55 protein-coding genes (2 of these 55 only partly in view) are annotated in these 56,737 nt (G+C 68.9%); 27 read left to right on the forward strand and 28 right to left on the reverse strand.

The genetic code is table 11. The features are described 5' to 3' along the window. A protein-coding gene (rsmA, locus tag ACFU5V_RS05675) for a 16S rRNA (adenine(1518)-N(6)/adenine(1519)-N(6))-dimethyltransferase RsmA (protein ID WP_378438355.1) crosses the window boundary here: on the forward strand, positions 1-807 show its 3' portion. The gene continues 84 nt to the left of window position 1, outside the view; the window shows 807 of its 891 coding nt (coding positions 85-891); its start codon lies off the left edge, out of view; its stop codon occupies positions 805-807. 248 nt (positions 808-1,055) lie between these two features. Next, complete coding sequence (locus tag ACFU5V_RS05680) at positions 1,056-1,259, forward strand: cold-shock protein (protein WP_005255446.1); 204 nt, start codon at positions 1,056-1,058, stop codon at positions 1,257-1,259. A gap of 99 nt (positions 1,260-1,358) precedes the next feature. On the opposite strand, the gene ACFU5V_RS05685 is transcribed toward ACFU5V_RS05680, so the two are convergent. Then, positions 1,359-1,793 carry a hypothetical protein gene (locus ACFU5V_RS05685; protein WP_378435367.1) on the reverse strand — a complete coding sequence of 145 codons (435 nt, stop codon included), beginning with the start codon at positions 1,791-1,793 and terminating at the stop codon, positions 1,359-1,361. Between the two features lie 107 nt (positions 1,794-1,900). Further along, the gene (locus tag ACFU5V_RS05690) at positions 1,901-2,869 is read right to left on the reverse strand and encodes a helix-turn-helix transcriptional regulator (protein ID WP_378435375.1); all 969 of its coding nucleotides are present in this window, start codon (positions 2,867-2,869) and stop codon (positions 1,901-1,903) included. A 227-nt stretch (positions 2,870-3,096) separates the two neighbouring features. On the opposite strand from ACFU5V_RS05690, the gene ACFU5V_RS05695 reads away from it, so the two are divergent. The 12 genes from ACFU5V_RS05695 to ACFU5V_RS05750 all read left to right on the forward strand — a co-directional run bounded on the left by ACFU5V_RS05695 (position 3,097) and on the right by ACFU5V_RS05750 (position 13,270). Continuing rightward, complete coding sequence (locus ACFU5V_RS05695) at positions 3,097-3,939, forward strand: YdcF family protein (RefSeq protein ID WP_378435373.1); 843 nt, start codon at positions 3,097-3,099, stop codon at positions 3,937-3,939. 194 nt (positions 3,940-4,133) lie between these two features. Then, complete coding sequence (locus ACFU5V_RS05700) at positions 4,134-4,436, forward strand: urease subunit gamma (protein WP_378435365.1); 303 nt, start codon at positions 4,134-4,136, stop codon at positions 4,434-4,436. Between the two features lie 8 nt (positions 4,437-4,444). Next, positions 4,445-4,759, forward strand: coding sequence for an urease subunit beta (locus ACFU5V_RS05705; protein ID WP_378435371.1), 315 nt, complete (start codon positions 4,445-4,447; stop codon positions 4,757-4,759). After that, a complete protein-coding gene (locus ACFU5V_RS05710; protein ID WP_378697484.1) occupies positions 4,756-6,477 on the forward strand; it encodes an urease subunit alpha in 1,722 nt (573 codons plus the stop codon). The genes ACFU5V_RS05705 and ACFU5V_RS05710 overlap by 4 nt, the downstream gene beginning before the upstream one ends. After that, on the forward strand, positions 6,477-7,109 hold the full coding sequence (locus ACFU5V_RS05715; RefSeq protein WP_378697486.1) for an urease accessory protein UreF: 633 nt from the start codon (positions 6,477-6,479) through the stop codon (positions 7,107-7,109). Before ACFU5V_RS05710 ends, ACFU5V_RS05715 begins: the two co-directional genes overlap by 1 nt. Before the next feature lie 31 nt (positions 7,110-7,140). Further along, positions 7,141-7,830 (forward strand): urease accessory protein UreG, encoded by a 690-nt coding sequence (gene ureG / locus ACFU5V_RS05720; protein ID WP_378697488.1) that lies wholly within the window; start codon positions 7,141-7,143, stop codon positions 7,828-7,830. Continuing rightward, entirely contained in the window at positions 7,830-8,483 is a 654-nt protein-coding gene (locus ACFU5V_RS05725; RefSeq protein WP_378697490.1) for an urease accessory protein UreD, read from the forward strand. Before ureG ends, ACFU5V_RS05725 begins: the two co-directional genes overlap by 1 nt. Before the next feature lie 73 nt (positions 8,484-8,556). Beyond that, positions 8,557-9,492 carry a 4-(cytidine 5'-diphospho)-2-C-methyl-D-erythritol kinase gene (locus ACFU5V_RS05730; protein WP_378697492.1) on the forward strand — a complete coding sequence of 312 codons (936 nt, stop codon included), beginning with the start codon at positions 8,557-8,559 and terminating at the stop codon, positions 9,490-9,492. Then, positions 9,492-11,276: an ABC-F family ATP-binding cassette domain-containing protein gene (locus ACFU5V_RS05735; RefSeq protein WP_378697494.1), complete on the forward strand. Its 1,785-nt coding sequence runs from the start codon at positions 9,492-9,494 to the stop codon at positions 11,274-11,276. Before ACFU5V_RS05730 ends, ACFU5V_RS05735 begins: the two co-directional genes overlap by 1 nt. Before the next feature lie 341 nt (positions 11,277-11,617). Then, on the forward strand, positions 11,618-12,094 hold the full coding sequence (locus tag ACFU5V_RS05740; RefSeq protein WP_015889488.1) for a nuclear transport factor 2 family protein: 477 nt from the start codon (positions 11,618-11,620) through the stop codon (positions 12,092-12,094). Between the two features lie 41 nt (positions 12,095-12,135). Beyond that, the gene (locus ACFU5V_RS05745; RefSeq protein WP_378435351.1) at positions 12,136-12,555 is read left to right on the forward strand and encodes a VOC family protein; all 420 of its coding nucleotides are present in this window, start codon (positions 12,136-12,138) and stop codon (positions 12,553-12,555) included. Between the two features lie 37 nt (positions 12,556-12,592). Further along, entirely contained in the window at positions 12,593-13,270 is a 678-nt protein-coding gene (locus ACFU5V_RS05750; protein WP_378697605.1) for a pyridoxal 5'-phosphate synthase, read from the forward strand. A 19-nt stretch (positions 13,271-13,289) separates the two neighbouring features. On the opposite strand, the gene ACFU5V_RS05755 is transcribed toward ACFU5V_RS05750, so the two are convergent. The 7 genes from ACFU5V_RS05755 to ACFU5V_RS05785 form a co-directional block, all read right to left on the reverse strand. Further along, positions 13,290-13,796, reverse strand: a complete 507-nt coding sequence (locus tag ACFU5V_RS05755; RefSeq protein ID WP_378697496.1) for a hypothetical protein — start codon at positions 13,794-13,796, stop codon at positions 13,290-13,292. A 155-nt stretch (positions 13,797-13,951) separates the two neighbouring features. Next, positions 13,952-14,749 carry an IclR family transcriptional regulator gene (locus tag ACFU5V_RS05760; RefSeq protein ID WP_378697498.1) on the reverse strand — a complete coding sequence of 266 codons (798 nt, stop codon included), beginning with the start codon at positions 14,747-14,749 and terminating at the stop codon, positions 13,952-13,954. Between the two features lie 72 nt (positions 14,750-14,821). Beyond that, positions 14,822-15,982, reverse strand: coding sequence for an enolase C-terminal domain-like protein (locus ACFU5V_RS05765; protein ID WP_378697500.1), 1,161 nt, complete (start codon positions 15,980-15,982; stop codon positions 14,822-14,824). Positions 15,983-16,009: 27 nt separating this feature from the next. Beyond that, on the reverse strand, positions 16,010-17,332 hold the full coding sequence (locus ACFU5V_RS05770; RefSeq protein WP_378697502.1) for an ABC transporter substrate-binding protein: 1,323 nt from the start codon (positions 17,330-17,332) through the stop codon (positions 16,010-16,012). 26 nt (positions 17,333-17,358) lie between these two features. Further along, positions 17,359-18,240 carry a carbohydrate ABC transporter permease gene (locus ACFU5V_RS05775; protein ID WP_378435341.1) on the reverse strand — a complete coding sequence of 294 codons (882 nt, stop codon included), beginning with the start codon at positions 18,238-18,240 and terminating at the stop codon, positions 17,359-17,361. 5 nt (positions 18,241-18,245) lie between these two features. Next, positions 18,246-19,205, reverse strand: coding sequence for a carbohydrate ABC transporter permease (locus tag ACFU5V_RS05780; protein WP_378435339.1), 960 nt, complete (start codon positions 19,203-19,205; stop codon positions 18,246-18,248). A 268-nt stretch (positions 19,206-19,473) separates the two neighbouring features. Continuing rightward, the gene (locus ACFU5V_RS05785) at positions 19,474-20,559 is read right to left on the reverse strand and encodes a hypothetical protein (protein ID WP_378697504.1); all 1,086 of its coding nucleotides are present in this window, start codon (positions 20,557-20,559) and stop codon (positions 19,474-19,476) included. A 57-nt stretch (positions 20,560-20,616) separates the two neighbouring features. On the opposite strand from ACFU5V_RS05785, the gene ACFU5V_RS05790 reads away from it, so the two are divergent. Then, positions 20,617-21,798, forward strand: a complete 1,182-nt coding sequence (locus tag ACFU5V_RS05790; protein WP_378697506.1) for a hypothetical protein — start codon at positions 20,617-20,619, stop codon at positions 21,796-21,798. A 40-nt stretch (positions 21,799-21,838) separates the two neighbouring features. Here the strand turns inward: ACFU5V_RS05790 and ACFU5V_RS05795 are convergent, their stop codons facing one another. Beyond that, a complete protein-coding gene (locus ACFU5V_RS05795; RefSeq protein ID WP_378697508.1) occupies positions 21,839-22,663 on the reverse strand; it encodes an NAD-dependent epimerase/dehydratase family protein in 825 nt (274 codons plus the stop codon). 184 nt (positions 22,664-22,847) lie between these two features. On the opposite strand from ACFU5V_RS05795, the gene ACFU5V_RS05800 reads away from it, so the two are divergent. Beyond that, entirely contained in the window at positions 22,848-23,927 is a 1,080-nt protein-coding gene (locus ACFU5V_RS05800; protein ID WP_378442233.1) for an ABC transporter ATP-binding protein, read from the forward strand. Positions 23,928-23,979: 52 nt separating this feature from the next. After that, positions 23,980-24,885, forward strand: coding sequence for a 5-dehydro-4-deoxyglucarate dehydratase (locus tag ACFU5V_RS05805; protein ID WP_378697511.1), 906 nt, complete (start codon positions 23,980-23,982; stop codon positions 24,883-24,885). A gap of 55 nt (positions 24,886-24,940) precedes the next feature. Here ACFU5V_RS05805 and ACFU5V_RS05810 read toward each other — a convergent pair whose 3' ends face one another. Next, the gene (locus ACFU5V_RS05810) at positions 24,941-26,674 is read right to left on the reverse strand and encodes a peptide chain release factor 3 (protein ID WP_378435058.1); all 1,734 of its coding nucleotides are present in this window, start codon (positions 26,672-26,674) and stop codon (positions 24,941-24,943) included. Positions 26,675-26,898: 224 nt separating this feature from the next. Here ACFU5V_RS05810 and ACFU5V_RS05815 point away from each other — a divergent pair, with 224 nt between their 5' ends. After that, on the forward strand, positions 26,899-28,530 hold the full coding sequence (locus ACFU5V_RS05815; protein ID WP_378697513.1) for a fatty acyl-AMP ligase: 1,632 nt from the start codon (positions 26,899-26,901) through the stop codon (positions 28,528-28,530). Between the two features lie 69 nt (positions 28,531-28,599). On the opposite strand, the gene pth is transcribed toward ACFU5V_RS05815, so the two are convergent. Together pth and ACFU5V_RS05825 are read right to left on the reverse strand one after the other, a co-directional pair. Continuing rightward, a complete protein-coding gene (gene pth / locus ACFU5V_RS05820; RefSeq protein WP_378435062.1) occupies positions 28,600-29,172 on the reverse strand; it encodes an aminoacyl-tRNA hydrolase in 573 nt (190 codons plus the stop codon). 108 nt (positions 29,173-29,280) lie between these two features. Next, positions 29,281-29,907, reverse strand: a complete 627-nt coding sequence (locus ACFU5V_RS05825; RefSeq protein WP_378435064.1) for a 50S ribosomal protein L25/general stress protein Ctc — start codon at positions 29,905-29,907, stop codon at positions 29,281-29,283. A 290-nt stretch (positions 29,908-30,197) separates the two neighbouring features. Between ACFU5V_RS05825 and ACFU5V_RS05830 the strand changes: the two genes are divergently transcribed. Beyond that, complete coding sequence (locus tag ACFU5V_RS05830) at positions 30,198-31,400, forward strand: GAF domain-containing protein (protein WP_378697515.1); 1,203 nt, start codon at positions 30,198-30,200, stop codon at positions 31,398-31,400. 6 nt (positions 31,401-31,406) lie between these two features. Here the strand turns inward: ACFU5V_RS05830 and ACFU5V_RS05835 are convergent, their stop codons facing one another. Next, positions 31,407-32,879, reverse strand: a complete 1,473-nt coding sequence (locus ACFU5V_RS05835) for an FAD-dependent oxidoreductase (RefSeq protein WP_378697517.1) — start codon at positions 32,877-32,879, stop codon at positions 31,407-31,409. 122 nt (positions 32,880-33,001) lie between these two features. Beyond that, positions 33,002-34,177: an aminotransferase class V-fold PLP-dependent enzyme gene (locus ACFU5V_RS05840; protein ID WP_378697518.1), complete on the reverse strand. Its 1,176-nt coding sequence runs from the start codon at positions 34,175-34,177 to the stop codon at positions 33,002-33,004. 145 nt (positions 34,178-34,322) lie between these two features. Between ACFU5V_RS05840 and egtA the strand changes: the two genes are divergently transcribed. The 5 genes from egtA (at position 34,323) to ACFU5V_RS05865 (ending at position 39,827) form a co-directional block, all read left to right on the forward strand. Then, positions 34,323-35,537 (forward strand): ergothioneine biosynthesis glutamate--cysteine ligase EgtA, encoded by a 1,215-nt coding sequence (gene egtA / locus ACFU5V_RS05845; RefSeq protein ID WP_378697520.1) that lies wholly within the window; start codon positions 34,323-34,325, stop codon positions 35,535-35,537. Further along, entirely contained in the window at positions 35,537-36,841 is a 1,305-nt protein-coding gene (gene egtB / locus ACFU5V_RS05850) for an ergothioneine biosynthesis protein EgtB (protein ID WP_378697522.1), read from the forward strand. Before egtA ends, egtB begins: the two co-directional genes overlap by 1 nt. 1 nt (position 36,842) lies before the next feature. Beyond that, entirely contained in the window at positions 36,843-37,589 is a 747-nt protein-coding gene (egtC, locus tag ACFU5V_RS05855; protein ID WP_378435077.1) for an ergothioneine biosynthesis protein EgtC, read from the forward strand. Next, the gene (gene egtD, locus ACFU5V_RS05860) at positions 37,586-38,560 is read left to right on the forward strand and encodes an L-histidine N(alpha)-methyltransferase (RefSeq protein ID WP_378435080.1); all 975 of its coding nucleotides are present in this window, start codon (positions 37,586-37,588) and stop codon (positions 38,558-38,560) included. Before egtC ends, egtD begins: the two co-directional genes overlap by 4 nt. 73 nt (positions 38,561-38,633) lie before the next feature. Beyond that, positions 38,634-39,827, forward strand: a complete 1,194-nt coding sequence (locus ACFU5V_RS05865) for a PQQ-dependent sugar dehydrogenase (protein WP_378697524.1) — start codon at positions 38,634-38,636, stop codon at positions 39,825-39,827. A 9-nt stretch (positions 39,828-39,836) separates the two neighbouring features. On the opposite strand, the gene ACFU5V_RS05870 is transcribed toward ACFU5V_RS05865, so the two are convergent. Together ACFU5V_RS05870 and ACFU5V_RS05875 are read right to left on the reverse strand one after the other, a co-directional pair. After that, on the reverse strand, positions 39,837-40,712 hold the full coding sequence (locus tag ACFU5V_RS05870) for a cyclase family protein (protein WP_378697526.1): 876 nt from the start codon (positions 40,710-40,712) through the stop codon (positions 39,837-39,839). 105 nt (positions 40,713-40,817) lie between these two features. Further along, on the reverse strand, positions 40,818-42,212 hold the full coding sequence (locus ACFU5V_RS05875; RefSeq protein WP_378697528.1) for a flavin monoamine oxidase family protein: 1,395 nt from the start codon (positions 42,210-42,212) through the stop codon (positions 40,818-40,820). A gap of 129 nt (positions 42,213-42,341) precedes the next feature. Between ACFU5V_RS05875 and ACFU5V_RS05880 the strand changes: the two genes are divergently transcribed. Continuing rightward, positions 42,342-42,503, forward strand: a complete 162-nt coding sequence (locus tag ACFU5V_RS05880) for a hypothetical protein (protein WP_378435088.1) — start codon at positions 42,342-42,344, stop codon at positions 42,501-42,503. Next, positions 42,503-43,981 (forward strand): cytosine permease, encoded by a 1,479-nt coding sequence (locus ACFU5V_RS05885; RefSeq protein ID WP_378697607.1) that lies wholly within the window; start codon positions 42,503-42,505, stop codon positions 43,979-43,981. The genes ACFU5V_RS05880 and ACFU5V_RS05885 overlap by 1 nt, the downstream gene beginning before the upstream one ends. A gap of 214 nt (positions 43,982-44,195) precedes the next feature. On the opposite strand, the gene ACFU5V_RS05890 is transcribed toward ACFU5V_RS05885, so the two are convergent. The 6 genes from ACFU5V_RS05890 to ACFU5V_RS05915 all read right to left on the reverse strand — a co-directional run bounded on the left by ACFU5V_RS05890 (position 44,196) and on the right by ACFU5V_RS05915 (position 51,505). Then, the gene (locus tag ACFU5V_RS05890) at positions 44,196-44,831 is read right to left on the reverse strand and encodes a TetR/AcrR family transcriptional regulator (RefSeq protein ID WP_378435090.1); all 636 of its coding nucleotides are present in this window, start codon (positions 44,829-44,831) and stop codon (positions 44,196-44,198) included. Positions 44,832-44,908: 77 nt separating this feature from the next. Further along, entirely contained in the window at positions 44,909-46,510 is a 1,602-nt protein-coding gene (locus ACFU5V_RS05895) for a thiamine pyrophosphate-binding protein (protein WP_378697530.1), read from the reverse strand. A 91-nt stretch (positions 46,511-46,601) separates the two neighbouring features. Continuing rightward, complete coding sequence (locus ACFU5V_RS05900) at positions 46,602-47,762, reverse strand: acyl-CoA dehydrogenase family protein (RefSeq protein ID WP_378697532.1); 1,161 nt, start codon at positions 47,760-47,762, stop codon at positions 46,602-46,604. Between the two features lie 79 nt (positions 47,763-47,841). Beyond that, entirely contained in the window at positions 47,842-49,275 is a 1,434-nt protein-coding gene (locus ACFU5V_RS05905; RefSeq protein ID WP_378697534.1) for an aldehyde dehydrogenase family protein, read from the reverse strand. After that, a complete protein-coding gene (locus ACFU5V_RS05910; RefSeq protein ID WP_378439717.1) occupies positions 49,272-49,406 on the reverse strand; it encodes a hypothetical protein in 135 nt (44 codons plus the stop codon). Before ACFU5V_RS05910 ends, ACFU5V_RS05905 begins: the two co-directional genes overlap by 4 nt. A gap of 35 nt (positions 49,407-49,441) precedes the next feature. After that, positions 49,442-51,505, reverse strand: a complete 2,064-nt coding sequence (locus ACFU5V_RS05915) for an acetate--CoA ligase family protein (protein WP_378697536.1) — start codon at positions 51,503-51,505, stop codon at positions 49,442-49,444. Positions 51,506-51,735: 230 nt separating this feature from the next. Here ACFU5V_RS05915 and ACFU5V_RS05920 point away from each other — a divergent pair, with 230 nt between their 5' ends. Then, entirely contained in the window at positions 51,736-53,223 is a 1,488-nt protein-coding gene (locus ACFU5V_RS05920; protein WP_378439713.1) for an APC family permease, read from the forward strand. A 74-nt stretch (positions 53,224-53,297) separates the two neighbouring features. On the opposite strand, the gene ACFU5V_RS05925 is transcribed toward ACFU5V_RS05920, so the two are convergent. The 5 genes from ACFU5V_RS05925 to ACFU5V_RS05945 all read right to left on the reverse strand — a co-directional run. Continuing rightward, positions 53,298-53,891, reverse strand: coding sequence for a TetR/AcrR family transcriptional regulator (locus tag ACFU5V_RS05925; RefSeq protein ID WP_378439711.1), 594 nt, complete (start codon positions 53,889-53,891; stop codon positions 53,298-53,300). After that, entirely contained in the window at positions 53,888-55,105 is a 1,218-nt protein-coding gene (locus tag ACFU5V_RS05930; RefSeq protein WP_378697538.1) for a cytochrome P450, read from the reverse strand. Before ACFU5V_RS05930 ends, ACFU5V_RS05925 begins: the two co-directional genes overlap by 4 nt. Positions 55,106-55,157: 52 nt before the next feature. After that, positions 55,158-55,544: a hypothetical protein gene (locus tag ACFU5V_RS05935; RefSeq protein WP_378439707.1), complete on the reverse strand. Its 387-nt coding sequence runs from the start codon at positions 55,542-55,544 to the stop codon at positions 55,158-55,160. A gap of 43 nt (positions 55,545-55,587) precedes the next feature. Next, positions 55,588-56,151 (reverse strand): hypothetical protein, encoded by a 564-nt coding sequence (locus ACFU5V_RS05940; RefSeq protein ID WP_378439705.1) that lies wholly within the window; start codon positions 56,149-56,151, stop codon positions 55,588-55,590. A gap of 264 nt (positions 56,152-56,415) precedes the next feature. Next, positions 56,416-56,737 carry the 3' portion of a DUF2461 domain-containing protein gene (locus ACFU5V_RS05945; RefSeq protein ID WP_378439703.1) on the reverse strand. It continues 314 nt past the right edge of the window, so only the last 322 of its 636 coding nucleotides appear in the window; the start codon falls outside the window, past its right edge — the gene reads right to left on this strand; its stop codon occupies positions 56,416-56,418.

Consider the following 56,737-nt stretch of genomic DNA (forward strand, 5'->3'; position numbering starts at 1 on the left):
TTCGGCGTGCGCCCCACCAAGCAGTTGGGGCAGAACTTCGTGCACGACGCCAACACGGTCCGGCGCATCGTCGCGACCGCCGGCGTGGGGCGTGACGACACCGTCCTCGAGGTCGGCCCCGGGCTCGGTTCGCTGACGTTGGCGCTGCTCGACGTCGTCGACAAGGTGATCGCCGTCGAGATCGACCCCAACCTCGCGGCGCGACTCCCGGTCACCGTCGCCGACCGCGCCCCCGAACTCGCGGACCGGCTGACCGTGGTCGGCGCGGATGCGATGCGGGTGAAGCCTTCCGAGATTCCCGGCGCACCCACCGCTCTCGTCGCGAACCTGCCCTACAACGTGGCGGTGCCCGTGCTGCTGCACCTGTTCTCCGAACTGCCCAGTCTGCGAACCGCTCTGGTGATGGTGCAGGCCGAGGTGGCGGACCGCCTGGCGGCGTCCCCGGGCAGCAAGATCTACGGCGTGCCCAGTGTGAAGGCCAATTTCTTCGGCGCCGTTCGCCGTGCCGGCGCGGTCGGGCGTGCGGTGTTCTGGCCCGTCCCGAAGGTCGAGTCGGGTCTCGTCCGCATCGACCGGTACGCCGAACCGCCGTGGCCCGTCGACGACGAGCACCGTCGCCGCGTGTTCGCGGTCATCGATGCGGCTTTCGCTCAGCGCCGCAAGACTTTACGGGCCGCACTCGGCGGATGGGCGGGTTCGCCCGTGGAGGCGGAGCGGCGTCTGCGTGAGGCCGGGATCGAACCGTCCACCCGCGGCGAGACCCTCGACGCCGCGGCCTTCGTGCGTCTTGCCGCCACCCACCCGTGAGTACTTGTTAACCGCGGGCGGTTAACAAGTACTCACGGGTGGGAACCGCACCCTGGGGGAGACAACCGACCGGATGTGTGGTTCACTATTGGAGGTCGTAAGTTTTGTGTTTGTGTTTCCCACGCTCGCAAATCGATGGTTGCGAGCGTTTGGACGTCCTCCACAGGAATTGTCGTAGACGGTCGTGTCAATGACCCTGGTAACCGAGCCGGTTGCCTGAAGAAGTTACTGTGTTAGAGGAGATTTACATGGCAGAGGGCATCGTGAAGTGGTTCAACTCCGAGAAGGGGTTCGGCTTCATCGCCCCCGAGGACGGCAGCGCTGACGTGTTCGTCCACTACTCGGAGATCCAGAGCGGCGGCTTCCGCACGCTCGAGGAGAATCAGCGTGTTTCGTTCGAGATCGGCCAGGGCAACAAGGGCCCGCAGGCCACCGGCGTCACCCTGATCTGAGAACGGCCATGACTTCCCGGTTCGCCGGGACATGACGTTCGAGCAAGGCCCCACTCGTCACGGAGTGGGGCCTTGTCTCGTCTTCACACGCTGTCGCTGCTAGGCCGATCTGAGGTGGGCGGCCTGGTACCCGAGATTCATGGCGCAGACCAGCCAGAGTTGCAGCGCCGAACTCTCCGACGGCCCGAACAGCCCGATCACCGCAGCGGCTCCGAGGGCGGCGGCGACGAAGAACGTGGCCGTTCCGAGTGCCCGCCGGGGCCTCGACGAGAAGACCACCGTTCCCGTCACGAAGAGCGCCCACAGTGTGGTGGCGACGATGGCGGCGGCGACGAACCAGGCCGCAGAATACCTGCCCGGCCACGTCCACGGCTGCGCTCCGTTGTCCAGTGTGCACACGAACGCCAACGAGAACGCCATGATCACCACGGTGGCGCCCCCGAGTGCCAGATGGCCCCCGACAAGCACCTTCCCGACTGTTCCCGCCCCCGCAGGCGCCCGCGCGCGCCCCTCCTCGACAATCGTGTGCTGCATCCCCGACTACCCCGACCTTTCGTTGTCGTCACCTGGTTGGACGCCGCGCAGGACCGTTCGGTTCCACGGGATTTTCGGTCCGCGGTGACGGCTGAACGGCGTCTCGGTCAGGCGTTACCGTAGCGGTCGGCGAAGAGGCGGTGACGCTCACCCACCCGTCGGCACTCTTCGCGCAGCTCAGGGGGGTCGAGGACGGTGAAGTCGACGCCGAATGCGCTGAGCCAGTTGGCTATCGACGGCACGGAGTCGCCGCCGAGCGCGACCGCGCATTGTCCGTCGGGCATTTCTTCGAGAGTTCCCCAGTCTTCGTGCACGAGGGCTGCCATCTCGTCGATCGACGCGTGCAGCAGCACTCGTGCGCGGATCCGGGTGACGGCCCGGTTGATTCCGCGTGCCACGAACTCGGCGGCGCCGCCGGGCGGCAGTTCGCGGGGCGTGAACCGTGGTCCCGTCGGGATCTTGGGTGTCAGGCGGTCCACCCGGAACGACCGCCAGTCGGCGCGGGCGAGGTCCCAGGCGACGAGGTACCAGCGCAGTCCGGACCGCACGAGCCGGTACGGCTCCACTTCGCGGCGGCTCTCGGTGCCGTCGTGGGTGCGGTAGTCGAAGCGGAGTCGTTCGTGGTTGTGGCACACCGACGCGACGGCCGACAGGACCTGCGCGTCGACGGCGCTCTTCGCGGGCTCGCGGTGGACGACGTCGACCTGCAGCGCCTCGAGGCGGTGCCGCAGGCGGGACGGCATCACCTGCCGGAGTTTGGTGAGTGCTCGCATCGACGCCTCGCCGATGCCGACCACGGAGCCGGTGGCGCCGGATTGGAGGCCGAGCGCGACGGCCAGTACCTCCTCGTCGTCGAGCAGCAGGGGCGGCATTTCCGCGCCGGCGCCGAGTTGGTACCCGCCGCCGACCCCGACCGTCGCGTCGACCGGGTAGCCGAGGTCGCGGAGTTTCTCCACGTCTCGCCGGACGGTGCGCGGAGTGATGCCGAGCCGGTCGGCGAGTTCTGCCCCGGACCAGTCCTTTCGGGTCTGGAGCAGGGAGAGCAGCCGGAGGAGTCGTGCCGAGGTTTCCCGCATGCACCTCAGGATGCCATCGATAGAGGACATCTTCTGTCCTCTATCGGCGGGAGATAACGGTAAGTAACGATTTTCCCACCAGCCCCACGAGTGTCACTACACTGGCGCCGACGCTCCACGGACCATCGCATCAGTACTTCGTGAAAATCCGACGGAAAGGTCTCAGCGTGACGCACTTCCGTGCTCGACCCATCACTTCGGCGGTCAAGGCGCTGCTCGCCGCAGTCATGACCACCGCCTTCTGCCTGGCACTGGCGGTCTCGACCACCGCCACGGCGTCCGCCTCGGCGGCCGACCTCTTCAACAGCGCACAGGGCAGATTCGCCGCGGGGGACACCCGCGGTGCCCTCGCGGACATCGGCGGCGCCGTCGCCGGAGAGCCCGGCGACACGAACGCGCTGGCGTTGCAGGCCATCTACGCCGACGCCGCGGGCGATCTGATCACCCGTGAGGCCGCGCTCGCCCGGCTGGGCGCGGCGGACGGCGGTATGCGCGCAGGCGTCGACGGGATGCTGAACGCGATCAGGATCGCGTCGTTCACGCCACCCAATCCGCTACCGGCCATCCAGGGGCCGTCCACCGCGATCATCGTCCTCGGGTTCGGTCTGCTCCCCGACGGCACGATGCGGCCGGAATTGGTCAACCGCCTGCAGGCCGCGATGGTCCAGTCGTGGGTCTCGCCGATGTCGCCGATCATCGTCACCGGCGGCAACCCGCAGAACGGCGTCACGGAGGCGGCCGCGATGCAGGGATGGTTGCAGGCGCACGGTGTGCCTGCGCAGCGCATCCACCCCGAGCATCGTGCCGGATCGACGGTGGGCAACGCCCTCAACTCGGTTCCGCTCGCCCGTTCACTCGGCGCGGGCGGCGCGATCCTCGTGACGTCGGCCAACCACATCCGCAGGGCAACGGTCGATTTCAACGTCGCCGGACTGCCGGTGGTCGGGGCGATGAGCGCGATCACCAGCGCCGGTCAGCTGATCGCCGAGTTCATGCCGCTGACGAAGGACCAGCAACTCGGCATGTACCGCGACGCGATCAGGGTCTTCGGCATCCCCGCCAGCTATTGACGTGACGACGCGTCGGCGTCGGGCGGCGGGGGGAACGGTCATGGGGAGACGTTAGGGCGGCGCTGTGACGGGTTCGTGTCACGCGTGTTTCCGGGGTGAGAACGGCGGGGTGAGGACGGCGGCCGCTGCGGGCGTGGGCGGTGGCGGGGTGTAGTTCGTGGCAGTATTGCGACGCACCGACCGCAGGAGGACACATGCGCTTGTCGCCCCACGAGCAGGAGCGTCTGCTCCTGAGCTACGCCGCGGAACTCGCGCGCAGGCGCCGGCAACGCGGACTCGTGCTGAACCACCCGGAGGCCGTGGCTCTCATCACGGATCACATCCTCGAGGGGGCCCGCGACGGCCGGTCGGTGGCGGAATTGATGGGCTCCGGCCGGGAGGTGCTCACCCGCGCCGACGTGATGGAGGGTGTCCCGGAGATGCTGCACGACGTGCAGGTGGAGGCCACGTTCCCGGACGGCACGAAACTCGTCACCGTCCACGATCCGATCGTGTAGGGGTGACCGTGATTCCAGGTGAAGTCTTCTGCGCCGAGGGTGTGATCGAGCTCAACGAGGGTTCTCCCCGCACGGAACTCGAGGTGGTCAACACCGGTGACCGGCCGGTGCAGGTCGGGAGCCACGTCCATTTTCCGCAGGCCAACCGTGCCCTGCAGTTCGACCGTTCCGCCGCCCACGGCCTGCGGCTGGACATTCCGGCGGGCACCGCGGTGCGTTTCGAACCTGGTATCGCGCAGACGGTTTCACTCGTGCCGCTGCGCGGAACCCGGGAAGTGCACGGGTTGAGCCTCACTCCTCCCGGAAGGCTGGACGCGTCGTGACCGATCTCAGCCGCGCACGGTACGCCGAGTTGTTCGGTCCCACGACCGGCGACCGCATCCGGCTCGCCGACACCGACCTTCTGATCGAGATCACCGAGGACCGCAGTGGCGGACCGGGACTGGCCGGCGACGAAGCGGTGTTCGGTGGCGGAAAAGTGTTGCGCGAGTCCATGGGCCAGGGCCGCGCCACCCGCGCCGAGGGCGCGCCCGACACGGTGATCACCGGCGTGGTGGTCGTCGACCACTGGGGGATCATCAAGGCGGACGTCGGTATTCGGGGCGGGCGCATCGTGGCGCTCGGCAAGGCGGGCAACCCCGACACGATGTCGGGGGTGCATCCCGATCTGGTGGTGGGTCCGTCGACCGAGATCATCGCCGGGAACGGCAAGATCCTCACCGCAGGCGGTATCGACTGCCACGTGCACTTCATCTGCCCGCAGATCATGGACGAGGCGCTGGGCGGCGGCATCACGACGATGATCGGCGGCGGTACCGGCCCCGCCGAGGGCAGCAAGGCCACCACCGTCACCCCCGGTTCGTGGCACACCGCCCGGATGCTCGAGGCGCTCGACGGCTGGCCGATGAACATCGCCCTGCTCGGCAAGGGCAACACGGTCAACTCCGAGTCGATGTGGGAGCAGTTGCGCGGCGGGGTCTCCGGGTTCAAGCTGCACGAGGACTGGGGTTCGACACCGGCGGCCATCGACGCGTGCCTCACCGTGGCAGACGCCGCGGGGGTGCAGGTGGCGCTCCACTCGGACACGTTGAACGAGGCCGGTTTCGTCGAGGACACGATCGCGGCGATCGCCGGACGTGCGATCCACGCCTATCACACGGAGGGCGCGGGCGGCGGCCACGCACCGGACATCATCACGGTGGCCGCGCACCCGAACGTGCTGCCGAGTTCGACCAATCCGACTCGGCCGCACACGGTGAACACCCTCGACGAGCATCTCGACATGCTCATGGTGTGCCACCATCTGAGCCCGACGATCCCGGAGGATCTGGCGTTCGCGGAGAGCCGGATCCGGCCGTCCACGATCGCCGCGGAGGATCTGCTGCACGACCTCGGCGCCATCTCCATGATCGGCAGTGACTCGCAGGCCATGGGACGGATCGGCGAGGTGGTGCTGCGCACCTGGCAGACGGCGCACGTGATGAAACGCCGGCGGGGTTTCCTGCCCGGCGACGCAGGCGCCGACAACCAGCGCGTCCAGCGCTACGTGGCGAAATACACGATCTGCCCGGCCGTCGCGCACGGACTCGAGGCCGAGATCGGGTCGGTCGAGGTCGGCAAACTCGCCGACCTGGTGCTGTGGGATCCGGCGTTCTTCGGTGTGCGGCCGCACGCGGTGATCAAGGGCGGCATGATCGCGTGGGCCGCGATGGGCGATGCCAACGCGTCCATACCGACTCCGCAACCGGTGCTGCCGCGTCCGATGTTCGGGGCGGCCCCCAAAGCCGCGGCCGCCACGTCCGTGCACTTCGTCGCGCCGCACGCCCTCGAGGACGGACTGGCCGATCGGCTGGACCTCGACCGGCGACTGGTGCCGGTCGCGAACGTGCGGTCGCGGGGCAAGGCCGACATGCCGCGCAACGACGCGCAGCCGCGGATCGAGGTGGACCCCGACACGTTCACGGTCCGCATCGACGGCGAGGTGTGGGAAGAGCAGCCGGCGGCGGAACTGCCGATGGCCCAGCGATACTTCCTGTTCTGATGCGCCTCGCTCACCTGATGTCCCTCGCCGATTCGCGGCTGCCCACGGGCGGTCACGTGCATTCGGGCGGCATCGAGGAGGCCGTCGCCGGCGGTGTGGTCCGCGACGTCGCCACGACGGAAGCGTTCCTGCGGCGACGGATCCGGACCGCCGGGCTCGTCGGGGGATCGGTCACCGCGGCGGTGTGCGCGGGCGGGCTCACCGCCGAACGCGCCGACGCCGAGATGGACGCGCGCACCCCGTCCCCGGCGGCGCGTTCGTCCTCGCGGGCGCAGGGGCGAGGCCTGCTGCGGCTGGCTCGCACCACGTGGCCCGGAAACGACTGGTCGCCACTCGGACCGCGCCCGCACCTGCCGGTGGTGTCGGGGGTGGTCGGAGCCGTCACCGGGATCGCACCGCGGGAGGCGGCGCTGGTCTTCGTGTACACCACCATGACCGGGTCCGCGATCGCCGCGCAGCGTCTGCTCGCGCTCGATCCCGCGCAGGTCGCCGCGTGCACGTTCGCGCTGGCCGACCTGTGCGACGACGTCGCCGACCAATGCGTGACCGGACTGTCGAGCGTGTCCGACCCGTTCCTGGACGTCGTCGCCGAGCGGCACGTTCTGCGGGACCGCCCCCTGTTCGTGTCGTGACACCGCTGTACCCAGTAAGGAGAAATCAACCATGCCACCACATTTCATCGACGGTGAACCGCACGACCACCACCACGACCGTCCCCGGCGGGTCCGGGTGGCGGGGGAACCGGTCCGCATCGGGATCGGCGGCCCGGTCGGGTCGGGCAAGACCGCGCTCGTCGCCGCGCTCTGCAGGCAACTGCGCGAGGAGTTGTCGCTGGCCGTGCTGACCAACGACATCTACACCACCGAGGACGCGGACTTCCTGCGCCGCAATGCCGTGCTGCCGGACGAACGCATCGCCGCCGTGCAGACCGGTGGCTGCCCCCACACGGCGATCCGCGACGACATCACCGCCAACCTCGACGCCATCGACGACCTGATCGCGGCCAACCCGCCGCTCGATCTGATCCTGGTGGAGTCGGGCGGCGACAATCTCACCGCGACGTTCTCCTCGGGCCTGATCGACGTGCAGATCTTCGTCGTCGACGTCGCCGGCGGTGACAAGGTGCCCCGCAAGGGCGGTCCCGGTGTGACGTTCTCCGATCTGCTCGTGATCAACAAGACCGACCTCGCCCCGATGGTCGGAGCCGACCTCGGGGTGATGCGCCGCGACGCCGAGCGGGTGCGCGAGGGCAGGCCCACCGCGCTGATCTCGCTGACGGAGGACCCGTCGTCCGGACCGGCACTCGCGTGGGTGCGGGAACAGGTGCGCACGCTCACTGCCGTGCACCCGTAGTGCGCACCGAACTGACGATCCTCGCGTCCCCCGATCGCAGTCCGCGGATCTCCGCGGCCGGGGGACTGGCGGCCCGGATCACCGGCCGCGACACGGTCCACGTGATCGGCACCGCCGCGACCCCGCTCGGCGGCGACCACTGGAACATCGCCGTCCGGGTGCTGCCGGGTGCCCGGCTGACGCTGCGCAGCGTCGCGGCGTCCCTGGCGCTGCCCGGCCGCGGTCGGGTGCTGTCCACCGCGCAGTGGTCGGTGGAGGTCGGGGACGACGCCGTGCTCGACTGCGCACTGGAACCCACGGTGATCGCGGGCGGCGCGGAGCATCGCGTCGAGACGACGGTGACCCTCGCCGAGTCGGCAACGGTGCTGCTGCGTGAACGGGTGCAGATCGGGCGGGCGGGGGAGAGGGCGGGACGCTGGGTCGGCGTCACCAACGCCGATCTCGGCGACCTGCCGCTGCTCCGGCACCAACTGGAACTCGGCGTCGGCACCGTCTCGCACGACGTGCTGGACGGTCCGGCGGCCGTCACCAGCGAACTGCGGTACCCGGACGACCGGCCCGCCGAAGTGACGGGTGACATCCGGTCGGCGCGGACGCGTCTGCCGCTGGCCCGCGGCGGCAGCCTCACCACCCGGCTCGGCCCGCACCTGTGACGCAGGTGAGCGGCAAAGTGCGTGATGGTGCGCATTTCCGCACCCGTACCGGGAGCGCCTAAGCTCTACCCTTGTGCTTTCCGTCGTTCCTCGCCCCGTCGTCGTCCGGGCCCCGTCCAAGGTCAATCTGCATCTGGCCGTCGGGGACCTGCGCGACGACGGCTATCACGAGCTGAAGACGGTGTTCCAGGCTCTCTCGCTCGGCGACACGGTGTCCGTGGTCCCGGCGGAGACGCTGTCGGTGACGGTCCGCGGTGAGGACGCCCGCGTCGTGCCCACCGACAGCGGCAACCTCGTGTGGCAGGCCGCCGAGATGCTCGCCGCCGAGTCGGGGCGGCGTCCGGACGTCGAGATCGCCATCGACAAGGGCATCCCGGTGGCGGGCGGGATGGCCGGCGGCAGCGCCGACGCCGCGGCGACGCTGGTCGGTCTGAACGCGCTGTGGCAGCTCGACCTGTCGCGGGAGGAACTCGACGGGTTCGCCGCGAAACTCGGCAGCGACGTGCCGTTCTCCCTTCACGGCGGCACGGCGGTCGGGACGGGACGCGGCGAGCGGCTGCTGCCGGTGCTCTCCCGCAGCACGTTCCACTGGGTGCTCGCGCTCGCGAAGGGCGGCTTGAGCACCCCGACCGTGTTCCGGGAACTGGACCGGCTGCGTGCCGACGGGAATCCGCCGCGACTCGGCGGACCCGAAGACCTGATGCACGCTCTCACGACGGGTGACGCGGCGACGCTGGCGCCGTTGCTGGGCAACGACCTGCAGGCTGCCGCGCTGTCGCTGAATCCGGGACTGCGGCGGACGCTGCGTGCCGGGGTCGCCGCGGGCGCCCTGGCCGGCATCGTCTCCGGGTCCGGCCCGACCTGTGCCTTTCTATGTGCTGACGCGGATGCCGCGGTCCGGGTCAGCGCAGAACTCGCAGGTGCGGGGGTGTGTCGCACGGTGCGAGTCGCCAGCGGACCCGTACCGGGCGCCCGAATAATCAACGACGCGGCGGAGGGATCGCACTGATGGCGAATCTGATCAATCTCGAGCAGGTATCGAAGTCCTTCGGCATCAAGCCGCTGCTCGATTCGGTATCCCTCGGAGTGCAGGAAGGCGAGCGCATCGGCGTCGTCGGCCTCAACGGCGGTGGCAAGACCACCATGCTCGAGGTGCTCGCCGGTGTGGAGTCGCCCGATTCGGGGCGTGTCAGCCGGGTCGGCAGCCTGCGCATGGCGGTCGTGACCCAGCGCGGCGTCCTGCCGCCCGGCTCGAGCGTCGGCGACGTGGTGCTCGGACCTCTCGGGGTTGCCGACCACGAGTGGGCGGGCGACGCCCGCATCCGGTCGATCCTGGCCGGCATCGGCATCGACAACCTCGGTCTCGAGGTGTCGGTCGACGGACTGTCGGGTGGCGAGCGGCGACGCGTCGCGCTGGCGGCCGCGCTCGTCCAGGACCTCGATCTGCTGGTGCTCGACGAGCCGACCAACCACCTCGACGTCGAGGGTGTGCAGTGGCTGGCGGAACATCTCGTCGGCCGTCGCAGTGCGCTGGTGGTCGTGACCCACGACCGGTGGTTCCTCGACACGGTGGCCAACCGCACGTGGGAAGTGGTGGGCGGCAGGGTCGAAAGCTACGAGGGCGGCTACAACGACTGGATCTTCGCCCGGGCGGAGCGCTCCCGGCAGGCCGACGCGTCCGAGGAACGCCGCCGCAACCTCGCCCGCAAGGAACTGGCCTGGCTGCGGCGCGGCGCGCCCGCCCGCACGTCCAAGCCCAAGTACCGGATCGAGGCCGCCGAGGCGTTGATCGCGGATGTCCCGCCGCCCCGCGACAACGTGGCGCTGGCGTCGTTCGCGCAGCGCAGGCTCGGCAGGGTCGTGATCGAACTCGAGGACGCGCGCCTGGAGACGCCGGACGGCCGGGTACTCGTCGACGACCTCACGTGGCGGTTGGCTCCGGGTGAGCGTGTCGGCCTGGTCGGCGTCAACGGCTCCGGCAAGACGACGCTCCTGCGCACGCTCGCCGGGGAGATCGCGCCTGCGTCGGGCAAACGCATCCAGGGGCAGACGGTGCACATCGGCTGGCTCCGTCAGGAACTCGACGACCTGCCGACGAACATGCGGGTGCTCGAGGCCGTCAAGGACGTCGCCGAGCGGATCACGTTGGGCGACAAGGAGGTGTCGGCCGGGCAGCTCGCCGAACGGCTGGGTTTCACCCCCGCCCGGCAACGGACACCGGTCGGTGACCTGTCCGGTGGCGAGCGTCGCCGGCTGCAGTTGACGCGGGTGCTGATGTCGGAGCCCAATGTCCTGCTGCTCGACGAGCCGACGAACGACCTCGACATCGACACCCTGCAGCAACTCGAGGACATCCTCGACGGCTGGGCGGGCACGATGGTCGTCATCAGTCACGACCGGTACCTGATCGAACGCATCTGCGACTCCACCTGGGCGTTGTTCGGCGACGGCAAGCTGACCAACCTGCCCGGCGGAATCGAGGACTACCTGCGCCGGCGGGCGAAGATGGTCGACACGGGCGCACCGTCGGTGGCGTCGACGGCGACCGGTGCGTCCGCGCCGAAGCAGGTGCGGGACGGGGCGGCCGAGCGCGCCGCGCGCAAGGAACTGTCGCGTCTCGAGCGCGCCGTCGCGAAGTTGGACGACCGGGAACGGACGCTGCACGAGAAGCTGGCGGAGGCCGCCACCGATCCGGACAGGCTGCAGAAGCTCGACGCCGAGCTCAAGCAGGTCGTCGCGGAGAAGGAAGCCACCGAGGAACAGTGGATGGAGTTGGCCGCCGAGCTGGACTAGCTCCGTCGGAGCCGCAGCGGCAGCACACGCTGCCGGCGGCTCGTCCCCTGCGCGCTGCGCCAGCACTCGTCTGTGAAATTACTGTGCGGCAAAGGGATTCGAGAATCGCGGCTCGGCTTGCACCCGCAGGGGCGCGCCTGCCAGGTGAGGCTTGCCTAAGGTAGTGTGGGGTGTGTGCTGAAGCGCAGGCCATGCAGTCATTTCGTAACCTTTTCGTGTCCCGGATCACGGCCTGAATATGCATGATCCGGGCAAAACGGGGGAATCCAACGCGAACCTGCAGATTCTCGGACTAATCTGCAGTCCAGGGTTTGCATGTCGCTGCACAGGAGGCGGGGGTCATGGATCTCGAAGCGATCAAACAGATCGAGCAGCTCAAGCACCGTTACTCACGTGCACTCGACACGAAGTCGTGGGTGGAGTTCGCCGACACGATGGTCCCGGACGTCACCGCGACGTACAGCGAATACCTCACGTTCGACTCCCGTGACTCGTTCGTGTCCTTCCTCGAGAACACCCTCGGGACCCACGTCATCACCGAGCACCAGTGCGGCCAACCCGAAATCACCGTCACCGGTGACACCGCCGTCGGCGTGTGGTTTCTCGCGGACACCACGCTGATTCCCGAGGACGGCATGCTGCTGCGCGGGTCCGCCTATTACCACGATCGTTACCTTCGGTGCGCCGACGGCAACTGGCGGATCACGCACACCGGGTACGAACGCACGTGGGAATCGGTTGCGGCGCTGTCCGATTTCCCGAGTTTCCGGCTCACGTCCAACAAGTGGGCGATGTTGCAACCTCCGGCGTCCGCCTGAGGGGGCACACTGGGACGCGGGTGCATCACGGACACTGGGAGGTGACGACGTTGCCGGAAGTCCCCGTTCCCGGCGCGCTGCCGTACCTGACGGTGCGGCACGGAGTCGAGGCGATCGAGTGGTATTCCAAGGTGTTCGGCGCCCGCGTCGTGGGTGAGCCGATCGTCATGGACGACGGCCGGGTCGGTCATGCGGAACTGCGGTTGCCGACCGGCATGATCTATCTCGCCGAGGAATTCCCCGAGATGGGTCTGACCGCGCCGGAATCCGGTTCGACGTCCGTGAGCCTGATGTTGTCCGTCGACGACCCCGACGCCGTCCTGGTGGGTGCCCGCGACGCCGGCGGCACCGTGGAACGCTGGATCTCGGAGGGGCACGGACACCGCAACGCCACCCTCATCGATCCGTTCGGTCATCGCTGGATGCTGGTGGGGCCCGCCGATCCGGCCGTGTCCGACTGAACGATCCGGGCGCGGCTAGTGTCGGGACATGCCGACAATGCCGACTGCACCCGACCGCTCGTCGTTTCCGGACACCCGCGCATGGATCCGCGCGCTGCCCGCACTCGGCGGCGCAACGCCTGCGCCCGTCGACACGCTGCCGGATTCACCGACGGCGCTGTTCCTCGACTGGATCGCGCAGGCCGCGGAAGCCGGTGTTCCGGAACCGCACGCCGCTGCGCTGTCCACGGTCGACGCCGACGGCAATCCGGACGCGCGTTTCCTGCTCCTCAAGGACGTCACGGAGCAGGGCTTCTGGTTCTCGGGTGACACACGCTCCCCGAAGGGACGCGACCTTGCTGCGAATCCCGCTGCGGCACTGTCATTCTACTGGCGCGAGCAGGGCAGGCAGGTGCGGGTGCGCGGCACCGTGATCGAGGGAGAGCCGGCACTGTCGGCACGCGACTTCCGCGAACGGTCGGTCACCGCCCGCGCCGTGGCGGCCGCCAGCAGGCAGAGCGAGGTGCTCGACGATCCCGCCGAATACGAACGCGCGGTCGCGTCGGCGGTGGCCCGCATCGAGGCCGACCCCGACTTCGTGTCGGAGACCTGGCGGGCATGGTGCATCGTCCCGGACAGTGTCGAGTTCTGGCAGGCGGACGCCGGACGCAGGCACGTGCGCCGGCTCTACCGCCGCGAACCGGATCGGTGGATCCGTGAGGTGCTGTGGCCGTGACCGGGCCCGGCGGCAGGAGTCAGCGCGCAGTCGAGGGCGAGCGCAGGTCGACGACGATCGACTGGCCGTTCAGCTTCGCGTGGATCTCGGGGCGTTCGAACCCGGCTGCGACGAGGTACTCGCCGAGCAGCGCCAGCAGTTCGTCGGCGTCCACGGTCGGGTCGGCGGAGTGGCTGCTCGCCGACGCGAGGTGATCCTCGAGCAGCTCGGTGTGTGCAAGACGGCCCGCGACTCGCACGGCTGCCACTCCCATCGCGTTGCGTCGCATGACGGTGCGTCCACGAGATTCGGGCGGCGCCGTCGTGTCGGGGGCCGCGGCCGGCTCCTCGGTGCTGTGCGAACCCGAGCTGCGCGTCGGCAGCGGGAAGGTGAACGTCTCGGCGGAGCTGGTGGCGGACTTGCCGTTGCCGTTGCTGCTGCCGGTCAGTCCGCCCGTGCCGGGTTCGGCGAACGGGGACCCCGTCGCCGGGCTCATGCTCGCGGACCCGTTGCCGCCCGATCCGTTCGTGGAAATGCCGTTCTCCATCGTTTCGCTTCCTGCTCGTGGCCAAACGGGTACCGCGCAAAGCCCGTCAGTGTGCTCGATTCGATCTGAAAGCTACCAGCAGCGTCCGGCGGGCCGCACACCTCGAGGGCTCACGACGCGGCCCTGCCGCCACCCGGACTCTCGGTACCGCTCTGTCAGCGGACCCCCTCTGCCCGCAACTCCCGGGCCCATGCGGACGCGTGCCGCGTCAGCACACCGGCGATCCGCTCCAGCTCACCCGGGTACGACGCGACCTCGGCGGGCATGGACACGCTGAGGGCGTCGGTGGCGGGAATCCGGTAGGGCACCACGGTGGCGATGCACACCACGCCAACCGTGCCCTGTTCCCGTTCGAGGGCCCACCCCCGGTTGCGGACCTCGCCGAGTTCGGTGACGAGGTCGTCGAGGTCGACGATGGTGTTGTCGGTGTACCGCTCGAGTTTCGCGGGAAGCAACTCCCGTACCTCACCGGTGGTGAGTTCGGCGAGAAGGGCCTGCCCGAGCGCGGTGACGTGGCACGGCAGTTTGCGGCCGACGCGATGCATCCGCCGAACCTCGACCTTCGACCCGCGGCTGGCGAGGTAGATGACGCTTTCCTCGTCGCGCCGCGCGAAGTGGACGGTGTGGCTGACTTCCGACCGGAGTGCCTCGAGCACCGCCGCCGCCCTCGAGACGACCGAATCCTTGTCGAGATACGACGTGCCGGTGAGCAGCGCGTGGGTGCCGATGCCGTAGCGGGAACCCGATTCGTCCGCCTCGATCCACCGCAGATCCTTGAGCGTGCGCAGGAGGGCGTGCAGACTCGACCGCGGATATTTGCACGCTTCCTGCAGCTCGCCGAGGCTCATGCGGGTCGGCGACGCGGCGAGCGTCTCGAGGATGTGGATGGTGCGCTCGGCGGATTTGACCGGTTGGGATTCCGGGGCCGCCCCACGCGTGTCTTCTGTCACCATGAAGACACTATCTCTCATTCTGAACGCGATATCACCTACTGACCCGTGCCCGGTGCCGGCGAGGGGTCGCACTCAGTACTCCGCGACGAGGTTGGCCGCGATGTATTCGAGATCGATGTCCTCGCCGAGACCCGGCCGCTGTGGCATCGCCACCATGCCGTGCTCGTCGACGGGGTCGACGATCGACTTCAGGTGCGGCGGCACCCAGTCGTAGTCGACGTGCGGGTGCAGGAGACCGCGCTCGTACCACTGGACGTTGTTGGCGGCGCCGACGAGTGCGAGATTGGGGGCGCCGTTGCCGTGGACCTCGCAGTCGAGGCCGAAGCCCTCGGCCATGTGCATCGTCTTCAGGGCCGGGGTGATGCCGCCGCCGTTCATGGCGCCGACGCGCAGGATGTCGCACGCGTCGTTCGCGATCCAGTCGGCACGGGACCGGTGCCTGCCCGGCGTCGTCTCGGGTCCGATCACCGGGGTGTCGATCTGGTCGGCGAGCCACTTGTACGAGCGCAGCGAGAACTCGTCCATCGGCTCCTCGAACCACTCGAACTTCAGCCGGTCCAGTTCGCGCCCGAGTCTCAGGGCGTCGGTGCGTGAGTACCAGTGGTACCCGTCGAGCATCAGCGAGAAGTCCTCGCCGACGGCGTCGCGGACCGCGGCGCACGCGTCGATGTCCCGGCTCAGGCTGGGGGCGCCCGGCAGCGGCGGCATCCAGGTGTGCAGTTTGATGCCCTGGTAGCCACGCCTTTTCAGGTCGACGGCGAAGTTCGCGTAGTCCTCCGGGGTGGCGAGGCCGCCGTCGATGTCGTCACCGCACATGGTGCTGGCATACGCCTTGACCTCTGCGCGCGCGCCGCCGAGCAGTTTCCACACGGGTGTGTCGAACTTGTTGCCTGCGAGATCCCACAGCGCCTGATCCAGGTAGCTGCAGGTGTGTTCGGGAAGCTCGACCGCCCGCGTGCGCTGCCGGATCGCCCACTTCTTGTCCGCGGCCTCCCGCGCCAGCGGGTCGGAGCCGATGAGGACGGGCCGGAAATGCTGCTCCACCTGGTCCTGCCGCAGGTAGTTCGGCTTGCCCAGGACGTACCCGCTGACGTCGTCGGAGTCGGTGATCCGCAGCAGCGCCCCGGTCGTCGGCACGGACGGGCCGGGATGGCGATGACCGTACGAGTCGACCGAGGTGCGTGCCTCCGTCTTGAAAACCTGCACGGCGACTTCTGTGATCACGCTGGACATGATGATTCGCTTTCTCTTCGAAAAGTCTTATTTGCCCTGGCGGGCGACGTACTTGGCCATGGAGCGGTCGAGTTTCTCGGCGAAGTCGTCGGCGAAGTCCTGCGCGCTGAGCTGCCCGATGAGCACCTTCTGCCACTGGCCGAGCATCTGCACCTGAACGATCTTGCCGAAGTCCGGCAGGTAGTCCGGCGGCGTCACCAGCACGGTTTTCGGGTCGTCGAGTGCCGCGAGCGCGGCCTGCACGGACGGCATGCTCGCGAATTCCGGCGCGGAGCGGGCGGCCTTGTTGACCGGGATCTGCCCGACTCTCTCGTTCCAGTACGCCTGCGATTCCTGGGACGTCATGAACTCGAGGAACTTCCACGCCGCGGCCTGGTGCTTGCTGCTCTTGAACACCGTATACGACGGGAACGGGTCGGTCATGACGGTGCGCTTTCCGTCCTCGTTACGCGGCAGGGCCACGGCGCCGGCCTTGTCGCCGAGCGCCTTCTCGTGGTTGCTCAGCGAGCCGAGGTTGTGCTGCATCATCGCCACGGATCCGCCGCCGAAGCTCGCGACCATCTGCGGGAAGCCGTTGTTGACGTCTGCGGTCGGGGTGGCGACATCGTAGAGCGCGGCGAAGCGTTCGATGGCGTCGACCATCTCGGGACGGTTCAGCGTCGACGTGCCATCCTCGAAGAAGCTCTCGATCCCGGTGCTGGCGAACATGTACTGCAGCAGCGGGTAGATGGATCCGGCGCCGCCGCGAATGGTGAATCCGTAACGGCCGTCGTCCTTGTCGGTCAGATCCTTCGCGGCGTCGAAGAACTCGTCGTAGGTGTCCGGCGGTTCGATCCCGGCCTCGGCGAACCAGTCGGCGCGATACCAGAGGGTGGCGTTGTTGCTGGTGTACGGGAGACCGAACAGATGCTCGCCACCACCGGATTCGCGTGCCGACTCGAGAATTCCGGCGTCGTACTCGTCGCGCTGGGGTGACGCCGCCATGAAGTCGTCGAGGGAGATGACCGCGTCCTGGGCGACGAGCGGGGCGAGGTAGGCGGTGGAGACGATTCCGAGATCCGGTGCCGAGCCGCCGGCGAGCGCGGTCTGGTACTTCTGCTGGGCGCTGTCCGACGGAAGGCCCACGTATTGGATGTCGATGCCGGGATTCGCGGCCTCGAACCGGCGGATCAGCTCCTCGTACAGCGGAGTGCGGTCCGGTCCGGCGTTGTTGTCCCAGAACGTGAGCTGGGCGTTGTTCGGATCGCCGAGGGCGCCGTCGGGCAGCGAGGTCTCGGAACTGCAGGAGGCGAGCACGAGCGTGGCCGCCGCCCCGACCAGGGTGGAGCGCAGGAGCGTTCGCCGGTTCATGTGGATCCTCTTTTCGAAAGTCATGATCAGCCCTTGACGGCGCCGGCGCTCAGGCCCTGGACGAGGTACTTCTGGATGACGGCGAAGACGGCGACCACCGGCACCGCGGCGATGAGACCGCCCGCTGCGAGAACTCCGAAGTCGACGTTGTAGGAGCCGATGGTGTAGCTGAGGCCGACCGGCAGCGTGAACTTCTCCTGGCTGCTGATGAACATCAGGCCGAACAGGAAGTTGTTCCAGCTGCCGATGAACGCGAACGATCCGACGGCGATCAGGCCGGGCCGCAGCAGCGGCAGCATGATGATGCGGAATGCGCGCAGGCGCGAGCAGCCGTCGACCATCGCGGCTTCCTCGAGTTCGACCGGGATCTGCGCGATGAAACCTGCCATGAGCATGGCGGCCAGCGGAAGCTGGAACACGGTGTCGGCGACGATGAGTCCCGTCAGGTTGTTGACGAGGTTCATCTCGCGGAACACCTGGAACAGCGGGATGAGCAGCATGGCGCCGGGCACGAACTGGCTGCAGAGCAGGGCCATCACCAACGGGATCTTGGCGCGGAACTTGAAGCGGGCCAACGCGTATCCGGTGGCGAGCGCGACGAAGGTGGTCAGGACGAGCGACAACGCGGCAACGATGAGGCTGTTCTTGAAGAAGAAGCTGAAGCCGAGGGTGTTCCACACGGTGTCGAAGTGCTCGAACGTGATGGGCCAGGGGAGCATCGAGTTCGATCCGGCGGGCCGGAACGCGAACACGATCATCCAGTAGAACGGCACGAGCGTGAACAGCAGGTACAGGGCCAGCGGCAGTCCGACGCTGAACAGGCGCGGCTTCTTCGTGCGCGCCCGCAGCTTCCCGGTGGTGTCCGGCTCGGGCAGCGCAACGGTGGGGCGATCGGTGGTGGTGGTCACGGCGGTCAGACCTTCTCACTGTTGAACTTGCTCAGGCGCAAGTAGAGGATCGAGCAGAACAGCAGGATCACGAATGCGACCGTGGTGAGTGCCGAGCCGTATCCGAAGTCCTGGGCGGTGGTCGCGAGCTGTGAGACGTACAGCGGGAGCGTCGTGGTGACGTCGGCGGGGCCGCCCGCCGTGAGGGTGTAGAGCAGGTCGACGTTGTTGAACTCCCACACACCGCGCAGCAGCGTCGACAAGATGATGACGGCCTTCAGGTGCGGGAGGGTGACGAAGCGGAACCGCTGCCAGCGGTTGGCGCCGTCCACGTTGGCCGCCTCGTACAGGTCCTTGGGGGCGCTCTGCAGCTCGGCCAGGATGAGAATGGCGAAGAACGGAACACCGCGCCACAGTTCCGCGACGCCCGTCGCCCAGAACGCGGTGTCCGGATCGGCGATGGGAGCGGCGGTGCCGTCTCCGATGCCCATGTTTCCGAGAAGTTTGAACAGGCCCGTGGACGGGTTGTAGATCAGCAGCCAGATGCCGGTGGTGAGGACGCCGGACACCGCCCAGGGGGAGAACACCAGGGCGCGGGCCAGGCCGCGGCCCCGGAACACCTCGTTGACCAGCAGGGCCAGCCCGAGGCCGAGGATCAGCTGGAACACGACCTGAAATCCCACCCATTTCGCGGTGGTGACCAGGCTGGTCCAGAAGAGGGAGTCGGCGAACATCAGCCGGAAGTTGTCGAGGCCGGCGAAACCGTTGTCCCACGGCGTCGTCGGATTGTAGTACTGCAGGCTGTAGTAGAAGACGCTGCCGACCGGGTAGAAGATGAAGACCGCCAGCAGGAGGACCACCGGCGCGATCAGGATGTAGGGGGCGGCGGTTCTGCGCCAGGCCGGTCTGCGGCGAATGCGACCGGGAGAGGCCGGCGCCGCCGCCGCGGTCCGCCCTCCTGGCCTGGGGGAGGTGGTGGTGACCATGGTGCACGCTCCGAGGTTCGGTGCCGGTCGCGCCGGCGGGTCAGGGGATTGTGGCTACTGCTGCTGACGCGAGATCACCGAGGGTGGCGCGTCAGCGGGGAAGGAGATGGGGAACGACTGCGGCCTCCGGCCGTCCCGGTGAGCCCGGTGTGTGCGGGGCTTCGGTGGCGGTGCATCCGTATCGTTCATGTATGTGAACTCACGTTCTCTATGTGAATTGTCGAACTCACTATGACGGCAGTCACAAGGTCCTGTCAAGCGTGATCGGCTAGACGTTGCGCCGGATCCAGTCGGCGGCCCCGGCCTGCATGTCGGCCGAAAACCGGTGCCCGCCCGCGAACCACTGCGTGGTCAGCCCATCGGACCCGCCGTACGCGCGCCGGAGCAGGCCCTCGGAGTCCCGCATCCCCTGCGGGCCGAAGTGCGCATCGTCCCGCGCGTACTGAACCAGCAGCGGCCGCGGCGCAGCGCATGCGGCGACCTCCGGCCAGTCGCAGACCGCAGGCAGGCCCGGGGTGATCATCAGCCATGTCGTGTCGTCTGCCCTGCCGTCCGCGACGTCGGCAAAAGTGCTCATCATCGCGGTGATCACCCCTGCTCGCAGGCGCGTCGAACACGCCAGCAGGTGTGCGACGCGGGCCCCGCCGCCCGAGAATCCCGCCGCGGCCACCCTGTTCGGATCCACGCCGTCGGTGGCGAGGAGGACGTTCAGCGCGCGCAGGTCCTCGGCGACGACCTTGGCGGCGAGCGAGGTGCCGGTCAGGGTCGCCGCCTTCGCGAGGCCGTTCTCGTGCTCGCGGGCCGCCGCCTCGTATCGGCGCAGGCGAACCGCGGGGGTGTCGGGCCCGGGCGGGCATGCGGTGAAACCCGTCGACCTGGCGCGGTCCGGTAGTTCCGGCCAGGGCACGCGCCTGCTGCCCCAGGGGAAGACGTCGTGCACGAGTACGACGAAACCCGCCTGTACCAGCCCCGTTGCGACGGCCAGGCCGTCGTACCCGCGTGCCCGGAGTGCGGCGACGGCCGGTGGGACGCTGTCCGGGCCGTCGGCCACCTTCTCCTTGCCGTAGAACTTGACGCCGTCGTGGGCGTGCATCAGCAGGACCGCGGGACGCTCCGCGGTGTCGGCTGGCCGGTCGGGGCGCAGGAGCCAGGCCGCGGTGTCCGGACCGTCGTCACCGGCCGCCCACGTGAGTTCGCGACCGGCGACGCCGTCTCGGGCCCACGACCTGCCGTACCGCACGTCGGGGGTGGCCGCCGCCTGTTCGTCGGGCACGCCGAGGACGTCGCGAACGGCGTCGCGGTGTCGGTCGGAGGGGGTCGATCGTGGACAGTGGGGCGAAAGGTGTGTTCCCATGTGTGAACTCCGTCTTGTCTACCGAATCATGTTGTCGAACTGCCGAGGGGTTTTCACATGTCCGAAAGAACCGTCGATCGCATCGTCGCGCACGCCTATCCGTGGGACGTGCTCGGTGATCCGCACTTCGTCGACCGTGCGCGCGCCCTCGGGGTCGCCGAGATCTCGCTCGCCGCGAGCTACCACTCGACCCGCGCCGCAACGCCGCTGCATCCGGCGCACAAGGTGGTCGACGCCCACCACGCCGCGCTGTACCGCCCCATCCGGTCCGCCGCCTGGGACGGCCACACCGTCACGGCCAGGGCGGCGACCTGGGCCGGTTCCGACGATGCATTCGCCGATGCGGCGCGAATGCTGATCGACGCCGGCATCGAGGTGAACGCATGGATCGTGCTGTCCCACAGCACCGTTCTGGGGCAGGCGCATCCGGACGCCACCGTCGTCAACTGCTTCGGGGACCGCTACCCCTACGCGCTCGCGCCCGGGCACCCGGACATCGTCCGGTACGCCCGGACCCTCGCCGCGGAGGCGGTGCGCGGCGTCGACCTCCACGGTGTGTCGATCGAAGCGTGCGGACAACTGGGCATCGCGCACGTCGGCCCGCACGAGAAGACCGATGGCGCCTATCCGGGAATCGGCGACACGCTGATGTCGATCAGCTGCACCGAACGGGAGCGGGCGCTGTGGGCGGATCGGGGCGTCGATCCGGACAAGCTGACGGCGAAGCTGTGTGCAGGCGTGGATGCGCTGACCACGGGCACGCTCGCCCCGGACGCCGCGATCACCGACGTCCTCGACGAGGCGGAGGCCGAGGCGGTGCTGTCCGTGCGCCGTGCGCATGCCGATGCCCTCCGGGGTGCGGTGCTCGGCGCCGTGCGCGCCGAGGTTCCGTCGGCCCGCGTCACGTTGCACGGCCATCCGAACCCCTGGAAGACCGGGCCTTCGCCGGCGCTGACGCCGGCCGCTGCGGACGACGTCGACGCTGTGCTCGTCTCCGCCTGGCCGGGAACCGCGGAGACCGTCGCCGTCACCACGCAGACCCGGGCGCTCGTCGGTGACGCCGTCGACGTCGGGGCCTACGTGTCGGTGTTGCCGCCGAAGAACCTCGACGACGTGAGCGGCCACGTCGCGGCCACCGTCGCGGCCGGAGCGAACGAGCTGCACCTCTATCACCTCGGGTTGGTCAACGCGGCGCAACTCGACGCGTTGGGGCGCATCATCCGCGACTTCTCGGTCTGACGCGGACGAGGTGGGCGCCCACGGCGCCCACCTCGGGATGTCACCGCATCCGCTGCCCGAGCGGGTGGTCGCAGAACGCTCCGCCGACCCGCTGGAGGATCGGGTCGTCGAACGACCACTCGTGGTCGGCGAGGAACTCGTCCGCGAACACCTCCGCGTTGTCCCGGGGTTCGTACCCGATGGCGGCGCCCTCCGCTGCGGACCACCAGCTGCGCGTGTTCCGCGAGATGCCCCACACTGTGTGAAATCCCTTGGCGGAGTCGGACAGTGCGGCCTCGATCAGGCGGGCGGTGTCGGCCGGGGACATCCAGGACGCGAGCCCGCGGTAGTTGGGCGGGCGGTCGAAGCTCGAGCCGATGCGCAGGTTGACGACGTCGATGCCGAAACGGTCGTGGTACAGCCGGCCCAGTGCCTCGACCGCTGCCTTGCTCCAGCCGTAGAACCCGTCCGGGCGCGGCGGAACGTCGCCGGGCAGCGGGTCACCACCGGCCTCCGCGTGCGTCCAGAAGCCCACGGCGTGGTTGCTCGACGCTGCGATCACGCGCGTCACGCCGTGCGCGACGGCGGCCTCGAACACCGCCTGGGTGCCGTCGACGTTGACGGACAGAATGTTCTCCCACGAGTCCTCGGTGCTGAGTCCGCCCAGGTGGAGCACGGCGTCGACGCCGTCGACCGCGGCGGCGACGGCGGCGCGGTCGGTGACCGAACCCTGTACGTACTCCTCGTGTTCGGGGTCGATGTCGGTGATGTCGGCGATGTCGAACAGGCGGAGGGTGCGGCCGGGCTTGCGGAGCAACGGCCGCAGCATCTTGCCCATGTTTCCTGCGGCGCCGGTGATCAGCAGACGCGAGGCGGTGTCGGTCATGTCTTCTCGTACCTCTCTGGGGTGAGTCTTGTAATGCACATCACGGTAGTACATACTTCGAAACGAAGTCACTACCTTGGCGCAGATTCACGTATGTGAACAAATATGGGAATCGGCCGTCTACTTCACACTCCCACTCGGATCGTCCGGCACGTTCCTGCCGGTGAAGGGACCTCCCACCATCATGGCAACAGTCGCATTCCACGGCGTCACCAAGTTGTTCCCCGGCGGAGACAAGGCCGCGGTCGACCACCTGGACCTCCACATCGACGACGGCGAGTTCCTCGTCCTCGTCGGACCGTCCGGCTGCGGGAAGTCGACGTCCCTGCGCATGCTCGCCGGACTCGAAGACGTGGACAAGGGCACGATCGCGATCGGCGGCAACGACGTCACCGAGTTCCAGCCGAAGGACCGTGACATCGCCATGGTCTTCCAGAACTACGCCCTCTACCCCCACATGACGGTGGGGGAGAACATGGGCTTCGGTCTCCGGATCGCCGGCGAGGACAAGGCGGAGATCACGCGGCGCGTCCAGGACGCCGCCAGGATCCTCGACCTCACCAAGTTCCTCGACCGCAAGCCCAAGGCCCTCTCCGGCGGCCAGCGGCAGCGAGTGGCCATGGGGCGCGCCATCGTTCGCAAACCGCAGGTGTTCCTGATGGACGAGCCGCTGTCCAACCTCGACGCCAAGCTCCGCGTGCAGACCCGCGCGCAGATCTCGGCGCTGCAGCGCCGGCTCGCCACCACCACCGTCTACGTGACGCACGATCAGGTCGAGGCCATGACGATGGGCGACCGCGTCGCCGTCCTGAAAGACGGCGTTCTCCAGCAGTGCGACACTCCCCGCCGCATGTACGAGCACCCGAACAACGTGTTCGTCGCCGGGTTCATCGGCTCGCCCGCGATGAACCTGCTCGAACTTCCCCTCGTCGACGGCGGTGTCAGCTTCGGCGGCTCCGTGGTCCCCGTTCCGCGTGCCGCGATCGCCGGGATCGGGGAGCACTCGGTCACGCTCGGTGTGCGTCCCGAGGATCTCGCGATCACCACGGGCAGCGGGCTCGACGTCACCATCGACGTCGTCGAGGAACTCGGCGCCGACGCATACGTCTACGGCCAGGCGGACATTCACGGTCGCAGGCAGCCCATCGTCGTTCGCGCCGACGGCCGCATCCCGCCGAAGCGCGGAGAGGTGATCACGCTGTCGTACGCGGCCGAGCGCACGCATCTGTTTTCCACCGTCACCGGTGACCGGCTCGTCGACTAGCGGCGACCCGATTCTCCCACCGACACCCGACCACCTTTATCAAGGAGTAACCATGCTCGACGGAGTTCTCTTCTTTCCTGTCACCCCGTTCGACGGCAACGGCGACGTCGATCTGCCCGCACTGGCACAGCACATCGAATCCGGTGTCGCGGCCGGACCGGGCGGAGTGTTCGCGGCGTGCGGCACCGGCGAATTCCACGCACTGTCCGCGGCCGAGTTCCGGACCGTCGTGGAAACGGTGGTCGCGGTCACCGGCGGCCGGGTCCCCGTCTTCGCCGGCGCCGGAGGGCCGCTGCCCGTCGCGAAAGAGTTCGTGGCCGCCGCCGCGGACGCGGGCGCCGACGGCATCCTGCTCCTGCCGCCCTATCTCGTCGGAGCGCCTGCCGACGGCCTCGTGGAGTACGTGCGGCAGGTATCGGAGTCGAGCGACCTCCCGGTCATCGTGTACCACCGCGCGAACGGCCAATTCACCGAGCAGAGCGCTCTCGAGGTCGCGCGACTGCCGAAGGTCGTCGGGTTCAAGGACGGCGTCGGCGACCTCGACCTGACGTCGCGAATCGTGCGCACACTGCGGGATGCGCTCGGCGACAAAGAGTTTCAATTCTTCAACGGCCTCCCGACGGCCGAGGTCTCGCAGCAGGCCTACCGGAGCATCGGCGTCACCCTCTACTCGTCGGCGACGTTCGCCTTCGCCCCGGACGTGTCGCTCGCCTACTACCGGGCGCTCGAGGACGACGACACCGAACTGGTCGACTCACTCAACCGCGAGTTCTTCCATCCGCTGGTCCGGCTCCGCGACACCACTCCCGGATACGCGGTCGCGCTGGTGAAGGCGGGCGTGACGTTCACCGGCCTCGACGCCGGTTCGGTGCGGGCGCCGCTCGTCGACGCCAGCGCCGAGCACCGGTACGCATTGGAGCAGATCCTGGCAGCGGGCCGGAAGGTGCTGGCGCAGTAGCGTCTTCGATCATCGGCGGGTCGGCGGACCCGCCGATGACCGAAGCGCGTCTGGACTAGTCGGCGGCGGCCACGAGCGGCTCGAGCGTGAGGTCGGGCAGCTCCTTCTGGATGTACTGCAACCGCCACTTGTCGCTGACGAGGGCCAGCATCACCCCGTCCGATCGGGTGAACACCTCGACACCGCGCTGACGGTTCAGCTCGTCGGCCGACTCGGCGTCGGTGCGCCGCGCCAACGCGTAGCCCAGCGGTTCCATCCGGGCCTCGACGTTGAACTCGGCCTTCATCCGCGCCGCGACCACCTCGAACTGCATGGGGCCGACGGCGGCCATCACGGGCGAGGCGTCGCCGCGGAGGTCGTTGCGGAGGATCTGCACGACACCCTCGGAATCGAGCTGATCCACGGCCCGCCGGAACTGCTTGTACTTGCCCGCGCTCTCGGCCCGCAGGATGGAGAAGTGCTCCGGCGCGAACGACGGGATCGGCGGGAACTCCACCTTCTTCTCGAAGAACAGCGTGTGGCCCGGGGCGAGTGCGGTGGCGTTGACGAGTCCCACCACGTCGCCCGGGTACGCGGATTCGACGGTCGAACGCTCACGGCCGAACACGGTCTGCGCGTATTTCGTCGTGAACGGCTTACCGGTCTGCGCGTGGGTGACCACCATGCCGCGCTCGAACACCCCCGACACGATGCGCATGAACGCCAGCCGGTCGCGGTGCGCGGTGTCCATGCCGGCCTGGACCTTGAAGACGACCGCACTGAACGGGTCCGTGACGTCGCGGGGGGTGCCGTCGACGTCCTCCCGGGCGCGCGGCGGCGGCGCCAGCTCGACGAGCGTGTCGAGGATCTGGCGGACACCGAAGTTGAGCATCGCCGACGCGAAGATCACCGGCGACGTCTGACCGCCGAGGAACAGCTCCTGGTCGTGGTCCTGACCGGTGGCCGACAGCAACTCGCTCTCCTCCGCGGCGGTCTCCCACTCGGAGCCCTCCTTCGCGAGGGCGGCGTCGGCGTCCATGACCTCTTCGGGGGCGATCTTCGCGCCGCCGGCGGTGCGCGTGAACCGAATGTACTCCCGCGGGGCGCCGTCCTCGCCGCGGCGGAGCAGGCCCCGGAAATCGCCGGCGATCCCGACGGGCCAGTACAGGGGAGTGGGGGTGAGCCCGATACGTTCCTGGATCTCGTCGAGAAGCTCCAGCGGCGTCTGGCCGGGCCGGTCCCACTTGTTGATGACGGTGATCACCGGGATTCCGCGGTGACGGCACACCTGGAACAGCTTCAGCGTCTGCGGTTCGAGACCCTTCGCGGCGTCGATCAGCATGACGGCGGCGTCGACCGCGGTCAGGACGCGGTACGTGTCCTCGGAGAAGTCGGAGTGGCCGGGCGTGTCCACCAGGTTGATCACATTGTCGACGGGCTCGTCCGCCGACGCCTCGGTGGAGCGGTAGTTGAACTGCAGGGCGGTGGAGCTGACCGAGATGCCGCGGGCCTTCTCCATCTCCATCCAGTCGGACACCGTCGACTTGCGGCCCGCCTTGCCGTGGACGGCGCCGGCCTCGGAGATGACCTTCGCGTGCAGCGCAAGCGCCTCCGTCAGCGTCGACTTACCGGCGTCGGGATGCGAGATCACGGCGAACGTGCGGCGACGCGACGCCTCGGCCCGGACACCCTTCTCGGATTTCCCCTCCGGTGAGGCGGATGCCTCGGATTTCGCGTCCGATGAGCCGGACGCGGCGGCAGGCGCCGCCTCGGCTGGAATGATGTCGGCCGAGTCGGACGGGGTAGTCAACGAAGAACCTCTCGGGGGACGGAATGCGTGCGGGAAGGCCGTGTGGCCGCATACCAGGTTACTCGGGTGCCGAAGACGAACTCGCAGCACAGTCACATCCACGGCCGCACATCCAGGGACGAGTAACGATCGGAGGCCGGTCACGTATTACACAGTGAGTCGTCGGGGCGCTCCGGAGTTCACCGTTTCTGCGTTCGGACACCCGTATGTGCAGGAGGAAGACAGTGAGCAAGTTCACCGACGAGATGTACGCGACCGCGGCGAGCAGCACCCGCGGTCTCAACACGGGTGAGCCCGACGCGCCACTGCGGCAGCCGTGGGGTGAGATCCACAAGGCCGCGCGCCGCATGGCGGGCGCACTGGCCGAGACAGGTATCGGCCACGGCGACGCCATCGGCATCCTCGCCGGTCAGCCCGTCGACATCGCGCCCTCCTGCCAGGCCACCTGGATGCGTGGCGCGTCCGTCACCATGCTGCATCAGCCGACGCCGCGGACCGACCTGGCGGTGTGGGCCAAGGACACCGAGACCGTCATCACCATGATTCAGGCGAAGGCCGTCATCCTCGGTGCGCCGTTCGACGCCGCCAAGCCGCTGCTCGAGGAACGCGGCATCACCGTCGTGACGGTGGCCGAGCTGAACGAGGGCACACCCATCGACCCGGTCGAGACGTTCGAGAGCGACATCGCCCTGCAGCAACTCACGTCGGGTTCCACCGGTTCGCCCAAGGCCGTGCAGATCACGCACGAGAACTTCTACACCAACGCCTACGCCATGATCGACCGCATCAAGTTCTCCATCGAGGACGACGTGATGATCAGCTGGCTGCCGCTGTTCCACGACATGGGGATGGTCGGATTCCTCAGCGTGCCGATGCAGGTCGGCGCGGAGGTCGTGAGCATCACCCCGATGGACTTCCTCCGCACGCCGCTGCTGTGGGCGGAACTGATGGGCAAGTACAAGGGCACCGTGACGGCCGCCCCCAACTTCGCCTACTCCCTGCTGGCCCGCCGCCTCAAGCAGGCGGAAGACGGCGCCGTCGATCTCAGCACCGTCCGGTACATGTGGAACGGCGCCGAACCCGTGGACCCCGACACCATGAACGCGCTCGCCGAGGCAGGCGCCCGGTTCGGGCTGAACCCGTCCGCGCTCGCCCCCGTCTACGGGATGGCGGAGACCACCCTCGCCGTCTCCATCCCCGATCCGGACCAGGGGCAGGTCCTCGACCGTGTCGACCCGGACCTGCTCGAGGCGATGCAGCGTGCCGTCCCGTCGAACAAGCCGAACGCGCGCCCCCTCGCCACCCTCGGGAAAATGGTGCCGAACCTCGAGGGACGCGTCGTCGACAGCGAGGGGGAACTGCTCCCGACCCGCGGTGTCGGCATCATCGAGGTCCGCGGCAAGGCCGTCACCCCCGGATACATCACCCTCGACGGGCACAAGCCCGCGCAGGACGCGGACGGCTGGCTGAACACCGGCGACGTCGGCTACTTCACCGAAGAGGGCCTCGTCGTCGTGTGCGGTCGCGTCAAGGACGTCATCATCATGGGCGGCCGCAACATCTACCCGACCGACATCGAACGGGCCGCGGGCACGGTCGCCGGAGTGCGCCCCGGCAACGCGGTGGCCGTACGCCTCGACGCCGGGCAGAAGCGGGAAAGCTTCGCCGTCGCGGTCGAGACCAACGACTACCAGGACCCCGAGACGGTCAAGCGCATCGAGCACGAGGTCGTGCACGCCGTGTTCTCCGAGGTCGGTGTGCGACCCCGCACCGTCGCCGTCCTCGGCCCCGGCAGCATCCCCAAGACGTCGTCGGGCAAACTCCGCCGCGCCACGTCCGCGAACCTGGTGGGGTAGGCGCTTCGCGCTCGTGCGTGGTTGGAGAGTCCAGAGACTCGTTAACCACTCACGGGCGCGAAGCGCCTGTCAGTGCAGGCGGTTCTGCGCGGCCTCGAGCCCCACGCGCAGGACCAGTTCGACGGCGTCGGCGGATTCCTCGCAGACGAGGTCGAGTTCCTTGCGTTCCACCGACGAGAACGGCTTCAGCACGTACGACGCCGGATCCATCCGTCCGGGGGGACGGCCGATCCCGACGCGAGTGCGCAGATAGTCCTTGGTGCCGAGCGACTGCGAGATGGACCGCAGTCCGTTGTGCCCGCCCTCGCCGCCGCCCTGCTTGAGGCGGATGGTCCCGAAATCGAGGTCGAGTTCGTCGTGGATGACGACGATGTTGCCCGGGTCGACGGAGAAGAACCTGGCCAGCCCGGCGACGGCGGAACCGGACAGGTTCATGAACGACCGCGGCTTGGCGAGGATCGTCGGACGGCCCTCGAGCCGTCCCTGGACGATCTCGGCGCCGCTCTTCTTGTGCGCGCTGAACTTGCCACCCATGCGCGCGCAGAGCACGCCGGCCACCATGAAGCCGACGTTGTGCCGGGTCTTCTCGTACTGCGGTCCGGGGTTGCCCAGACCCACCACCAGGGCGGTGTCTTCACTCACCGACAGGGTCCTTCCGTGCGTGAGGGGGTCGTGTCAGACGACAGCGGCGCGTCACCCCGGGACAATCCGGGACGACGCGCCGCCGACATCAGTGCGGTTGCGAGAGGATCAGCTCTCGGCGCCCTCTTCGGCCGGAGCCTCGGCGGTCTCGGCCGCGGCTTCGCCGGTCTCCTCTTCGAGGTCGGCAGCGGTCGGGGCCGCGACGACGTTCACGATGAGCAGTTCCTCGTCGGCCTGCAGGGTCGAACCCTTGGGCAGCTCGAGCTGGTTGGCCAGGATCTGGGTGCCGATCTCGAGGCCCTCGACCGAAACCTCGATCTGCTCGGGGATGTGCAGCGCGTCCGCTTCGAGGGAGACGGTGGCGGCGTCCTGCGCGACCAGGGTGCCGGAAGCGGCCTCACCGGTGACGACGACGGGGACGTCGACGGTGACCTTCTCGCCCTTCTTGATGACGAGGAGGTCGGCGTGCTCGATGTAGTTGCGGATCGGGTGAACCACGACCGACTTGGTGAGCGCGACCTGCTCCTTGCCGTCGATGTCGAGCGTCAGGATGGCGTTGGTGCCGTGCGCGCGCAGGATGGCGGCGAAGTCGCGGGAGGGCACGTTCAGGTGGCGGGGGTCCTCACCGTGGCCGTACAGGACCGCGGGGACCTGGCCGTCGCGGCGCGCGCGGCGGGCGGCGCCCTTGCCGAACTCGGTGCGCACGGCGGCTACGAGGCGATTTTCGTCAGACATGGTGAAACGGCTCCTACAACTCACGGTGGTAACTGGCGGGCGGTTCGAGTCGGCGAGGGACGAACGCGCGACGGCCAGGAGCGAAACGCTCGAGCAGAGCCGTAGCCGCGTCGATCACGGTGAGCCAGCCAATTGGAACTTTCTGGTTCACCCTCGCCGAGACAACTTATGGAACTCTACCGGATGGCCCGCTGACCTGCTAATCGGGTGTCCCCGGGCGGGTGGTGCGACCGCGCCGGTCCGGCGGCGGGTAGTGGTGTGGCTCACAACGCCGGGGGTAGCCTCGGCGTGTGAGCGCTGAACGTCCGACCGCCGACCGGCTGACCGCAGTGGCAACCGGTGTCGACCTGCCGCGACATGCGCGGCTGCTCAGCCGGGTGCACGACGCCGTGCTGTCCGGGCAGCGCCCGCCGGCGCTTCCGCGGGACGTGGTGGCGCGGTCGTGGTCCCGCCTGCAGGCGGGGGGTGTGAGCCCGGATCACTGCGCCGACGTGGAGCCCGCCGACTTCTCCGAGATCGAGGCGCGGCGCACCCGCACGGCGCTGCGTACCGTGCTCCCGGAATTGCGCAGCACGCTGACGCAGGTCGCGGAGGACGCGAATTTCATCGTCGTCATCGCCGACGCCGACGGTGTCCTGTTGTGGCGGGAGGGTTCTCGCGGCGTCCGGAAGGCGGCCGACGCGCTCGGGTTCACGGAGGGTGCGCGCTGGGCCGAACAGGCCGTCGGTACCAACGCGATCGGCACGGCGCTGATCGAAGATGCTGCGGTGCAACTCTTCTCGGCCGAACACTACGCGCCCACGCACCACGGCTGGTCCTGCACCGGGTCGCCGGTGCACGACCCCCGCACCGGCGAGATCCTCGGCGTGGTCGACATCAGCGGGTCGGCGATGTCGGTCCACCCGACCACCGTCGCGCTGGTCCGTACCGCGGTGCGACTGGCCGAGGCGACATTGTGGCGTGAGCACACCGCGCAACTGGACAGGCTGCGTGGCCGGGCTGCACCGCTGCTCGCGTCCGCGGGAGGGCCGGCGCTGGTCGTCGACAAGCACGGGTGGGTCGCGGAGGCCAGTGGCATCGCGGCACCGGAGCGGGTCGCGCCGCCGAGTCTCGACAAGCCGCTGCTCGTCCCGGGGCTCGGGCTGTGCGTGCCCGAACCGCTCGGCGACGGCTGGCTGGTGCGCCGGCGCGTCGACGGGGCGGCCATCGAACTGGAACTCGACCTCGGTGATGCGCCGCAGGTGACGGTCCGGGGCGACGTCAACTGGACGCGGGCGCTCTCGCCCCGGCACGCCCAGATCCTGCGGGTGCTGTCGGCGGCGGGAACGGCGGGCGTCGACGCCGCCTCGCTGAGCGACGCGTTGTTCGGCGACCGCGACCACGTGGTGGCGGTCCGCGCCGAGGTCTCGCGTCTGCGCAAGAGTCTCGGCGCGGTCCTGAGCACCCAGCCGTACCGGTTCGCGGCCGGGGTGACGGTCCGGCGCGTCGGGTAGGTCCGGTCAGGCCTGCTTCGCCGCACTGATGCCGGCGCGGCGGCCGTAGAAGCTGCCGTCGCCGAGGGAGGTGCCGCTCGCGTAGCCGCCCGCGCACACCCCCGACGTGCACCGTCCCGCCGCGAAGAGGCCGGGAATGGGTTCACCGGAGACGTGCAGGACCTCGGAGTTCACGGTCGTCCGCAGGCCGCCGAGGGTGAAGCCGAGCGTGAACCCGCGCAGGTCGAGGGCTGCGACGGGGGATCCGATCGGCTTCACCCACTCGGACTTCTTGTGCAGCAACGGGTCCGACCCTTCGGTGGCGTGCTCGTTGTACACCTCCACGGTCGACTGGAGTGCACCTGCGGGCAGGCCCATGTCGGATTCGAGTTCCTCGACGGTCTCCGCCGCCCACTTCGGCTGGGCGCGCAGGAACGGCGTCGCCGTGGTCGCGGCCGCGCCCTCCTCGTAGGACGCCTCGTCGATGACGAGGAACGCCTGGTTGTCCTGGTGGAACAGGGTCATCTGGCCGATGCGACCGGAGTACGTGTCCTCCGGGACGTAGCGCTGGCCCCGGCCGTTGACGAGGATGCCGCGGACGACCAACTGGGGGTCGCAGAGGAACGCGACCTCGGTGGCGTCCATGTGGGCGAGGTCGGCGCCGAGGGCCTGCGCCATGAGGATCGAGCGCCCGTCGTGCTCCTCGATGGCGGCGCCGGGGCGGCCGATGAGCCGCGGTGCGTGGGCCTCGATCATCTTGTCGTTGTACGCGAAGCTGCCGGTCGCGAGGACGACGCCGCGACGCGCCCGCACGGCCACCTCCTTGCCGTACTGTTTGGCGACGATCCCGACGACGCGTCCGGTGTCGTCGGCGACGAGCGTCTGGACGCGCATGTCGTATTCGGCTCGGACCCCGAGCTTTTCGGCGGTCTCGACGAGCGGCTTCATCAGCATGTAGCCGCCGCCCTTCTCGCCGGTCCGCTTGCCGTCCATCTGCGGAACGTGCCCGCGCGGCGCGGGGGTGGCGATCTCGTTGAACGGCGCCGCGTTCTCGCCGCCGGAGTACATGAGCCCGTCGTCGAACGGGGGCTCCCAACCGGGTTCGCCCCAGAAGCTCTCCTTGAACGGGACCCCGCAGTCGACGAGCCAGTTGTAGTGCTCGACACTGCCCTCGCAGTAGTCGGTGATCTTCTCCTCGTCGGCGCCCGGGCCGAGCGCCGCCATCATGAACGTCTTCATGTTCTCGACGGAGTCGTCGAATCCGCACGCCTTCTGCAGGGGCGTTCCGCCGCCGAGGTAGATGAAGCCGCCGGCGAGTGCGGCGGCACCGCCCCATCCGCTGGTGCGCTCGAGGACCAGGACGTCGGCGCCTGCCCGCGCCGCCTCGATGGCGGCGGACACACCGGCGATGCCGTAACCCGCGATCACGACGTCGGCCTCGTAGTCCCACTCGGTGACGGTTGCTGCGGACCGGGGGCGGATCGGTGTGGCGTCGACCATGGGTGGAAGTCCTCTCGGGCGGTCACAGGCGTAGTGTGACGTGGGTTACCCTCAAACTGTAACCTGTTACAAATCCCGAGTCGGTAGATCTCCCGGTGAGTGGGACGTGGTGCCGGGAGGCGCTACTTCGCGAGTGTCCGGACCTCGGCGAGGAACCGGTCGAGATCCTCCGGGGAGCAGAAATAGTGCGGCGACGCCCGCACCACGGCGTCCAGTCCGCGGGCGCTCATGTCCAGCAGCGTCGAACCGCGCAGGCTGGCCGTGACGGTGACGTTGCGGGCGGCCAGCTGTTTCCGGACGTCGCCGGGGTCGAACCCGTCGACGGTGAACGAGACGATTCCGCAGCGGCGGGCGCCGAGGTCGCGCACGGTGACCCCGGGGATCGCCGCGAGACCCGACCGCAGGTGCTCGGCCCCGGCCGCCACCGCCGCCGCCACCTCGTCCACTCCGAGAGCGAGGAGATAGTCGGCCGCCACCCCGAGTCCGAGGCGGGCTGCGACGTCGCACTCCCAGAACTCGAACCGGCTGGCATCGGTCGCGAGGCGGTACGCATCCGCCGCGGTCCACTCCGCACTGTGCAGGTCGAGGGCGGCAGGCTCGAGCGTCGCGGCCAGATCCGGCCGGACGTACAGGAAGCCGGTGCCCCGCGGCGCCCGCAGCCATTTGCGTCCCGTGGCGGAGAGGGCGTCGACGCCCAGTTCGACCACGTCGAGGGCGATCTGGCCGACGGACTGGCACGCGTCGAGCAGCACCAGCGCGCCGTGCGCGTGCGCCAGTTCCGTCACCTCGCGGACGGGATTGACCAGGCCGCCGTTGGTGGGCACGTGGACGAGGGACACGAGACGGACCCGGTCGTCGAGGAGCGTCCCGAGGGCGGCGACGTCGATCTGGCCCGTGGGGTCGCCGGGGATCACGTCGACCGTCGCGCCGACGGACCGCGCCCGCTGCAGGACGGCGATGGCGTTGCTGGCGTACTCGACCTCCGAGATCAGGACGCGGTCACCGGCCTCGAGCGGGATCGCGTGGAAGAAGTCGTTCCAGGCCGTGGTGGCGCTGTCCACCAGCGCGATGCTGTCGGCGCCCGCCCCGATCAGGCGGCCCAGCGACGACTTCACGGCGGCGAGGTCGTCGGCTCGTTCCGCGGCCGCGACGTAGCCGCCGACGTCCGCCTCCCGGCGCAGGTGCGCGAACACCGCGTCCAGGACCGGGGCCGGGGGAAGCGAGGAGCCCGCGCTGTCCAGGAACACCTTGTCGAGGCACCCGGGGGTGTCCCGTCGCGCCTGCTCGAGGTCGAGCATGTCCGATACCTCCCGTTTTGCGGTAACTGGACTCGAACGTACCCGTGAGGTTCGTCGAAAAGTATGCCGATGAGGCGTGCATCGACGGCCGAGTCGCTCTAATGTCGATAACGACGTTCAGGCGGCGCCCGAAGGGGAGGGTCGAATGGCTACTGCAGTTCAGTCCGTCGAAGCAACGTGGCTCACGTCGCGGCCGGCGGCGGAGGCGTATCTGGGTGGTGTGTGCTTCAAACTGGGGCCACCCCAGCTGATCGGCGCGGAATTGGAGTGGCTGACCGCGCAACTGCCGGACCACGTGCGTCCCGACCTCGCCGCTCTCGCCGAAGCTCTCGGGCCGCACACCCCCAGAACCATCGATCCCTCCTCTCCTGCCCAGCCCCTTCCCGGTGGCAGCGCCGTCACGGTCGAACCCGGCGGACAGATCGAACTGTCCAGCGCCCCCTATCGCTCCGCACGGGAATTGTGCGACTACCTCGCCGCCGATCAGGCCGTCCTCGCCGATCTGTTGTCGTCCCGGTCGATTCGGATGTCGTCCGAGGCCGCCGACACCCGCAGGCCCGCTCGACGTCTCCTCCAGTCACCGCGCTACTGCGCCATGGAATCCCGCTTCACCGGAATCGGGCCCTTCGGCAAGTTGATGATGTGCAATACCGCCGCCACCCAGGTCAGCGTGGACGCCGGAGCCGATCCGATTGCGGTGGAGAAGCGGTGGCACCTGCTGCATGCGGTCGGGCCCGCGTTGATCGCGGCGTTCGCGTGTTCACCGCGGCTCTACGGGGTACCCGACGGGCAGTGGGCGTCGCAGCGGATGCGGACGTGGCTCGAACTCGATTCGCCGCGGACCACCGGAACCCCGCACAGCGCGGACTATGCGGCCTGGGTGCTGGACGTGCCGTTGCTGTGCATCCGCAACGACGGACCGGATTGGACGGCGCCCGGCGACGCAACTTTCGGGGACTGGGTGGAGGGGGCGTTGGACGACGTGATCGGGCGTCCGACGTCCGCCGACCTCGACTATCACCTCACCACGCTGTTTCCGCCCGTCCGCGCTGCCGGGCATCTCGAGGTGCGCTACCTCGACGCGCAACCGGGCGACCAGTGGCGGGTCCCGATCGCGGCGATCGACGCACTGCTGTCGGGTCCGGGGGCCATGGCCGAGGCGCTCGCCGCGGCACTGCCCACCGCGGAACGCTGGCGGGATGCGGCCGAGTTCGGCCTGGCCGACCTCGAACTGCGTGCTGCGGCAACGGCTCTGCTGTCGCTGGCGGCGGCGTACTCGCCCGATCCCGAATTCGTCCGGCTGCTCGACACCGCCGCCGAACGATGTTGCCGGGGCCAGGCGCCGAGCGAGGACCGCTGATGGGTACCCGCGAGAAGATCGAGACGGTGTTGACGCGGGCGCGGGAGCGTACCGCCGGATTGACGGACTGTGTCGACGGGGAAGACCTCGTCGCGCAGCATTCCCCGCTGATGAGCCCGCTCGTGTGGGATCTCGCGCACATCGGCAATCAGGAAGAGTTGTGGCTCGTGCGGGACGTCGGCGGCCGCGAACCCGTCCGCAGCGACATCGACGAGTTGTACGACGCGTTCAAACATTCGAGGAATTCCCGGCCCTCCCTGCCGCTGTTGAACCCGGACGAGGCCAGGGATTACCTCCGGACCGTTCGCGACAAGGCGTGGGACGTGCTCGACGGCAGCACGTTCCGGGGCCGCCCGCTCGAGGAGAACGGATTCGCGTTCGGCATGATCGCGCAACACGAGCAGCAGCACGCCGAAACGATGCTCGCCACCCACCAGCTGCGTTCCGGTGCAGCGGTGCTGACCGCGGACAGCGCACCGCGGGTCGGTGGGGCGATCACCGAGGGCGAAGTGGTCGTTCCCGCCGGCGAATTCACGATGGGAACGTCGGACGATCCGTGGGCGCTCGACAACGAGAGGTCCGCGCATGTGGTGCACGTGCCGGCGTTCGTGATGGACGCCGTTCCCGTCACCAACGCCCGCTACCTCGAGTTCGTGGACGACGGTGGGTACGCGCGGCCCGAATTGTGGAGTGAGCGGGGATGGGCGCATCGCCGCGACGCCGGGCTGGAAGCACCCCAGTTCTGGGAGAACGACGGCTGCGGAACGTGGTGGCGCCGCAGGTTCGGAGTCACCGAGCCGATTCATCCTCAGGAACCGGTGGTGCACGTCTGCTTCTTCGAAGCCGAGGCGTTCGCACGCTGGGCAGGCAAGAGGCTGCCGACCGAAGCGGAATGGGAGAAGGCGGCGCGGTGGGATCCGCTCACCGGACGGTCGCGCCGATTCCCCTGGGGCGACGGCGAACCCGATGCATCGCTCGCCAACCTCGGCCAGCGCCACCTCGGACCCGCGGTGGTCGGGGCATATCCGTCGGGGGCGTCCCCGCTCGGCGTGCACCAGTTGATCGGCGACGTCTGGGAGTGGACGTCGTCGCCGTTCGAGCCCTACCCCGGTTTCTCGGCGTTCCCGTACCGCGAATACTCCGAGGTGTTCTACGGCGGCGACTACCGTGTGCTGCGCGGCGGTTCGTTCGGCACCGATCCGGTGGCGTGCCGCGGGACGTTCCGCAACTGGGACCACCCGATCCGCAGGCAGATCTTCTCCGGATTCCGCTGTGCCCGCGACCTTCCGGGAGACGACTACTGAGATGTGCCGACACCTGGGCTATCTGGGACCGGAACGATCAGTGGCCGACCTCGTCGGTTGCGGCGAGAACTCGCTGCTGCACCAGTCCTACGCGCCACGCGACATGAGGGGCGGCGGAACCATCAACGCCGACGGATTCGGCGTCGGGTGGTGGGGTGCGGACGGCTTCTCCCGCTACCGCAGTGCCGCGCCGTTGTGGTCGGATCCCGTCGTGCGAGAGATGTTGCCGAACATCCGCTCCCGCGCCGTGGTGGCCGCCGCCCGGTCGGCGACGGTCGGGATGCCCGTGCAGCACACGGCCTGCGCACCGTTCTGCGACGACACGTGGGCGTTCAGTCACAACGGGGTGGTGCGCGGGTGGCCGGAGTCGCTCGCCGGGCTCGCCGCGGAACTGCCCGCGATCGATCTGCTGCGACTCGAGGCGCCGACCGATTCGGCGGCGTTGTGGCTGCTGCTGCGCCGGGCGCTCGGCGGGCAGGACCCCGAGAAGGCGATGACCTCGCTCGTCCAGTCCGTCGTCGCTGCCGCCCCGAACTCGCGCCTGAATCTGCTGCTGGGCAACGGCACGGAACTGTGGGCCACCACCTGGCATCATTCGCTGTCGGTGCTCGTCGACGACGAACGGGCCATCGTGATGTCCGAACCCTACGACGACGACCCCGCTTGGCAATCGATTCCGGACCGTCACGTCGTCAGCGCACGTCCCGGACACCTGATCGTCACCCCGCTCGAGATGGGAGCACGATGACCACCACACCGACCCTCGAGGTGTACCTGCAGCCCGAACAGCTGAAGGCCGCCCTCCGCAAGGACGCTACCGTCGGGCTCACGTCGAACCCGAAGTGGCTGCCGCCCAAATACTTCTACGACGCCCGCGGCAGCGAGCTGTTCGAGCAGATCACCGCGTTGCCCGAATACTTCCCGACGCGCACCGAACGGGAACTGCTGCGACGTTATTCGGGGGAGATCGCCGAGGTGGTGGCGCCGGAGATTCTCGTGGAACTCGGATCCGGCTCCTCGGAGAAGACCCGGCTGCTGCTCGACGCCGGCACCCGTCGCGGAACCCTCCACACGTATGTGCCGCAGGACGTGTCGGTGTCCGCGCTCGAGGGTGCGGCCGAGCAGATCGGCGCGGAGTTCCCGAACCTCACCGTGCGCGGCGTCGTCAGCGACTTCACCGAGTCGCTGCACCACCTGCCGCGGGGTGGTCGCCGCACGATCGCGTTCCTCGGGGGCACCCTCGGAAACATGGTGCCCGCCGAGCGTGCGGAGTTCCTCTCCGGCATCGCCGACGTGCTCGAACCAGCGGAGCACCTCCTTCTCGGTGTCGGGCTGGTCGTCGATCCCACCGTTCTCGTTCCCGCATACGACGACGCCGCCGGGGTGACGGCACAGTTCAACCGCAATGTGCTGCAGGTACTCAACTCGCAACTCGACGCGGATTTCCCGGTGGACGAGTTCCGGCACGTCGCGCTGTGGGACGCCGGCAACGAGTGGATCGAGATGCGGCTCGAGGCCGAGCGAGCCATGTCGATTCGTATCGCCGAGCTGGATCTGGACGTCGAGTTCGCCGCGGGGGAGCAGCTGAGGACGGAGATTTCCGCCAAGTTCACCCTCGACGGCATCCGACGGGAGTTGGCGGAGGCCGGATTCGGCGTCGACCGGGTCTGGACCGACCCGGACGGGCGCTTCGCGCTGGTGTGCGCCGCGCGGAGGTGACCGACAAGATCAACTTCGGGCGTCGGCGCGCCTATAGTTGCCGCGTAGCGCGTCAACGACCCGAGGAGAACTTGTGCGTCAACCGAAGCTCGCTGCCCTTGCTCTCGCCACCACGGCCGTGATCGGCCTTCCCGCCGCACAGGCATCCGCTCAGCCGCTACCCATTCCGTTCGACACGGGAAGTCTCGGCTCGGACAGCGACGGCCCGGGAGTGCCGACGGAAGACACCCTTCCGGCTCTGACGGTCACACCCGTCCTCGAGGGACTCGACCATCCGTGGGACGCCGTGCAGGCACCGGACGGCGCGGTGCTCACGGGGCAGCGGTCGGGCGGGTTCTTCGTCCGGCGGGCGGACGGCAGCAGCGGACCGGTCGCCGCCGATCTCGCCGACCTCTACGCACAGTCCGAGACCGGGCTGATGGGTATCGCACTCGCGAGCAACTTCGCACAGTCCCGCACTCTGTACACGTGCCAGGGATTCCAGGGCGGCGGCGTCACCGATATCCGGATCCAGTCGTGGACCGTCGATGCCGGCTGGACGACGCTGACCCGCGGTGCCGCGATCCTGACCGGGATCCCCGTCGACGAGGGACGTCACGGCGGTTGCCGGATCCTGACGGCTACCGACGGCACCCTGTTCGTCGGCACCGGCGACACGGCGCAGCCGACCGTGTCGCAGGATCCGAACTCGCTGGGCGGCAAGACCCTTCACATCAACGCCGACGGCACCCCCGCAGCCGGAAATCCGGATCCGGCGAGCCCCGTGTACACCCTCGGCCATCGCAATGCGCAGGGTCTCGCTCAACAGCCGGGAACGGGTCGCGTCTACGCCGTCGACCAGGGAACGTCGCGGGACGACGAGGTGAATCTCCTGGTCGCCGGCGGCAACTACGGATACAGGCCGGACCGGATTCCCGGCATCTACGACGAGACCGTGCCGATGACGGACCCGGTGCGGGTGCCCGGAGCCATTGCCGCGGCGTGGAGTTCGGGCAGCAGCACCCTGGCGACCGGAAGCGGCGCGTTCGTGACCGGAGCCGGATGGGGACCGTGGGACGGCGCCCTCGTCATGGGCGGACTCAAGACGAAGCAACTGATCTTCCTGCGGCTGGCCGCGGACGGGCAGACGGTGACCGCGCAGACGTTCGGCCTGCAGAATCAGCACGGCCGACTCCGGTCCGTCACCCCGACCGCCGACGGCTCGCTGCTCGTCACCACGGACAACGGTTCCACCGACCAGGTACTGCGCGTCACGCCCCAGGGCTGACCGCCACGGTCAGAACCACGCGAGGGTCCGGCAGGGACCGCCGGACCCTCCTGCGTGGGCGGGGGCGCCGACCGCGACGGTTGCGCCGGACGGCGGAACCTGCGACAGATTCGCGAGAGCTTCCACCGCGTACTTTCCGGCGCCGAGCGCCGCGAGATGCGCACCGTACGTGGTGCTACGCCCTGCATCGATACTGAGGGTGTCTGTTCCCAACGCGACGATGTCTCGCTCCCGGACGAGGAACTCGACGGCGCCCGGGTCGAACCCGGGGGTGTGCTGCACACCGGTGACGTCCTGATTGGTGAACGTCGGGGGCTGTGCGGCGCGGACATCCCACCCCGAGTTCATCGCCACCACGCAGCGATCGGGAAGCGGTCCGTGATCGGACTCCCAGTCCAGAACGTCCTGCCGGGTGAGTAGCGTGTCGTTATCGGCCCGCGCCCGCAGCGAGATGTCCACGACAACGAGCGGTACCACCAGGTCGCGGGGTGGAATTTGCTCGACGGTGAGACCGTTCACGCTCGCGTGCGCCGGCGCGTCGACGTGCGTGCCGGTGTGCTCGTCGTAGCGGAGTTCGTTCTTGGAGAACACGCTGGGAGCGCCTATGCCGACGGAGCCGAGCGGGGTCGCAGCGTCACCGATCCGCGCCACCGGCCGCATCGCGAACTGCTGAGCGCCGGGCCACACGGGAAAGCCGGGTGTGAGCACGTGGGTGAGATCGAGAATCGACGCGTTCGACGCGGGTGCAGCCGATGCCGTCGCCGGCGCGACCGCCGCCCCCAGTGCTGCGGCGCCCACCGCTCCGAGCAGCGACCGCCGACTCATCGGGGCGGCGCGGTTCTCGATGGTCCGGTAGACGTGAGTCATGATGCGGGGCGAGCACATACGCGGCTCCTTCGCTGGGCGGTCGCGGTTCGCTACATCATAGGGTCCGCCGCGCCCGACGAACGGGACGCTCGTTGCGTCGGATCGGACGAGCGTCCCGTTCGCTCAGCAAGACAATTGCTTCCGGATCTCGTCGGCCGCACGCGCGCCCGAGGAGATGGCTCCGTCGATGTAGCCGTTCCAGATGCTCGCGGTCTCCGAGCCCGCCCAGTGGACGCGGTCGGTGGGAGCACGCCACCCTCGTCCGTGCGCGAACCAGGTTCCGGGGGTGGGACTGGCCGCGTAGCCGCCTCGCACCCAGGGGTCCTGCGGCCAGATCTTCTCGGTGTAGTCGACCGGTGACGCGGCGCGGTCGCCGAAGAGTTCGACGAGGGTGCCGAGGATCGCCGCGCGGCGGTCCTCGGCGGACAGCGCCGACCAGGAACGCTGGCGGTCACCGTAGACGAAGCACACGAGCACGCCGTGTCCGGCATCTTCGGGGGAATTGTCGAAGACGACTCCGACGGCGCGGTCGCCGTACACGGTGGCCTGCCCCGAGAGTCCGTCGGCGCGCCAGAACGGGGTGTCGAAGACGGCGTGCACCTTCGCCACGTCGCCCATCGGACTGCGTTCGACCCACCGTGTGCGCGCGACCGGCAGTGGGGGAGTGAACGTGACCCGCTGGGTGGCTGACGGCGGCAGGGCCATGACGACGGCGTCGGCGAGGATCGTTCCCCGCCTGGTCTCGATCCGTACTCCGTCAGCGGTGTGCTCGACGTGCCGCACTGCCGTACCCAGGTGGACCCGGTCACCGAGGTGGGCCGCGACCGCCAGCGCCGTCGACTGTGCTCCGTCGCGGAAGCGGCGCTCCTGGGCGCACCCCTCGGTTTCCATCAGCTGATCGAAACCGCCTGCCGACGCGACGTAGAACAGCAGATGGAACACCGACAGATCGCGCGGTTCGACCGACCACACACCCTCGATCGCGAGCGCGAGTCGTCGACGGGCGTCCTCGTCGGCGACGGTTCGCTCGAAGTACGAGTGGACGGTCTCGCTGTCCCACCTCTCGATGTCCGGGGTGTTCGTGGGGTCGTCGAGATCGATCGTTCTCGCGAGTTCGTCGATGCGGTCGGCGGCGGCCAGGTATTCGGCCATGCCGGGGCCGCCGTCGGGACCGGCGCCGGTGTAGCGCCGCTGGACGCCGTCGGGCCACAGTTCGATGTGTTCGCCGGTGTTGTACGTGGGGAAGGTCGGGCAGCCGAAGCGGTCGGCGAGCGCGAGCAGGTGCTTCTGGGTGGGGCCGACCCATTGCCCGCCGTGGTCGACGACGACGTCGTCCCGCCTCTCCGAGCACACCCTCCCGCCGACGCGGTCGGCTCCCTCGAGGATCATGGTGTCGATCCCGTCGTCGTGTAGTGAGAGTGCGGCGGACAGGCCGGCGTACCCCGCGCCGATCACGACGGTCCGAACGCGGGCCGGTAGGGCAGTCGGGTGATCCTTCGTGTTCGTCATGACCAGCATCCTGTTCTTGATCGGCCCGCCAGTCAATACTCAATCCTGTTTTCCTGCGCGAGAATTCGAGGGTTGACACGATGTGACCCGTGCCACAGACTAATGATAACTGGCCCGTCAATCAGAAATGGGGATCGCGTGGACGACGCATTCGAACAGGAACTCGAGAGGCGCTTGCTCCTACTGGAATCCCGGGGCGGAGGCGGGATGATCCTGCCCGACCTTCCGTGGCGGGACGTCGTGGCGGCGATCGCCGGGATCGTCGCGACGATCACCGTCATGCTGTGGTGGGCGTACTGATGCTGGACGGGCAGCGGGAGGACCGCACCGTGACAGTGGGCAGTGCAGGCGCCGGCGGCACGGACGCGACGTTGAACGAACTGCCGTTGGTGCCGTCGGAGCGGATCTGGGGCTTCTGGGACTACTCCGCGGTCAACATCGGCTTGGCCGTGGCCACCTGGGCGTTTCTGCAGGGCGCCGCCGTTGCGTACTACGTCGGCGCGGTGCAGGCGATCGCGAGCATCGTCATCGGCTACGCGATCAGCGTCTTCCTCGTGTCGCTCGCGCCGTGTCTGCCGTCGGCGAAGTACGGCATCGAGCAGTTCGTCGGACTGCGAAGTGTGTTCGGCAGCAACGGCGCCCGAATCGTGATGGTCGTGATGTCCACTCTCTTCGCGGCCGCCTGGTCCGCGGTTCTGGCCATCATGTTCGGGCACGGCCTGGTGAACGTCATCGACAACGTGTTCGGCGTCGAGATCTCCCACACCGGTGCGGCAGTGAGCCTGCTGGGACTGGTGGCGGTCGGCGTGTCCTGGCTCGTCCTCGCCCGGGGACCGGTCTCGGTGGAGTCCGTGTGCCGGGTGATCGCACCGGTCCTGGTGATCGTCATCGTCGGGATCCTCGTCATGGTGTTCACCAAGCGATCGTGGTCCGAACTGGCCGGTCTGCCGCCGCTCGATCCGGAAAGCGATCCGCACACCAGTTTCATGGTCGCGATCGAGCTGAACATCGCCGGCGGGTTCGCGTGGTGGCCGAACGTCGGAAACCTCGCCCGGCTCACCCGAAGTCCGCGTGCCGCGTTCTGGCCGAACTGGCTCGGGCTCTTCGCCGCCTCCGTGGCCGCCGCCGTGGTCGGTGTCTTCGCCGCGCTGGCCCTGAACATCGAGGATCCGACGGAGTGGATGATTCCCCTCGCGGGAGTCGTGCTCGGTGTCCTGGCACTGATCGTCATCGGCTTCGCCAACGTCACTGCCATCCTCTCCCAGGGATATGCGTCCATGGTCGCCCTCAAGGGCGGCGGCGGGAAGCTGCTCCGTGGCACACCGTGGCCCGTGCTCGTGGCGTTCATCCTCGGGCCCGCGGCGATCCTGGTCTTCTTCCCGTCGGCCGTCTACGACAATTACGGTCGATTCCTGTCCTGGGGCGCGATCCTCGTCGCGCCACTGTGCGCCGTCCAGATCGTGGACTTCTTCCTGCTGCGCAGAGGCGTCCTCCGGATCCGCGACCTGTACCTCCCCAGTGGGCGCTCCTGCTACGGCTACTGGGGCGGTGTCAACGCCTTCGCGTTCGCCTCGGTGGCCGCCGGCGCGGTCACGTACGCGCTGCTGCTCAATCCGGTCACCTACATCCCGTCCCCGATCTTTCCGTACACCACCGCCTCGATTCCGGCGTTCCTCGTCGCCGGCACGCTCCATGCCGTGTTGACCAAGACGTGCGTGCAGCCGCTCGGACTCGGCGGCTACGACCGCGGGCCGCGGGCCGCGCTCGTCGACAGGTGAAAAGTATGTCGTCACAACTCGTTCCCCACGTGTTCTCCTCGCTGCGGATCGGGAACGTGACGCTCGGGAACTGCATCGTGTCCTCCGGTCACGATGCAGTTCTCGTGGAACAGGGGACGGCGGCCGACGACGACTGCATCCCCTCACCGCTCGGTCCGTGTTGTGGAAGAGGCTGTGCTGGAGGGGATCACCGCTTCATCGGGCGATCTGACGGCTACTTCGCGGTGCGCTTGGCGGCCGCCGACACGACCCGGTGCTTGTCGACGGTGATCGCGTCGATGAAGTCGTCGCACACGGCCCGCATCCGCGTCGGCGTCATCAGGGTGGAACCGGTGAGCACCTGTATCGCGAGGCCGTCGAGCAGGCCGAGGAGCATGTCGGTGGCGGCCCCGGGATCGTCGACCCGGAGGGCGCCCTGCTCCACGCCCGCCTCGACCGTCTCGCGGACGACCCCGCGCCATTCTCCGTACACCGTGTCGTTGAGTTCCTGGAGTTCGACGTTGCCGAGTGCGGACGCCCACAATTCCACCCACACCCGCCACGCCGTGATCGTCTCCGGCCCGGCGGGAAGATACGACTCGACGAGCCGGTGCAGCCGCACGAGCGGGACGTCGCTCTTCTCCATGATCCACCGCCGGCGTTCCAGCGAATGCTCGAAGTTGAACTGGAACGCCGCATGCAGCAGCGCATCCTTCGAATCGAAGTAGTAATGAATCGTGCCGTTGCTCACCCCGGCCCTCGCCGCGACGTCGGCGATCCGGACGGCGCGGAAGCCGAGTTCGGCGATGGCCTCGCACGTCGCCTGCAGGATCTGTTCTCGACGTTCCGCTTCAACGCTGGGGCGTGGCATCGCGCTCTCAACTCCTTGGATGTGACTTCTCGTCTACCGAAACCGTAGCCGAGAGCCCGGCCGAACCAGCGTAGCCGTCACTCCGGCTGCGTCGCCCTGCTGTTCTCGCGGATGTGCAGGAGGGTGGGGCGGTCCGCGTCGAAGGCGGCGGTGATCGCGTCGGTCAGCGCTCCGGGAGACTCGACGGACCGTCCGTGACATCCCATCGCCCGCGCCACCGCGGGGAAGTCGATGCCGCCGAGCGCGACCGAGTGGACGGTGTCGCCGCGGTCGGCCATCTCGTTGCGGATCTCCCCGTAGCCGCCGTTGTCGACGACCACGATCGGCAGCGGCAGCCGGAGGTGCGCGGCGGTCGCGAGTTCGGGGAGCGTGAACATCACCCCGCCGTCGCCGAGGATCGCCAGGACCCGTGCGTCCGGGTCGGCCACGGCTGCGCCGATCGCCGCAGGCAGACCGTATCCGAGCGTCCCCTGACCCGTCGGGTACAGGAATCCGCCGGGGCGGTGCACCGCGAGATTCGACAGCGCACCGTAGTAGCAGGCCATGGTGCTGTCCCCGGCGATCACCGTGGATTCGTCGACGACCGGCGCGATCGCTGCCATCATCTCCAGCCACGGGGCACCCTCGGCGGCGGCGTCGGCCCGCAATTCACGTCGGAGCGACGCGGCGCGGTCGTGGGCGCCGGAATCCTCCCGCACCGTGGTGGCGTCGAGCAGTTGCGCGACCACGGTCCCGGCATCTCCCAGCAGGCGGACGGCGGGATCGGCGTTCGTGGTCATCGACGCCGGATCGACGTCGACGCGAATCAGCTTGTGGTCCAGTTCCACCGGGCCGTACCAGAAGTCGGACGGTGCGAACTCGGTGCCGATCGCCACGACGCAATCGGCCGCCTCGAGCGTGGCCCGGACCGCGGGATGGTGAACGCCGGCTCCCACCGACAGCGGGTGGTCCTCGTCGAGTACTCCTTTCCCGTTGGTCGTCGTGAGCACGGGGGCGGACAGACGTTCGGCGAGGGCGCGGACCTGCGGGGCCGCCGACCGGGCGCCGCCGCCCACGACCAGCACGGGAGACTGTGCGGCGGTGAGACGGCGGGTCGCCTCCGTCACCGCGTGCGGGGGAGCGGCGAGCGGAGCAGCGTCCACCGGGGCCACGATCCGGACGTCCGCTTCCGCGTCGAGGATGTCGACGGGGATCTCGATGTGCACCGGCCGGGGCCGGCCCGAGGTCATGGCGGCGAAGGCGTACGCGATCGCGCGGGGGATCTCGGCGAGGCTGGTCACCCGGTGGCTGTAGGCCACGATCGCCTCGAGCGCCGCCTGCTGATTCTTCACCTCGTGGAGGTAGCCGTTTCCCCGCCCCGGGTGGGTGAGCGGCAGTGCCGGCGAGATGAACAGCACCGGGATCGAATCCGACCACGCCTGCGCCGCCGCGGCGGCGGCATTGAGAATGGCGGGGCCGGTCGTGGTCAGGCACACGCCGGGTCTGCCTGTGACGCGCGCATAGCCGTCGGCGGCGTAACCGGCCCCCTGCTCGTGCCGCGTCAGGACGGAGCGGATCGGCGAGTCGGCCAAGGCGGCGTAGACGGCGAGGTTGTGGGTGCCCGGAATGCCGAAGACCGTGTCGACTCCGTGTGCGGCGAGGGCCGCGACGAGTGCCCGGCCGCCGTTCTGGCTTGTCATCGATGCCCTCCCATGGGCTGTGCAGTGTTCGTGTGCGGATGGTGCGCGGGTGCGCGGCGACGGTGTGTCCGCCGCCGCGCACCCACGTCGCTCAGTCCAGGTTCCGGGAAATGACGAGCTTCATGATGTCGGACGTGCCTTCCTCGATCTCCTCCAGTTTGACGTCGCGCATCCACTGCTCGACGGGGTACTCGCGGGAATACCCCCACCCGCCGAGCGTCTGCACCGCAGCGTGCGTGACGAACATGGCGGTCTCGGACGCCGTCAGTTTCGCCATGGCGGCGATGCCCCGGGCGTTTCCGCCGCTGTCGATGATGCGGGCGGCGTGATGGACCAGGAGCCGGGCGGATTCGATCCGCGTCGCCATGTCCGCAAGCCGGAACGCGACCGCCTGGTGCTCGATGATCGGCACCCCGAACTGCTTGCGCGTCTTGGCGTAGTCGAGGGCGTACTCGTAGGCGGCGCGGGCGGCGCCGACGGCGGCCGCCCCGAGCACGACACGGGAGATGTCGAACGTGCCCATCAGGCCGTAGAAGCCCTGCCCTTCGGCGCCGAGACGATTCTCCTCGGGGACGAACACGTTGTCGAAGAAGATCTCCCGGCACACGATGGCGCGCTGCCCCATCTTCTTCATCGGCTCACCGAACGTCATTCCCTCGGCGCCCTTCTCGATCAGGAACGCGGACACGCCGCCGGACCGCTGGGTGCGGTCGGTCTTCGCGAACACGACGTAGAACTGGGCGGCACCCGCATTCGAGATCCACGCCTTCTGCCCGTTGAGGCGGTAGCCGCCGTCGATGCGCTCCGCGGTGGTGACGATCGATGCCGCATCCGAACCGGATCCCGGTTCGGTGGTGGCCAGCGAGGTCATCGGGGCGTTCGGTCCGGTGAGGGGGCCGAGCCACTGCTTCTTCTGCTCCTCGGTGCCGAGGACCATGATCGGGTCGGAGAAGAAGCCGTTGGAGCACACGAGGTTCCCGATGCCGGGATCGCCCCAGCACAGTTCCTCCTGCACCAGGCACTGGGTGAAGACGTCGCCCATGCCGCCTCCGCCGAAGTCCTCGGGGATCATGAAGTCGGTGATGCCCACCGCGGCGGCCTTGGCGAAGATGTCGACGGGTGTCACGACATCCGCCTCGTCGACCTCCCGGCCGCGGGGCCGGATCTCCTTCTGCGCGAAGTCGCGGCACAGCTCGACGATCTGCTTCTGCTCGTCGGTCAGGGGCCAGGCGGGGATGTTGGTGGTGGTCATATGCTGTTCCTTCGCTTCCAATGCGGTTGTGCCGGTGCGGGACTGTGGTGTGCGGGTGGTGCCGTGCGGGTGCGTCGGGTCAGCGCTGCACCGCCGTCAGTTCGGTGAACTCCTCGACGCCGAACCGGCCGAGTTCCCGGCCGAGGCCGGACGATTTCCAGCCCCCGAACGGGGCCTCGGGGTTGAACGGGGCGCCGTTGACGTCGACCTGACCGGTGTCCATCCGCGCCGCGACGCCCAGTGCCCGGTCCGGGTCGGCCGACCACACGGCGCCGCCGAGCCCGTAGTCGCTGTCGTTGGCGAGCCGGACCGCGTCGTCGTCGCCGTCGTGGGGGAGGACGACCAGCACGGGTCCGAAGATCTCCTCCCGCACGATCGGGTCGCGCGGCCCGACGTCGGCGAGCACGGTCGGCCGCAGGTAGTGGCCGGTCTCGAGGTCGGCTGGCACGCCGGTACCTCCCGCGGCCAGGCGCGCCCCGCCGGCGACCGCCGCGTCGACGGACTCCGCGATCGATCGCCGCTGCGCAGCCGAGATCACCGGCCCGAGTTGCGTCGAGCGGTCCCGGGGATCGCCCACCCGCAACGCGCCGGCATGGTCGGCGGCGAGTGCGACCGCCTCCTCGTAGCATGCACGCGGCACGAGCAGACGAGTCCACGCGCTGCACGTCTGACCCGAGTTGAGCATGGCCGCGTCGACGGTCGCGGTGACCGCTTCCGGGAGCGGGGCATCGCCCAGCACCACGGACGCCGACTTGCCGCCGAGTTCGAGGCACGCCCGTGTCAGGGATTCCGCGGCGGAGTGGGCGACGGCCCTGCCGACAGCGGTCGAGCCGGTGAACGACACCACGTCGACACCGGGATGCGCGGCAAGCGCGGCTCCCACCGTGCGGCCGCGGCCCGGCACCAGGTTCACGACCCCCGGCGGAAGTCCGGCGTCGAGTACGGCGTCAGCGAACAGATACGTGGACAGCGGGGTGAGTTCGGCCGGTTTCACGACGGTGGTGCAGCCCGCCGCGAGAGCAGCGCCCACCTTGGCCACGAGCTGGTAGAAGGGATAGTTCCACGGGGTGATGCACGCGACGACACCCGCGGGGCGCCGCAACAGCAGCGTCCGGCCCAACCGTTCCTGGAACGGAAGGTCCCTGGCGAGCCGGGCATACGACGCGAGGATCTCGATACCGAGGTCGATGTGCGCTTCCTCGGCCACAGTGACGGAGGCACCCACTTCGGCGACGGTGGTGTCGACGAGGAGTTGCCTCCGCGCGCGCAGTCGGTCGCACAGCTCTTCCAGGAGCTTCGCGCGATCCTCGGGAGTGCGTGCACCCCAGACTGTTCCAGCGGCGCGTGCCGCCGCGACGGCTGCGTCGACGTGATCGACACCGGCCGACGCGGACCGGCCGATCACCGACTCGGTGGCCGGGTCGTGCACCAGCGTGTACTCGGTGACGGGAATCCAGTTCCCGCCGACGAGGATCGAGTCGCGGTCCCAGGTGGTGTGCATCGTGGTGGTCATCGGGCCGCCGCTCGCGAATCCGTGTACACGGACTTGCCGAGCCAGTGGCCGCCGTCGGTGCCGACGGCGACGCGGCCGCGGAATTCGTCGACAGTGTTCGGGACGAGGCCGGGGGAGCGGGTCTCGGTCATCGCAGTGTTCTCCTGTGCTGTCGCAGGATGTGGACTCACGGGGCAGGGGCCGGTTCGGCGGCCACGACGAGCGCGTCGACGGTGAGCGCGCCGTCCGGGGCGACGCGGACCGGATTCAACTCGATCTCGGCGATGTCGGTCCGTTCCGTGATCAACCGGGACACCCGCGTGATCACGCCGACCAGGCTGTCGACGGATGCCGCGGGGCGTCCCCGCCAGCCGCGCAGAAGCGGCATGCAGCGGAGGCGTTCGAGCATCGCGAGGGCACTCTCGGGTCCGACGGGTGCCACTTCCAGGGCGATGTCCTGCAACACTTCGGTTTCGGTGCCGCCTGCCCCCACCACGATCACCGGGCCGAGGTCGGGATCACGGCGTGCGCCGACGAGGATCTCCACGGTTCCCGACCGGGTGTCCTGCTCCTCGAGCACGTAGTCGCCGTCGCCGAGCCGGGCATGCATGTCGTCGAAACTGCGCACCAGGTGCTGGGTGCCGGCGATGCCGACCGCAACCCCTCCGGCCTCGCTCTTGTGCTCGAGCCAGCTCGCCTTGAGGACCCACGGTGCCCGCAGGCGGCCGGCCAGTTCGACGGCCTCCTCCCGGGTGCGGACGACCCCGCCGTCCGGGAAGTCGACGCCCAGTTCGGCGAGGAGTTCCCGCGCCGCCCAGTAGCCGGGTCGGAGCGGTCCCTGCGGAACAGTCTCGGAGGGGGCCTGATTCGGTGGAACCGGCGGTCGCAGGCGGGACAGTCCGGCCAGCGCGCGACTCGCGGAATCGATCGTGTCGAACACGGGTACGCCGTGCCGCCACAGTACCTGTGCCGTGCTCGATTCCGGGGCCATGGTGTGGACGACGACGGGTTTGCCCGTCTCCGCGGACGCCCGCCCGATCCGTTCCGCGACGGCCGCTTCGCGTTCGGCGAGCGCGGGTGCGTCCCGGGCGTAGCAGCCGAAGTAGCCGGTGAGCACCACGGCGTCCGACTCGTCGGCAGAAAGGAGACATTCGACGACGTCCGCGTAACTTCCCAGGTCCTGTTCCCCGGCCCCGGCGAGATCCACCGGATTGCTGCTGGCGGCACCGGACGGCAGCCGCCCGGCAAGGGATTCGGTGAGCGCCGGCGAGAGTCCGGGGACGGTCAGCGTGTTCGTGCTCGTCACGTCCGCGGCGACGGCGCACTGCCCGCCGCTGTCGCCGACGATGGCGACGCGGTCGCCTGCCGGGACGGTGGTGGCCAGGAATGCCCTTGCGACGGTGACCAGTTCGTCAGGGGTGCTCACGCGGAGCACGCCCGCCGCCCGGCAGGCGGCGTCGACGACGTCCAGGGCGGAGGTGAGTGAGCCCGTGTGGGACCGGGCCAGTCGCGTGCTCGCGGCACTGGCGCCGACCGTCAGCAGCAGGGTCGGCTTTCCGGTGTCGCGCAGGGCACGCAACGTCCGGAACAGGGATTCACCGTCGCGGAAACTTTCGAGGTACAGGGCGATCACGCGCGTCGGGTCGTGGTTGCCGAGGTCGGCGAGCAGTTCGGCGGCAGTGACGTCGGACTGGTTCCCGATGGAGACGAACCGGGACACACCCACGCCGTGCCGGGCGCCGAGTGCGGCGAGTTCGGAGCCGAGTTGTCCGCTCTGCGAGATGATCGCGAGCGGCCCGGGTGTGAACCGTCCCCATGCCAGCGAGAGGTCGGTGGCGCTGTCGTAGATGCCGAGACTGTTGGTGCCGACGAGTCGCGCTCCGGCACTGCGGATCCGGCTCGCGAGTTCGGCTTCGTCGGTGACGCCGGCAGTGACGCCGAGGAATCCGCGGACGCCGAGAGCGAGGGCCTCGTCCACCACGTCCGAGACGAACGGCGCGGGCACGCAGAGCGCGACGAGGTCTGGGACGTCGGGCAGGGCCGACAGAGTGGGATGGCATGCGTGGTCCAGGAGGGTGTCGGTTCTCCTGTTGACCAGATGGACCCGGCGGCGGTGCTCGCCGGTCAGGGCGCCGCTCGCCAGCCAGTAACCCCACTTCGCGGGGTCGGCGGAGGCGCCGACGACGGCTACCGAGGCAGGGTCGGAGAACGCGCTCAGTTGTGTGACGGACTCGGCCACCACAGTGGTCATAGGGGATTCTCCTCGATCTCACGTTGCTGCCGATCGGAAAATAGATAACTGGCTCATCAGTCAATTTAGATTGTGGCGGCACTCACAGGGGCTGTCAACCCGCCTTCCTGACGTCGCTCGGGGCGTGATGCGCTCTTGACATCGGGTGTGATCGCCCTCACGATGATTCATAACTGGCCCACCAGCCAACTATTCGACACTCTCTGTCCTGTCATCCGCGAGGAGCATTCATGAAGACTGTGCACGATGGATCGACCACGGAGGACACGATGACGTCCTCGGCGGAAACCAACGCCGAGGCCGGTCAACTGCCGCGCGGAATCCTCCCGACGTGGGCAGTGTTCGGCGTCTCGCTCGGCATTCTGGCGCCCGCGTCGACGCTGGCCCTCGCCATCGGTGTCGTCGTCACCATCGCCGGCAACCTCAGCTGGATCACGTGGGCCGTGACCTCGGTACTGGTCCTCGGATTCGCCGGGGGCATCGGCTGGCTGGCCAAACGCTTCACCACCACCGGAGGGACGTATGGACTCGCGGCCCGCGCGGCAGGCAAACCGGCCGGATTCTTCGTCATGGTCACCCACCTCGCGTCGTCACTCGTCGCGGGACCCGCGTGCGTGATCGGCTCGGCGATCTACCTCGACGCGTTCCTCCAGAAGGTGGGTCTGCCCGCGAGCACGTGGACGCTCGGCATCTGCGCCGGGGCCGTCGCGGTCGCGGTGACGGCCCTGAATCTCCGCGAGGTAAAGCTGTCCGCGAAGCTGCTCCTGGTGATCGAATTCTTCACCGTGGCGGTGATCGTGGTGCTCCTGATCGTGGTCCTCGCGAACTCCGACACCGGTCCGATCGACAGCCGGCAGTTCGACTTCCACGGCTTCAGCGCCACCGCGATCCTCGCGACCGCCGGCTTCTCCGTGTTCTCCCTCGCCGGATTCGACCACGCCGCCACGCTGGGCCGCGAGGCGCGTCATCCCAAGCGGGCCATCAGCTTCGCCGTCGTCGGCTCCGTTCTGGCCTGCGGCGTGCTCTACATCGTCGCCACCTACATCATCGTGCTCGGCTTCCGCGGGCTGCCGATCGACAACATGAACGCACCCCTCGACACCCTGGCGGAGCACAACGGCGTCGGGTGGCTCGGCTATCTGATCGACATCGGTGTCGCCGTCAGCTTCTTCGGGTCCACCCTCGGGGTCATGGCGGGCACCAGCCGGACCGTGTACACCCTGGCCCGCGACGGTCTGCTGCCCGCTCGCCTCGGCAAGGTCAGTGCCGGCCACGGAACTCCCGTCGGTGCGGTGACGACCCTCGGCGTCATCTACCTGGTGGCCGGGCTCCTCGGCGTGCTGGTGACGACGGCGGAGACGTCGTACGGTCTGCTCGGGACGTACGCCGGGTACATGCTGATCGCCGCATACGGTCTCACTGCACTGGCGGCCGGCTACTGCGCGGTCCGGTCGCGGTCGCTGCGGCTGGGTATCGGGCTCGCGACCGTGCTCGCCGCGATCGGGTCCGTGCTCGTGTACTGGTACAGCTTCAACCCGTTCCCGTCCGGAGCGCGGGGCGTGGTCGCGTGGATCTTCTTCGCGACCGCACTCGGCTACCTCGCCCTGTACTGCTACCTGCGGCTCCGCAAGCCGCTGGTCCTCGCGCGGATCGGTGAATCCGACCGGAAGACGACTCTCGAGGTCGACGCGGACGAGCGGGCCGCGGCGACGCGCTGACCCCACGTGAGTGGCGTGGTGTGCCGCCGCACGCTTTGCCGCTCACCTGCCCGGCGAACGGGACGCTCCTCGCGTCAGATCGAACGAGCGTCCCGTTCGTCGGCGTCGTGTGCGGTGAGTGCCGGGGCGACGAACTGCTCGAGCATGGTGCGTTCGTCGGTGTCGTCGATGCCCGGGACGGTGAGAAGCGAGACGATGATCCGGACGAGCCACCGAGCCTTCCGGGACGTCTCCTCTCCGGTGAACCCCGCCCGCCCCAGGAAGGCGGCGCCCAGCGACTCGATGACGTCCGACGAGTGCGCGATCTGCGCGGCGAGGCCCGAGTCGCCGAGCTGAAACCACGCGGCCAGCGCGGGGTCGGCGCGCACCAGCCGGACCGCTGCCAGCATCGCCTCCACGATCACGTCCGTCGGGCCGGCGGTCGCGGACACCTCCTCCGCGACCAGTGCGCCGATGCGCCGGGCCTCGCGGTGGACGAACGCCAGCTGCAGTGCCTGCCTGCTGTCGAAGTAGCGGTACAGCGTGGCGCGGGAACACCCGGCCGCCCGGGCGACGTCGGCCATGCCGACAGCGGTGATGCCCTTCTCGACGTACAGCTGGGCGGCGACGTCGAGGATGCGCTCGGCGGCGATCCGGGGGCGTTCGTCGCGCATCCAGTCGGCGTTCATTCGCGCACCCGAAACGGGATGCTCGTCGGGCGGCGCACGTAGTTTCCCTCGGCATAGACGACGGCGTCGATGTCGACCGTGAAATCGGGGCAGCGGGCCAGCAGTTCCTCCAGCGCGACCCGGGCCTGCATCCGGGCCGCGGCCGCGCCCAGACAGTGATGGGCGCCGTGACTGAACGTGAGAATCTGCGTCGGTCTGCGGCGCACGTCCAGCTCCTCCGAATCCGGTCCGAACCGGCGCGGGTCGCGGTTCGCGGAGCCGTACAGCAGGAACACCTTCCGGCCCTCGGGGACGACGGTGCCCTCGATCTCGACGTCGCGGGTCGCCGTGCGGGCCAGACCCTGAACGGGGGCCGTGAGCCGCAGCAGTTCCTCGACGGCGTCGCCGACGAGCTCCGGGTGGTCGATCAGGTCGCGCCGCTGATCGCGATGTTCGGTGAGCAACTGGACTGCGCCGCCGAGCATCCCGGTGGTCGTGTCGTTGCCGCCGGTGACCATCGTGAACGCGAAACCGAGGACGGAGAGCAGTCCGGCGAGATCGCCGTCGGACCCCATTCCGCTCGCGACGAGGTGCGAGACGGTGTCGTCACCGGGGTCGGTGCGCCGCCGCTCGATCAGTCCGCCGAAGTAGCCCATCAGGTCGGTGACCGCACCCGTCGCCTGCAGCGTGTCGCCCTGAGCGTTGGCCGCGACGATCGCGTCGGTCCAGCCGTCGAATTGCGTCCGGTCCTCCTCGGGGACGCCGAGGTAATGGGCGACGACCATGCTCGGCAGCGGCTTGAACAGCTCCGTCACGACGTCGCCCTCGCCGGCTTCCCGCAGGCGTTCGAGGCGTTCCACCACGAACGCCCGGACCTCCGGTTCGACGGCGGTGACCTGTCGCGGGGTGAATCCCTTCGACACGAGACGGCGGAACGCGGTGTGGTCGGGCGGATCGAGCATCACCAGCGGCGGATTGTCCTGCAGGCCGATCTTCTCGAGCTCGCCGTACGTGGTGGTGAGGCCGGCGGCGGACGAGAACGTCTCGGCGTCCCGGGCCGCCGCGTAGACGTCGGCGTGCCGGGACAACACCCAGTAGTCGTTCCCGGGTGCGTCCTCGGGGACGACGTGATGGACGGGGTCGTTTTCGCGCAGGGCGGCGTACATCTGCCACGGGGCGCGCCACGTGGGTCCGGACCTCGGCACGAACGAGACGCTCGACACATGTGCGGTCATGTATCGATGGTGAGACACATCGGTATAAGTGTCAATGGGCGGCGTGGGACGCCTAGCCGAACAGGGCGAACGCCACCACGGCGAGGATCAGCACGAGTACCGGGGTGAGAATGAGCAGCAGCCCGAGCAAACCGGGATTCTTCACCGGCCGATGGTCGATGGCGCCCTTGCTGAAACTGCTGAACGGCGACGCGTAGTACACCGGGGGCGCCGGGTGGTATCTGTTGTCGACGGTGATCTGCGCCTTGCCCTGCTCCCAGATCCACGGGACGGCGATCTCGATGTGATGCACACCGGGAGGCGCCGGAATGACGTTGTGACCCCACCGAAGCGGCACGGGAAAGCCGTTGATCCGGGCGTTGGGCGTCACCAGCATCGGGCCCATCGGCGGTTTCTTCGCGTCGATGACCAGCGCGGTGGAAGAGGAGACGGGCTGCACGAAGGGCGACGGTATCACCCTGCGGCAGCCCGGAAGATGTGGCCTACTGGCCGGCTGCGATCCGGGCCTTCTCCAGTGCCGCGAGGGTGCGGAGCACGGTGGCGCGCTGCTTCTCGAGGTCGCTGATCCGGGCGCGCGCGGCGAGGCCGGCGGGCTCGCCGATCAGATTCATCTGCGCGTCGATCGCCGAGAGCTGATCGAGCAGACCGGTGACGCGCGATTCGAGCGCGGCGACGTCGACGGCGTCGGTGCGCACCGGAGCCACCGGCGGCGTGGCCGACGTGCGGGACGCGCTCGGGCGGGACGGCGTGGTGGCCGACGACGTTCCCGAATGGGCGGTGCTGCGCGGCTCCGACACCACGCTGGCAGCCCGGGGACGGAGCGCCTTGCGCACGGCGGCCGGGTCCGGGAGTTCCGCGAGCTTCGTCTCGTTGAGGTCGCGGCGCGCGTCGCGGGCGTTGACGCGGTGCTCGCGCTCCTCGTCGTCGTCGGACTGCAACGTGCCGCCGAGCGGACGCAGACCGTACATGCCCAGGAAGCGGCGGGCCTCGTCGATGACCGTTTCCTTCTCGCGGCAAGTGCCACACCGAGGTTCGTTACGGAACATCTCGACTGCGTTGTCGTCTCCGCACCATACGCACGCCCCCGGCGACCAGCGCCGGACGTTTCGAATTGCAGCGATATCGATAGGGCCGGAGAGAGTCTGCGCGTCGATCACGACGAGCCACAGTAGGGGAATTCGCGCGTGTGAGTCACATCGCCGTAAGTACGACCTGCGGTTCTGCGGCCCAGCGTGACGAAGATCATGCCAACGCCCGGAAAATGCCGAGGAAACGCTGTGTGCCACACATGTTTTCCCGACCGGTAAGTTTTATTCTCCGGCGCCGATCACCGTGGTCAGCCAGTCGACGAGCGGGCGCATCGAACGCCAGGCCGTGCGCACTTCGTCAGCGGCGCGGGGTGTTTCGATCCAGTCGGGGGAGAGATAGCTGCGGCTGGCGGTGAGCGATTTGTGCCGCATCAGGTCGAGGCGCGGGTGGTCCTCGGCGACACCACGGGGACGCGTCTTGAGCGTGTCGCCGCCGATCTCGAACCCCGACGACCGGACCTTCTTCACGAGCCGGACGAGTTCGCGACCTTTGCGGTCGTCGTCGACGGCGTCACGGTAGCGGCCGACCTGCAGCGGGGTATGG

Origin of the sequence: Rhodococcus sp. NPDC057529 (assembly GCF_042802055.1) — a bacterium.
Taxonomy (GTDB): domain Bacteria; phylum Actinomycetota; class Actinomycetes; order Mycobacteriales; family Mycobacteriaceae; genus Rhodococcus_F.

Coding starts and splice junctions, on each gene's coding strand:
- ACFU5V_RS05680 (WP_005255446.1), top strand. CDS start 1,056: ATGGCAGAGGGCATCGTGAAGTGGTTCAACTCCGAGAAGGGGTTCGGC.
- ACFU5V_RS05685 (WP_378435367.1), bottom strand. CDS start 1,793: ATGCAGCACACGATTGTCGAGGAGGGGCGCGCGCGGGCGCCTGCGGGG.
- ACFU5V_RS05690 (WP_378435375.1), bottom strand. CDS start 2,869: ATGCGGGAAACCTCGGCACGACTCCTCCGGCTGCTCTCCCTGCTCCAG.
- ACFU5V_RS05695 (WP_378435373.1), top strand. CDS start 3,097: ATGACCACCGCCTTCTGCCTGGCACTGGCGGTCTCGACCACCGCCACG.
- ACFU5V_RS05700 (WP_378435365.1), top strand. CDS start 4,134: ATGCGCTTGTCGCCCCACGAGCAGGAGCGTCTGCTCCTGAGCTACGCC.
- ACFU5V_RS05715 (WP_378697486.1), top strand. CDS start 6,477: ATGCGCCTCGCTCACCTGATGTCCCTCGCCGATTCGCGGCTGCCCACG.
- ureG (WP_378697488.1), top strand. CDS start 7,141: ATGCCACCACATTTCATCGACGGTGAACCGCACGACCACCACCACGAC.
- ACFU5V_RS05735 (WP_378697494.1), top strand. CDS start 9,492: ATGGCGAATCTGATCAATCTCGAGCAGGTATCGAAGTCCTTCGGCATC.
- ACFU5V_RS05740 (WP_015889488.1), top strand. CDS start 11,618: ATGGATCTCGAAGCGATCAAACAGATCGAGCAGCTCAAGCACCGTTAC.
- ACFU5V_RS05750 (WP_378697605.1), top strand. CDS start 12,593: ATGCCGACTGCACCCGACCGCTCGTCGTTTCCGGACACCCGCGCATGG.
- ACFU5V_RS05755 (WP_378697496.1), bottom strand. CDS start 13,796: ATGGAGAACGGCATTTCCACGAACGGATCGGGCGGCAACGGGTCCGCG.
- ACFU5V_RS05760 (WP_378697498.1), bottom strand. CDS start 14,749: ATGGTGACAGAAGACACGCGTGGGGCGGCCCCGGAATCCCAACCGGTC.
- ACFU5V_RS05765 (WP_378697500.1), bottom strand. CDS start 15,982: ATGTCCAGCGTGATCACAGAAGTCGCCGTGCAGGTTTTCAAGACGGAG.
- ACFU5V_RS05770 (WP_378697502.1), bottom strand. CDS start 17,332: ATGAACCGGCGAACGCTCCTGCGCTCCACCCTGGTCGGGGCGGCGGCC.
- ACFU5V_RS05780 (WP_378435339.1), bottom strand. CDS start 19,205: ATGGTCACCACCACCTCCCCCAGGCCAGGAGGGCGGACCGCGGCGGCG.
- ACFU5V_RS05785 (WP_378697504.1), bottom strand. CDS start 20,559: ATGGGAACACACCTTTCGCCCCACTGTCCACGATCGACCCCCTCCGAC.
- ACFU5V_RS05790 (WP_378697506.1), top strand. CDS start 20,617: ATGTCCGAAAGAACCGTCGATCGCATCGTCGCGCACGCCTATCCGTGG.
- ACFU5V_RS05795 (WP_378697508.1), bottom strand. CDS start 22,663: ATGACCGACACCGCCTCGCGTCTGCTGATCACCGGCGCCGCAGGAAAC.
- ACFU5V_RS05800 (WP_378442233.1), top strand. CDS start 22,848: ATGGCAACAGTCGCATTCCACGGCGTCACCAAGTTGTTCCCCGGCGGA.
- ACFU5V_RS05805 (WP_378697511.1), top strand. CDS start 23,980: ATGCTCGACGGAGTTCTCTTCTTTCCTGTCACCCCGTTCGACGGCAAC.
- ACFU5V_RS05825 (WP_378435064.1), bottom strand. CDS start 29,907: ATGTCTGACGAAAATCGCCTCGTAGCCGCCGTGCGCACCGAGTTCGGC.
- ACFU5V_RS05835 (WP_378697517.1), bottom strand. CDS start 32,879: ATGGTCGACGCCACACCGATCCGCCCCCGGTCCGCAGCAACCGTCACC.
- ACFU5V_RS05840 (WP_378697518.1), bottom strand. CDS start 34,177: ATGCTCGACCTCGAGCAGGCGCGACGGGACACCCCCGGGTGCCTCGAC.
- egtA (WP_378697520.1), top strand. CDS start 34,323: ATGGCTACTGCAGTTCAGTCCGTCGAAGCAACGTGGCTCACGTCGCGG.
- egtB (WP_378697522.1), top strand. CDS start 35,537: ATGGGTACCCGCGAGAAGATCGAGACGGTGTTGACGCGGGCGCGGGAG.
- egtC (WP_378435077.1), top strand. CDS start 36,843: ATGTGCCGACACCTGGGCTATCTGGGACCGGAACGATCAGTGGCCGAC.
- egtD (WP_378435080.1), top strand. CDS start 37,586: ATGACCACCACACCGACCCTCGAGGTGTACCTGCAGCCCGAACAGCTG.
- ACFU5V_RS05870 (WP_378697526.1), bottom strand. CDS start 40,712: ATGTGCTCGCCCCGCATCATGACTCACGTCTACCGGACCATCGAGAAC.
- ACFU5V_RS05875 (WP_378697528.1), bottom strand. CDS start 42,212: ATGCTGGTCATGACGAACACGAAGGATCACCCGACTGCCCTACCGGCC.
- ACFU5V_RS05885 (WP_378697607.1), top strand. CDS start 42,503: ATGCTGGACGGGCAGCGGGAGGACCGCACCGTGACAGTGGGCAGTGCA.
- ACFU5V_RS05890 (WP_378435090.1), bottom strand. CDS start 44,831: ATGCCACGCCCCAGCGTTGAAGCGGAACGTCGAGAACAGATCCTGCAG.
- ACFU5V_RS05895 (WP_378697530.1), bottom strand. CDS start 46,510: ATGACAAGCCAGAACGGCGGCCGGGCACTCGTCGCGGCCCTCGCCGCA.
- ACFU5V_RS05900 (WP_378697532.1), bottom strand. CDS start 47,762: ATGACCACCACCAACATCCCCGCCTGGCCCCTGACCGACGAGCAGAAG.
- ACFU5V_RS05905 (WP_378697534.1), bottom strand. CDS start 49,275: ATGACCACCACGATGCACACCACCTGGGACCGCGACTCGATCCTCGTC.
- ACFU5V_RS05910 (WP_378439717.1), bottom strand. CDS start 49,406: ATGACCGAGACCCGCTCCCCCGGCCTCGTCCCGAACACTGTCGACGAA.
- ACFU5V_RS05915 (WP_378697536.1), bottom strand. CDS start 51,505: ATGACCACTGTGGTGGCCGAGTCCGTCACACAACTGAGCGCGTTCTCC.
- ACFU5V_RS05920 (WP_378439713.1), top strand. CDS start 51,736: ATGAAGACTGTGCACGATGGATCGACCACGGAGGACACGATGACGTCC.
- ACFU5V_RS05925 (WP_378439711.1), bottom strand. CDS start 53,891: ATGAACGCCGACTGGATGCGCGACGAACGCCCCCGGATCGCCGCCGAG.
- ACFU5V_RS05930 (WP_378697538.1), bottom strand. CDS start 55,105: ATGACCGCACATGTGTCGAGCGTCTCGTTCGTGCCGAGGTCCGGACCC.
- ACFU5V_RS05940 (WP_378439705.1), bottom strand. CDS start 56,151: ATGTTCCGTAACGAACCTCGGTGTGGCACTTGCCGCGAGAAGGAAACG.